Source organism: Synechococcus sp. UW105, from assembly GCF_900473935.1.
In the GTDB taxonomy this organism is placed as follows: Bacteria; Cyanobacteriota; Cyanobacteriia; order PCC-6307; family Cyanobiaceae; genus Synechococcus_C.
The window spans coordinates 1-51805 of the sequence record NZ_UCNN01000016.1; the positions used below are offsets into that span (position 1 = coordinate 1).

The window sequence follows — 51805 nt, forward strand, 5'->3', positions numbered from 1 at the left end:
ATTCTGCGGAAGGGTCATCCTCTGAGCAAGCTTCAGCCAAGCCTGACCAAAACCTGAGCTCAGCCAAAAGCCAACACCACGAAGCAAGAAGCATCCCTTGAAGAGCTCAAGGCTGTAGCCAATCGCGTTCGATTGGTTCAGGCTGCCTCGATACAGCAAAGGGCTACGCAAAGACACTCCGAAGCCCCCCTAGCTGATGGAGAGAGTAACGAGCGTGGCCAGAATTGTCTGGGTAGCATCTTCTCACTTCCAGCCAAGTGCGTGCACATCATGCATGGAAGATGCAAGCTCATTGAAAAGAGTTAGGCCTCACGAAGTGACTGTCTGCTTCCCTTTACTCGGCACTCCTTTCGACTGCAAAGAGGAAAGCGAGGTGCACGACGGCTTTCCTTTAATAACCGAGATGAATCAGCCGTTCATTGAAGAATTTGGCATCAATGCAGACGAGCCACCTCAAGACGCCATCAAAACAAGCACCCTGCCAGGGATTGGGGTGGTTCAACGCTTTGAATCCATGAAGAGGAACTGTCAAGCCGTGGATCGCATTCAATCGCATTCAATGGCTAAGCCAAAAGCCGCCTCTCTGGCGCTCTTCTGCAAGGAAGCACGGTTGCTCGCAATGAGCCTGGGATGCCTCACCTTCAGCCGAGCAACGACTTGAAGTCAATTTATTCGCTCTTAGTAAAAATTACTTAGGCACTTCACCCAGCTCAATAGAGCGCTTGACCCGATCAAACATTCGGCATAGCGTTCGTCAAGCCCAGGAGGAATGCCGGTGAGAGATACATTCAAGAATGAACACAATGCCACATCCATCACTGAAAGATGGCAAACAGTGGACGGCTACTTTGAGTGCATTACTGAGTGCGATCTCGAAGATAAAACATGTGTAACAAAGTGCATGATGACCCACCTTCGGCAAGAATCTGATTAAAGGTGTCGTGCTGGTAGCTAAGCATTAGCGTTCTCACTGTCACCAAAGATTTGCCCACGGGGATTGCACTCGACAATCCGGACAGTGCCTTTTGTTGCTGCATTCGGAGAATGCAGCTCTGCGCCAGCGGATCGCACCAATCAACAACTGCAATCAGTGGATTCAGCAGCCAATGTGCGGCGAACCACTGCTTGATTCGCTAACAATTACTGAACTATTAAGAGCTTGCAGCGCTGGCCTCTTCTATTCCGTCAGCGTAAAAGTGCTTGGCGATTTCTATCTGCTTAGTCAGAACCCTCCAAGAGTCAGGACGATCTGAAGAGCTCCTAAGCCGACCAGAAAGGATCCGCCAAGCAAGATGAAATCTTTACGGGAATTAGCCATTGGGAGAAGGGCTGTGCCCAGAAGCAACGCTCCCAAGAATCTAAAGAGAATCGGTAAAGCCAATATTTAGATGGGTTACAGCTTTGCATTCTTTCACGCGCCCGTAACCCAAGTTCATGAAAAACCTGTTGCAATTGGACCTTGAGCACTCTGGCTTCACATCTCTTAACCAGAAGAGCGGCTCTGGAACAGCTCTTCGCTTCACAGCGCTGTTCTTGGCTGGTGGGTGAGGGACGATCGGCTACGGGCAAGACTGATCGCCAGGGATAGTCCGTCATTTATTTACTGGCACGGCCTCTTCAAGATGCTCCTGATGCAACAGTTCCAGGCCACCCTTCACCGTCTTTCGGGGCGTGGCGATCAACAAGAGGGCGATCCTTGCTTGGCATCAGCACAGGATGGCGAAACAGCCTTGGCTACTGGGGGCGCTGAAAAATCCCCATTTGGGGGATGTGGGATATGAGGAGTGAGGTCTGCCCTCAAATCGCCTCTCTGCCAGGCCTCGCCTACATCGCTCCCAAGTTCATGCCTAGAAGGCCAAGAAGGTCTCCTGGAATTGCTACGGGGATCTTGAACCTGGAGGGAAGGGAGAATTGCTCTCTATGAGCAGCAATACAGGCCTAGTAGCGAATTTCCTCTTCATTGCTAGAACTGTTAGTACCACTGGTTTCTATGACCATGAGTGAGTACTGGGCAAACCGCATGACCGTTCCCGTTGTCCGTGCCAAAGAGTTTGCAGAGCTATCCGCTTGCTATCAAGAAGCTCTCAAAGACCGTGGTGCACTGGATTGCACATACAAGCTCTGGTCTGAAATGACTGCTGCAGAGAAAGCCAAAGTAGCTAAAAGGCTGCCAAGCACAGCAAATAACTGGTATGTGAATTGAAACATGTTGGGATATTCATTGTGGTCGCACTTTTGCGCGTAGATATGGCCTAGGCCTTACAGCACTGAGGTCTATATTCCTGAATTGAGGCAACGGATTGAGGTTTCACCAAGGAGCCTCATATTTGCCATAAAAATTGAAGAGGTCAAAGTCGGTAAGACCTTATGAAAAACATTCTAAGTGCTGCTTTAGCCAGCGCTCTCATGATCCCTCTCATGGCATGCTACGGCTCCCCTCCCGACAAACTCATCTGCAAGTTTGAGCGAGCCGAGAAGGAATGGCGATATTCGTGGGACAAGACAAAATCAACATCCAAAACATTGCCTGCTTGGGATCTGATCGTTGAGGCGCTCGACAGCAAAGTCAAGCTGACATACAAGATATTTGGAATGGATACGAATAGCACTGAGGAGTTCAACGCGACTATTGACAATGCCTACATCAAGTTCTTCAGCGAATACAAGGGCGAGTACGGCACCAAAGAACCATACATTCAGGAAACAGAGACAATCAGAGCTGTCATCGACAGGGAAGCCAACAGCTTCACCTGGAACAAACGCTGGGAAAGCGATGATAACTCATATAAATACTGGAAAGCAAGCGGCACCTGCAAGCCTCTCAAGTAAAACCAGTTCGAAAGTTCAGGCAATAAAAATCCTCACCAGTGGCAGGACCAAGCACTAATTAGTGCTTGGCATTGGATAACATTTAGGCGTGATCATGCAGTGATCAAAGCAATAAAAAGCCCGCCTTGAGACGAAGGCATTGATTTCGCTGGGCTAAATCCAACCCCGATGCTTGAAGTAGAGGCTTGGAGGCGATTACTCGTTGGAGCCTCTCCTAACCTCTGAGTCGTGAATGGATCCCTCGGTGGTTCATTTTGCTCTCCTGGAAAAAGCGAGGGTCTCGTTGGTTGATGGTGGTCTCGCTACTCAGGAGCAGACTCTTCCGGTGTCTGGAAGGCAGGCCACTTGGTCACTGAGCATGGCTTCGATGATCGTGTGCAGGTAGGCAGCTCTCCGCAGATGTTCCATTCCCATAGAGTCCGGGCTTTGCGCATGCATGGCTTCGACAATGGTTTCGAGGGCGGCAAGGTTTTGAAAGCGGTCCATGGTGTTAAGGAGTGAATAACTGAGCCGGGGGTGTGGCCCCCTCGACTCCTTCAAGATCACAGCCCTTGTGGTGATCCCCAGTGCATGGTTGTGGTGGAGACTTAGGCGGGTTCTGGTAAAGGCCTGGTGAATGGCTCAGAATCCAGTCACCACCTGGGCTGACATCGCTGCCAACTTGCCTTCTGCATGGTCTCCCAGGATTCAATCGCGTTGTGTCGCATCAGTGCTGTCGTCAGCTCATTGGAGGCGGTTATGGCGCTATCGATTGGTCTGATCTCTTAGGGCACCAATGACCACCGCAGAGATCAGCCAGCCGCCTAATCAACTAAGCGCTTTGGGGATTTTCTCTCCCTTTCTGCGTCGGCAGGGTTCAGAGCAGTAGCGCACTTCATCCCACACCTTCTTCCACTTGCGCCGCCACTGAAATGGACGCCCACAGACCGGGCAAATCTTTGACGGACGATCGCCCTTCACGCGCTTTACACTACTTAACACTAGTGTATGAGCATCTTTGCCACGGCGGCATGACCACTCAAGATCTCCTCGTGCTGGCAGTTAGCTTCTGCTCTGCATGCTTTGCTCTCAATATCTACAAGCTGAACCAGCCCGCGAAGTAACCAGCCGCCTCAGGCGAATCGGCTGCTCTCTTCCTTGTGCACTGACAGCACAAGGTGCAGCTCCTTGCTGTGGAAACTCCGGTCATTTAGCCAGTAGATACACTCAGCCCAAAATGTTGCATAACACTATCCGATTGACTGCGATTATGCATCCGTCATCGCGATCTGCATCGCAGGAGGCCTGTTCAACATCGACAAAATGCTTGTCGTTCCTGATCAATCGAATAAAGAGGTCAGTTGGCCACTCAAAAGCCCAGACCTCTTAGAGGCCTGGGCTGAACGAATGTTTAATGACAATCCAAGCTCGACATCCAATTTTCGGGAGTGGTGTATCAGATCCGTACAAAGGTGGAAGTGCTAATGCTCGAGGCTGCTCCCCAACCGCTGCCGACCTGAGTCCGGCGAATCAGGTTGCCCCGTTCAAAATGAAACGCCGGGCGACCATGGCTCACAAACATGGAGGGGGCTTGATCCACGCGGCCGAGATGATTCAGATCGCAACGTCGTAGGTGCGGGTTCCAATTGACGCGGTGCACTTGATTGAAACGCACCTGTAGATGTTCCGGAATTGAGTGCATAGCGAGGCTCTGAATGGTGGCGCGATAGTTCGCCTGGCTTAGACACCGCTGTTTTGCCACTCTGTCCAAAAGCTGACCACCATTCTGCAACGATTGGCTTAACACCGTGCGGTAGTAAACGCGGCGAATCGGCCCTCCAACCACACGATATTCGCGGATCAGCTGACCACCACCGGGAGAAAATACATAGCGAAAGGAAGAGCCGGGAATGCCCCTCTGCCAATGATTTAAACGCGCCTTAGGCGTGTAAGTACACTGACGACTGAAGGGGCTCCAGTACACTTCCAAAACATTGCCATAACGGACAGTGAGGCGTTTCTGTCCGCCCGGAATGGCAACAACAGCCCCTTGTGGCTGCGACACAAGGAAGTGGTGGCCTCTGTAGCACTGAGCGGCTGTAGGACTAAAGGAACTGGAGGCCCCCCGAGGGGGGGGGTAAGAGGCGAAAGCTGCCTGAGGAACCAGGGCAAGGGCCGCCAAAGCAAGGGGGAAAGTCTTCACGAGGCGAAAAAATGACCCAACAAAAATGAATGTATCGACACCTGTTTGACACAATAGTGATGCTAATCACTGCCATCTGTGCGATCACGCACGGGGATTACGCGCCATGCCGAGCACCATCAGATTGAAGAGCACTGCGCTTATTTTCATTACTTGCTTACATGTTTTTGCCACTTCACTAGCCAAGCGAGGCATCAGTGTGAATAGTTATTATTGACATTTGCCAGCAACAAGCGACTAAAAACGGTAGCAATAGCTGCCAATTATGTATTGACTAGGCACCATGGCCAATGTTCGACCAACTTCTATCTTGTCGAACGTTCTGCCATCTGGTGAGAGGTGGTTCTTCTGTTTCGTTGAAAGCAATACCCCTGCTGGATCAGAAAGCCCCGCAGCTCGAATGCCATTTTTTCAAAAGAGTGGTTTCTCAATGCCGGCAACATGTCTATATTCCATCACTGCTCTGAACGTCCGCCTGATCGCCCCATTATTTCCCAGAAATGGGCGGAGTTTTGTGGGGATCTGCCGCACATAGATCAGCCATCCCCGTCCATCCGTCTTTAAATACTTAAGACGCGCGCTCCGCCTGGGCATTCCGGGTTTTCAAGACACGCGTTAGGACAAAGATCAGGACACACACCCAGTGTTTGCAGCGCATCCCAGCCATTCCAAGGTGATTAAGCCGTGACGCATGATCTGCGCTGGACTCTGCTCGCATGGAGCGTCTGCGCGGTGGCAGCCGCCTTCAAATTCGCACGCCTGGCGCGACAGATGCGAGGCAGCCTGAGTCCAAACCCAGAGCGAGACAGCAGCAAGGCGGTACGGGCTCGCCTGGAACGAATTTGGCAGAAGGATCTCCCCTAACCCAGCCAACCCCAGACCCCTTATTCAGCTCCGCGTCTTTGACTGCGACCCAAGCATGAAATCCTCTCCAAGCCGGCTCCGACTCGCTCTTGTGATCGCCGTGCTGCTGGGCTCTGCACTCCCCGCCGCCGCAGATCCAAAACGGCAAATGGTGCGCGATGTGATCCAGTGCACACGCGTGCAGCAACGTTTCATCTTGGCGAGGGACCTCGGTTTTGAGACTGGCCTCAACAGCTCGATCAATGCGGACACGATTCCCGACGGACTGAAGCAACAGATGCTGGAGGCCTATCACCAAGTGGCTGACGCGGTGTTCTCGTGGGACAAGGTGGAGCCCAAATATGAGCAGCTTTATGGACGCCACTACACCGAGAACGAGCTGAAGACTGTGCTGGATCTCTGCCAGGACAATCGCTACCAAATGGCGATCAACAAGGACTTGGAGATGCTGCCTGGAGCGCTCAAGATCGGCGAAGAGTTTGCTCCGGAACTCCAAGCCAAATTGCTGGATGCGATGACCCGGCTAATGAAGACCATGCGCCCATGACCAGCCCAGCCCATGCCAATGAGGATGGGGTAGGGATTGGGATAGGGATAAAGAATCCACAAACCAGGCGTGCACAGGTAATCAGTCCCCCCTATCAGTGGAGCAAGACTGATCGCCTCCTCATGGATCGCCTTCCCCTGCAAGCCGTTGCCATTGCTGGTCTCATACCACTGGCTCTAGGCCTACCCAGCAGTGTTCAGGCCCAAGTGCAAGGTGTAGCACCAAGCCAGCCCGTGACCGTGGCCGTCAAAGAGATCACCAATAACGCCTCCGGTGTCTGGTGGTGGAGTCCACGGGTGTCGAAACAGCTCACCGACATGCTCTCCAATGAACTGAAGAGCACCGGCAACTTCACGCTGGTGGAGCGACAAAGCGTCAAACAAGTGCTGAGTGAGCAAGAGCTGGCCGAGCTGGGCATCACCCGCAAGAGCACAGCACCGAAACGGGGAATGATGACTGGCGCGAAGTACTACGTGCTCGGCAGCGTCAGCGACTATCAGCAGGGAATGGAGACCAAAAGCGGCGGCGGTGGCTTCAACATCATGGGATTCGGCCAGCGCAAGTCGTCCAGTCAGAGCAAGGCCTACGTCGCCCTCGACATCAGGGTGGTCGACACCACTACCGGTGAAATCGCATACTCACGCACGATCGAGGGCAAAGCCACGTCGTCGTCCAACTCCACCTCCTCTAGCGGCGGAATGTACGGACTCTCCTTCAGCGATTCCCAGTCATCGTCCAAGAAGGTTCCCGCCTCCAAAGCCGTTCGGGCCGCCATGATCGAGGTGAGTGAGTATCTCAACTGCGTTTTGTACCTGCGCAACAGCTGCATCGCGGACTACGACCGCAAGGAACAGAACAGACGCGAGGCCACCAAAGACGTGCTCGAGTTCTGATGCAGGGCCCCAGCCAATCTGCAGCCAGGGTGGCAAGCGCGTGTTTGCTGCTCTTGCCACTGCTGGCGGAGCCTGCCTTTGGCGCTACTAGAGCTCGAGCCTCAACGGCAGCCAATGACACTGCGGTGATCGCGTCAGCGCCTGGTGCCACCAGCCGGGACGCCCTCAATGCTTTCCTGCGCCAGCTGGATCGGGCTGAAGAGCTGTATCGCGCCCTGATGTTTGAGGAAGCGGATCGCATCAGCGAACTCACGGTGATGCGGATCAACGCCTTCCTCGAAAGCCATCGCCACCTCAGCGGAGTGGATGAGGTCGAAGCGGTGCTCCAGGCCCGCACCGCACAGCTTCGGGAGTTGCGCTCGCTCCTGGAGCATGACCGGGCGCTGGAAGAACAACGGTCCGCGGAGCGCTACGACCGTCTGAAAGCAGAACGGGAGCGGCGGCGGCAGGCCTATCAACTGGCGCTGGAACAGCGCCGAGCAGCGGAAGCACGCGCCGCCCGCTGGTGGCCGATCTGGTTCGGCCGTCCGCTGATCCTGAGGTACTGAACGCTCGAGAAGGAGCCGTTCGCAGGTGGGAACACAACCTGATGCTCTTACCACCAGCGCAGCTGATTGCGCAGGCGCTGGTGCCAGGGAGTGGCATTGCGCAGCGGCTCGCCTCGTTCAGTCGCGGCGCCCTGCCCCGACTCCATGCTCTCCAGCTCACGGCGCAGCTGACGCAACACTGGCAGCAACAGCAAGCCGGCAAACAGCCCTACCAAGAGCAGAACAGGCAGCAGTGAAACCAGCCAAATGGTCATCACCAGGCCCGCCAAAGCACTGGCCAAATGCTGCAGCCAACGCGGCCGCTGCCGGCCCGGCAGCTGCTTCATGGCTTCAGAGCTCGAAGACCGTGCCCAGCAGACCTGCTGGATGGGCGAACTGCTCCACACCCTGCCGTTCAAGCTGAATCAGCATGACGACATGGGCCATAAAGCGAAACGCTGAGAGCAGCGCCAAGCCAATACAGAGGGGGCAATGTGTGATTCCCATGCAAAAAGCATCCCTTCTTCCTTGTCTAGGGGCCTCTCACCGTTCTATTTCTTGATCTTCAGCCGGAGCGGAGCAACCGCTCCGGCTGAGCCCTGATTCACTGATGATCCCGCTGCCAACGGGTGAGATTCGCTGGGGAGAACTTATGGCCATGGCGCTGGCCAACCTTGGCCACACAGGTGTTGTCCTTGCCGCATTGCTCCACTTCGCGGCGAATGGAATCATTGCTCTGCGCTTTGGACAAAAACGTCTGCAGTTGCTTCATCGACATGGGTGAAACCTCGCGATGGGTTAAACCACCGTTAAACAAGCCAGGCAAGACCTACGACGAGCCCATTGCTTTTCTTCCAATCTGGATGGTGAGCAGGACCCCTGTTTGAGCAGGCTCGGGGTTTCGAGAAAAGGCCCTCACGGCCCCACTGCACTGCCTGAAGCTTGGCCAGGGCTACAAGGCATCGGGATCGGGCCTTAGGCCCTGGATCAGAAGAGCCAGGCGCCGGGCCAACAACAATGCCGGATAAGCGAAGGCAGCACGCTCACGATCATGGAAGACAGCCTGGAGAAGCTTCAACAGCGGATCACTCGGCTTCATCCGCCGGGAGATCTCTGCGATCGCCGCACTACCGTGCCAGGCCTGCTCGCCTTCGAGCAACACAGCTCCGTCAGCCAGATTGAGGCCGCGTTCGCTCAAGCGACGCCGCAGATCATTCTCCTGGCGGCCATCAATGATGTGCAAGTCAGGAATGCCTGCCTTGAGCTCGCTGCGCAGGGCGAACTGACGGCAGAAAGGGCAGGAACCGTCAAACACGAGGGTGAGCGCCATCAGAGCTGCAGATTCAGGCACCTCACGAATACAGGACACCTGAATCTGAATCAAGCTCGCCTGAAACGAAGCGAAAGGGGCAGCATGGCAACAGCCACAAGCATCCAGTGCCGTTCTTTCTGGTTCAGCAACTACTCAGCCTGCTGCTGGTGCTACTGATCATGCCCCTGCCCACAGCAGCCTTGAACGAACCATCCCTGATGCCCTCCGACATGGCAATACAAGTCTGGGAGTGCGATGGAGATCCCCTGAGCGTCCGCACGACGCCAGGAGCCGTTGACCTACGGGGTCTAACCACAGAGGTGCCCAACATCGAGGCAGGCACCGCCCCAGGGGATGGGGTGCTGATCACCTGGCGTGGAGAAACACTGCAGCTACCCCGAACGAATAATGCAGGCACCCCCAGCTATACGGATGGACGTTGGTGGTGGCGTGCTGAAGACCCCGCAACGCCTGAATGGAAGGAACGTCGCGGCAGCATCATCAGCTACGCCTGTAGACCCCTTGATCCAACACCGTGAACCCAACCGGCCAAACAACCTGCAGGGATTGAGCGATCCAATCAGGCTGAAAGCCGCTCAAAGCTGGGCTGAGTTTGGACTGCCCGGCGGATCGCATCCTCAAGACGACGGCATTCAAGACATCGGCAGGGCTCTTCATCCTGGGAATGATGAAAGCGAATCGGGGGGCGACTGGCGGGCATCAACACGTCGTCAAGATCTCCTGCTGTTATGACGCTGAAATGGGAGAGCGCCCAACCCAAGGCTGGCCAGCTGCAACAGACCGTGATCGAACCTGTTCACCTTCGTCGTCACCAGCGCATTCGCCGACGTGATCGATGCCTGAGAGATTTGATCATCCGTCTCGGCTTGGCGATCACCTGATCCAACTCAGCCAGGTTGAGAGCCCATAGCAGCACAGACAGCAACAGAATCACTGCCGCGATCCACACGTAGAACCAGACCATCAAACTGATGTCGCTGCCCACGACCTAGCACCGATCCGGCGATGCAAGCCTGAGTGATCAGGCGGCGTTGTATTGCATCTCGACTTCAGGCGCGACCTCAAGATCAGAGAAGCGCTCCCCCTCCTCAATCGCGTAGAGCTTGTACAAGGCCATCGCCGCTTCGTTCCAACGCTCCTCCTCAATGGCCTCCAGCATCTGCTGGAAACACATCACATTGACCACTTCAAGATCGAGCTGGTGCATCAGATCCCAATCACCTGGGCGCAACCTATCCAGAGAAGCCAGCGAAGCCAGCGGGGAAAGTCGAACAATCCTGGAAGATCCAGTGCGATCAAGACCAAGCAAGGAGCAACCCACCGTCCGAGCCCCCCAGACTCAGGTCCGGCGGCAGTCTGACGATGGCGACATGGAACCTGGACCCGATCACCCTGACCAGCCTGCTTCTGATTGCTCTTGGGCTAATCGCCGATGTTGGCCTTCTGATCGTGCTGGTCAGCCTGCAACGGGTGTTTTCGACCGCCCCAACCCTGGCGGCCGCACCAACAGCCAAGGATTCCCATCCTCTGGCGCCTGGACTCACAGTGGTAATCCCGGTCTACAACGAAGCCCGCAACATCGAGCGATGTCTCAGCAGTGTGCTGCGCTCCGATCAACCTGCCCGCGAGTGGCAGGTGATCGTGGTCGACGATGACTCCAGTGACGCCACTGCCAGCCTCGCCGAGGCCACGGCCCACGCCTACTGTTCTCGTGGAGCTTCGGTTGCGGTGATAGCAGCCGGCCCCAGACCAGAGGGAGAGCATTGGGTCGGGAAGAATTGGGCCTGCAGCCGCGCCATGGAGCAGGTGACGAGCGACTGGGTGCTCTTCATCGACGCCGATGTGAGTCTGCATCCCCAGACCCTGCGCCGGGCGATGGATCAAGCCATCCGAGAGGAGGCCGATCTGTTCAGCCTCGCTCCGCGACTGGTGTGCAGCTGCCTAGCGGAGTGGATGGTGCAACCGATCATGGCCAGCCTGCTCGGCCTCGGCTTCCCGATCCGTAAAGCCAACGACCCAAGCTCGGAGGTGGCCTTCGCAGCAGGCCCATTCATGCTCTTTCGTCGCCACAGCTATGAAGCAATCGGTGGCCACCGCGGCCTAGCCGGAGAGGTGGTGGAAGATCTCGCCCTGGCGCGCAAAATCAAATGCAGTGGCAAACGGCTGCGCTACTGCCTCGGGCTCGATGCAGTCGATCTGCAGATGTATCCCGATTTCCCCTCCCTCTGGGAAGGCTGGAGCAAGAACTGGTTTCTTGGCCTCGACCGCAATGTGGTCAAGGCCCTGGGAGCCGGTGCGGTGGTGGTGCTGATGTTCACGACCCCCTGGGCACTGATCGCTCTTGCAGGAATGATGCCAGTGGTTGCGCTACCAACATCTTCGCAGCTTGTGCTCGAGGAGGTGGTGATAGCCACGGGGTTGGTGGGGATCAGCCTTCAGCTGAGCATCCGCCTCTGGACCCGACAGCAGTTCGGCGTGCCCATCACCTACTGGTGGCTGATGGGTGTGGGAGGGCTCATCGTGGGCGCGATCGCACCAACCTCCGTTTGGCGCAGTCTCACCGGCAGGGGTTGGACCTGGAAAGGCCGCTCACTGGCGCCCGTCGCAATCGCATCGGATTCAGAGATCTGATCCTCAGCGCATCTGATCAAGGATCCTGCTCTTGATCTCGACGATATCCATCTCCTGGTCAGGGAGGCGATAGCCAATGAAATCCCAAATTGGCACGTTGATCATGCGCGCGAGGTCGCCGGCATCCCAACGGATCTCCTGCTGGTTGCCGTGGTCGATCAGATGGATGCGTTGGCCATTTCGCAGCACCAAGTTCAGCTCGTAGCTCCAATAGTGGCGCTGACGGGTATGAACCTCTTCATCCAGTAGCTGAATGCTGTAGACCTCTTGAAACGGAATCGCGCGGCAGACCAAACCCCGCAGCAGTTCCACCCGGCCGAGCCAGGCCAATTGCTGCGGTCCGAGGCGCACCTCGCCAACGTTCCCGTCAATCACAACGGGGCGATTGGTCAGATACAAGGAAACCGAACAGGCCAGCGCGATCTGCACCAGCATCGGCCACAATTGCTGCGTCGCATGGTCATGCCCCTGAAGACCGATGACGAGGGCATGGATCATGGCCACGAGCCCTGCCACCTGCACCAGCGTCTGCCAGTGGCGTTGGAGTGTCGGCCGAAAACTCAGCACTCCAGGAGCAATCGGCCGGAGACGATGCAACGTCTGGCGATAGCCACCGGGGGCGAGTGGTGTCCAGCCAGTCTGGATGGCCACCGGGTCATCGAAGCAACCGGGATCGAGGACCGGATAACGCTTGCGGCCCATGGGCCAAGGGAGTCGCCATTGCATTGAGCCCCCCTTTGCCTCAACGATCAGGCTGCCATGGAAGAGGAGGTTGGAGCGGACGCATCACAAGCGTCTGCATCGAACGCCTGAATCAAATTCCAAGCCTCCTGTGCCGTCTCGGCGAACTGGAAAAGATTCCGATGCTCATCACGAATCAGCCCGCATTCAGCCAGGTAGTCAAAGTCGATCAGTCGACTCCAGAACTCTTTGCCAAAGAGGATCACAGGCATCGGACTTTTGATCGCCGTCTGACGCAGCGTGAGAACCTCAAACAGTTCATCCAGTGTTCCGAATCCACCTGGAAACAACACTGCCGCCGCTGAGCGCATCACGAAGTGAAACTTGCGCAGGGCAAAGTAATTGAACTGGAAACATAGTTCCGGGGTGATATATGGATTCGGCTCAGGCTCCCCGGGAAGCTTGATACTCAGACCGATCGAACGACCACCGGCATCGAAAGCACCGCGATTCGCCGCCTCCATGATGCCGGGGCCACCACCGGTCACCACCACATGGGAATGCAGTCCCTTCTGCTGATCTTGAGCGACTAGCCGGGTGAACTCCCGTGCCGCTTCGTAATAGCGCGAGAAGCCGAGTTGGGTGCGACTACGCCTGAGCTGATCCTGCAGGCTGCGATTGAGCGGATCATCGGCAGCGGCAGCTTCTGACTGCGCAAGGTTCTTCTGAGCAACAGAGCGCTCAACAACATTCACGCCACCAAAGATGATGATCGTTGAGTCAACAGCTTCAGCATCAAGAACCTGTTGGGTTTTCGTAATCTCCAGCAGCATGCGAACCCCCCGCATGTCCTCACTCTCAAGCAGCGACTCATCAGCATGAGCGAGGCGATAACTCGACGAACGAAGAATCATTGCAAGATTGTGATCAACAAGAGCTGAGTCCTCACTTCTCCAACCAACACCTGCCTCTCCGTAACCAAGAGACTCTTTGCCAGGAAACTGATCTGACATCTTGCTCATTTCACACAAACCAATCTCAACAGATCTCGATGAGATTTCTCATCTCCGTGGAGATTCTTCACGAATACGCAGCCGTTGAAACACGCTTCAAAGACTGCTGATTAGCATAATTTGCGCAGACGCTGATACACGCACAACTGGCTTCCTTGCGTGAGCCTGCTCGCTTCAAGAGATCGCCATGGCACGATCCAGTGGGCAGGATCCACCCCCGCTAGAGCCTGGGCGGCATCGGGATTACGCAGATGAATCACCCTGCGCTCACTCAGGTTGAGACGATTCCGAAGCCATGGAGTGAAGAGCACCTCCTCCAACAGCTGCTGATAAGAACCATCAGCAATCGCTTGCTTGAACCCCACCTCGATGGCCGTAGCCAGAGCAGGGTTGGCACGACTGACATAAAAGAAGCCAGCGAAGGGATAGGTAATCAGGAGATGGTGATCGAGCTGGGTGTCTTTGGCGTGGCGCCGCACCACGACCGATTCTCTCTCGAGTTCAGCGATCCCCCTCGGGAACAACTGAACGCGCTGATTGTCGACCAAGCGGAGTAGATCATGAGGCGACGTGGTGTAAGTGCGTAGGCCTGCAGCATCAAAGATCTCCACATCGCTCCAACCCAGACCCTGAATCAGCACCAACCTGCGTAAGTCTGGAAGATCCTTCACCTCAGCAAGGAGTGCCAGATTGTTGCGATGGGTCCACCCAGCCCGGACACCCAGCAACCCGCCCGTTAGCGGGATCATCACAGGCAGCAGGCGGCGATTCAGCGCGGTACCTGCTCCATACGCTCCCACCGTGACGCCAGTGGGGTTGAGACTTCCCTGGAACTGCTCTGAAGCCAGAGCATTCACCACCTCATCCTGGGGCAGAACCTCGGTGCTGAAGCCAAGAGCAAAAGGCTGACCGCTGCGCTCAAGCACCAGACGCAGGAGTCGATAATAGAAGCTGGCTTCGCTCTGGCCCATCCGCCGGTCAAGCACCACTGCCAGAGTTCCTGAGGGCAGGGCCGCCACCTCTACCGGTGTGAGCACATCACGGTCGTCAATGAACAAGCGCCTCTGACCCACACGGGGTTGCACGACTAGGGCACCGACCAGCAGGATCAGGATGCTGATCAGAGTTGTGGTAAGAGCCTTCACACCCTTCTTGGATCCTGGCGACAAAGATCTGATCTGCATGGCCAAACGCCTCAGGGAATGATCCAGACAATGCCGAGGACGGTAATAGCTATGTAGCTGGGCAAAAGGATTACCCGTAGAAGGTTGGACACCCTGGGGGTATAGCTACTGAGGTGGTGATCAATGATCTCATCAGCGGCCACCACATAGAGGATGCCGAGGAAGACGATCAACTGCAGATTGCCGATGAAACCGGTCATCGCAGTCACAGGAAGATTACCGGCAATAAAGACGTAGTTGCCTCCAGCAGAGACCACAGCTGCCAGGATCAAATCATCACGGCTGCGCGTGATCATCAGACTCATGCAGCACAACCCAACCGCCAGCATGTAACCCAGAAAGTCGGGGGCGACATACAACAAGCTGCGTCGCTGGATCGGCAGATCAAACGAGACGGTGGGTTGGCGGCGCACTGCCTTCTCAGCTGCCGGAGGGATGCCGAGATCGCTCATCAGGCTGAGGCTGCTGGCATAGGCGCTGGGCTCCTTCAGCCGCCAACCGGGCAAGAGCAATCCGGGACTGATCACGAAGGGGTGATCCTCCTCCACATCGAGGCGCACAGGCTGGAGTGGATCATCAAGACCAAACTGAAGTTGGAGGATTTGATCATCAAACGGGTATCGGCTGAGCTGCCAGCGCTTCACCACGGCCGAGCGGATCCGATAAAGCGTCCAGACCCCTCCGGGTCGTTGTTCCTGGCGCACCGGCTGGAAACGCTGAATATCTCCGTCATAGATACCGTTGATCAGGCGCAACTGACCACTGGGATCAGCCGAAGGTTCCCCCTCCCAGAGCGTCCATAACAGCAGCTCGATCGAAAACTGATCATCCAGTAAATCAAGATTGCTGATGTTGGTGGCATACACACCCACCGCGAGCCGAGGGAGATCCTGATCAGGAGCGATCGTCTCCTTCGATGGAGGTGATGACCACTCGATCGGCGGCAAGGCATCGATCACCAGCTCAGGCTGCTCGGGAGAAGGAGCACGCAGGACCGAGACCAGCAGCGCCATCACCAAAGCGAACAGCACACCGAGAAGCAGCCAACGCCGTCGACGGGGCCCCGCAGCCACGAGTTAGATCAGTCGGAGAGGCCCCCACCTTGACAGCAGAGGCTGGCTCTCGCCAGAAAGAGTGATCAAAGCCACGACGTCGAACGATGCCCAACCTCGACTTCGACGGCGACTACGGACGGACCTACTGCACCAGTATCCGTGACTCAGTGCCTGGCTACGACGTACTGCACGAGATCGCTACAGCCGCTGTGCATTGCGTGGCGACTCCCGTCAGACGGGTTCTGGTGGTAGGCCCTGGACCCGGCGACGAGCTTGTACCACTGCTCAGTGCCTTTGCTGAAGCTGAGGTGGTGGTGGTGGAGCCTAGTGGCCAAATGCTGGAGGCATGCAAACACAAAATTGCCTCACTGCCTGGAGTCGAGCGCTGTCGCTTCCTGCAGGCGAGCCTGACGGAAGCTCGCTCCGGGGAGCTTGATGGTGCCCACTTCGATCTGGTGCTCTGCCACAACGTGCTTCATCTGATGGCTTCTGCAGAGCAAACAGCCATGCTGCGTGAGCTGGCCGATGTCACCACTTGCGGAGGCACACTGCTACTAAGCGGCTACAGCGAGCCGGAAGCGCCAACCGATTACCAGCGAATGCTGGCGGTGGGGAGCCAACGGCTCGTGGATCGAGGCATGTCAAAAGACACCGTCGCCGCCCTGCTGGCCACGCGCAACCGCTTGGTGTTCTCCGTGGATGACAAACGCGTGCGCACGGTTCTAACCCAGGAGGGACTGGACACACCTGTCGTGCTTTATCAGGGGTTGTTCGCCCACCTCTGGCTCTGCCAGCGCCCCTGACCATCAGGCCTGGCAGGTTGGGGGAATCCCAAACTTGCCAAACCCAAGCCTGCAGGTCTTGCGACAGTCCAGCACTCCGACCAATCAGGAGTGCTGCGAACGAAAGCCCTTCAACTTATCGAGATCTTTCGACTGATCAAGTTTGAAGTCGGTGAGGATCAACGCCTTGCCGATCGTATTGATCGCATCTTCCATCCGCTGCAATCGCTCAGCACCTTCAGTCGACGCTCTTGCAGCCCGGATCAAATCAGGCGTCAAGGCTTGGGCGGCTTGCTCCATCGCAATTGCAATCTCACTGACCTGCGCGAGCGCCTCGTCCTTACCCATCGGCCATCAATTCTGGTAGCCACAGTCTGCCTGCAGCTGCTGCCGCTCAACGCATTCCCGTCTCCCCGAAGGTGACCTCCAGAATCGCGGCATTGAGCAGCACTTGCATGCGCTGCAAATCAGCCTGCTCCATCGGATCACCTCCTGGCCAACGGTCGAGGCGGAACGTCACCGCATCCAAGAGCAGGCGTAAACCACCTGCATTCAGAGAGAATTCCACCGTTGGCTCGGAAGCATCCGGTCGAGCATCACGGTCTCCGTCCTCCATCAGCAAGCAAAACGCTGCTTGCAGTGTGGCTAGGGTGAAAGCAAGCGGCATCAGGTTGCAACGCCCCGCTGCACCAACTTGAGGGAAGGCTCAGGCACCATGCAAGACGACGGCATTGCTTCCAGGCCACGCCGACTGGCTCACCATGTCTTCACGACGCTTGCCATGACAGCGATTGCCATACCAGCACTCAGTGCCAATTGGCAGCCGCCGCAGGAACCAACGCAATGGCTGAGCGTTCGCCAAAGCCTTCAGAGCGCAGGCACGATCGCCGTTGCACCGTGGATCTTCTTCGGATCCCTCGACCGCGAGAGCACACAAGCCGCTGAATACCTAAGCAATCTCAGAGCAGAGGATGGCTTGGTGGAATTCGATGGGCTCCTGCTACTGAAACGATCCACTGCATCGCCGTGGAGTGTGCGCCCTCTCACCATGCGCGCCATCTGTGGAGAAGGGCGACTGGAACGCCAACAGACCGATGGCAGCTGGGAGGACTACTCAGGCCGTCCAGGCACACGTGAGAAGGTGGCTTGGATCTGTCAACAGCCCCACTAAGGCCCTAGGGCTCCGGTCGCTCCTGATCTTGATCAGCGCCGGTCGATTCCTCCCCAGACTTCTTAATCTACTCCGATAAAGAGCCCTAAACCCTTTATCCCTTGCAGCATCTTGCTTTCTAGACGAAGCTGTGAGTGCAGAACGTAAGTCCCAGGGCAAGTGTCGAAGATCGTCCAACTAAAAGGAAGGTCAGGCTTCTACATAAGGATTTCTATCCCGGCTGAACTACGACCGGTCCTCAAGACCAACACGTATCAATGGAAGGCTGGTGCTACTCGGGCTGAAGCTCTCAGGAACACCCCAGCACTCCTCTCCAAGGCCCTCAGGAAGTTCGATGACGCAAGAGGCAAAGATCCTGTAGGTGAGGCGTTCCGTCTCTCTGAGACGCTCACAGACAGCCCTGACGCACCGACCATTGATGAACTGCTTGAACAGAGACTGAAGAAAGCAGGCTTCGACTCAGATCAAATCCAGACCATCATCTATGGCGAACAGGTACTAAGGCAGCAAGGAATCGCTCCGGCACCAGCATCAGCCCAAGTCAAAGGTCTCCAGACAGCTGTTCAATCTCGCCTTGCTGGAGGTACTCCATACACCGATTGGCTTGATGCTCGCCTGATCGAAGAACGCCCTGCCCCCACCACAGAGCGTCGTTGGAGGACAACGATGAAAGAACTCTCTGGTTGGTTCGGGTCTGATTGCTTATCCCCAATGACCAAGGTTGAGGCAGGTCAATACAAGCGGCATTTGATGCAACGTCTTGCGGACAGCTCTACAAAGACCAACATCAACTACATCAAAGCTTTTTGGTCATGGGCCATGGTCAATGGCTATGTCTCAGAAAATATATGGAGAGGCCAAACAAAGAAACTAAGCACGAGTACCAAGCAACAATCTTTAGATCAAGAACTGCTCGAAGCAGCCAAAGTTAAAGCTGCGAAACTCAACGACATTGGTTTTTTTATTCAGCTGTATACCGGCTGTCGGAAAGGTGAGCACCGTGGACTGCGTTGGTCAGATATTGACTTGAAGAATGGCTGGATCCACTTCAAGCGGTACTCACACGGGAACATCGTCAGAGAACTAAAGGGCAAAGAAAAAGACGAAAGGACTGTCCCTATCAATTCAAAACTTAAGACTAAGTTTTTAGAACTGATGCCAGAGGCTTTGACCAACAACAAAGCTGAACCAATATGGCCCAACGAATTTAGGTCTGGCGTCTTCGGTGCTGATTGGGCCAAGAGATGCAGTGCTCACTATGGTTTCAACAGCCACAAGTTACGGAGCTATGTGGTGACACAACTACAGTTCAAAAACGTCTCTCCCTTCTTCCTGCATGAGATAACTAGACACGCTGTTCCTGGATTGTCAAAGGTTGTCCAGGGTTATGTGCGTCCTAGTGAAGAGCAGATAAGAGAGGTGTTGGAGCTGTTGGAGTAGTCATAGTCCAGTGATTCGGCCCTAACTTATAGCCATGAAACAAATTCCCCTCCTTGGCACTCTTATCCTTTCAACTGCCGTAGCGGTGACATCTTGTTTCCCATGGACAAGCCCAGAACGTGATGCAGCGAATAAAGCTTGTCGTGCATGGTTGAGCAAAGGGCTTGAACTTTGGGGGCCAACAACTGGACCAGTATATGCGCGTCTTTGTGCAGAAGACAAAGAGGCAAAGCAGTTTTTAGGGAAGGAGAGTAGTGCGGTTTTAGATGGAACGTTTGACCTTGAGACCATGGAAGTAGATGATTGGAAAACCATAAAGCTCTTCCCCTACTAGGCTCATAGGTTTATTCCCGTGTCAGCAAGGCGCTGGTGTGACCAAGATCACAGACACCGTTAACCCAGGTCAATGAAGCGGGTGGCGGTCACGGCGATGGTGTGTGAGTCGGGAGGACACAAACCTCCACAACCCACTTCAAACCATGACCGACTCTGAATTGAGCCTTAGTCAACTTGAAAACATCTCTGGTGGCAGAAGCAGATCATGGCAATTAAATCCTGCCATCAGCGTCAAGCTGCATCAAGCACGTCTCAGTCCACCTGAAGCCTTATATCGTATACCTGATTGGTTCAAGATCCCTGGCGATATGTACAAACCAGTGACCCCCGAATCACGCGGAGACATGCTGAGCCGAAGAGGTCTTGATCCTGGCCCAATTGGCTGATATCCAGACAAAGACGTCTGCATCAGGCCCCGCCATGAGCGGGGTTTTTTGTTGCCAAACTGAAGCCCTAAGAAAAAAATAGGACCACTCAATAGACAACACTGCGTGTCGCTATCTCGTGGTCCCTACCTATTGCCGCCTGGCACCAGTCATATGGGTTCGTTCTACGAACTCACCTAAATAAATGAATTACTAATAAACAAATGAAATACAAACACTATGCAGGACCCCAGAATCCTATTGTTAATGTAGAAACAGATGTTCCTGCATGCCCAATCTCTGAAAGAGAGGGTCTGGCCAAGAAGACCACAAAACGCCGCAAGATAGACAAAGACAAACAGATTATTGAGGGTTGGAGAAATGATCCACGTATGGTCTTTCTAGCTAATCCTGGTCGTGATCTAACTGCTAAAGAAAGAGAAGAGTGGGAACGGAACATAGTTCAATATCAGATCTACTCCTATCCAAAGGATTACGAAAATCGACCCTGATAAACACTAGGATCTCAGCTACTGATTTTCAAATTAGGGTCTAGAAGGGGCCTGTAAAGTCATTAAGGTGCAAACACCCCTGGCATCAGCTCCCGCTTGTTCTAGGGCCGTCTCTGAAGAAACTTCGTTTACTCCTTCGATGGTCCATAAGCATCAATCGCTCACCATTCAGCAACAGAGATACTGAACCAGTGCTATGACTACTGCATTAGCACCTGTCCCATGTCAGAAGAGCAACTCAAAGTATTCCTGGAAGCCGTCAAGGCTGATGCGGGGCTACAGGAGAAGCTCAAAGCAGCGACCGATGCTGATGCCGTGGTGGAGATTGCCAAAGAAGCAGGCTTTTCAATTACCGCAGAAGATATTCAATCGATGCAATTGGAATCGGTTAACGACGAGGAACTGGAAGGAGTAGCTGGTGGGTGGCCAGGCGGTAATACTAACCAAAAGACCTGCAATAACTGGACATGTAAACCTGGAAATTGTTAACAATCGGAAAAAGAGTTTCTCCCTGATTCTACTCATAAACCCCCTGTTTTCGCAGGTTTTCATTTCTTCAATCACCCCTAAAAGCTCATCAATTAGCCTTCGACACCTGACACCATCGCCCGCACTTGGCGGGTCTATTGATTATTAATAGTCATCGCTGCCGACCGCTGCTATGACTGATCAAGCGACATAGCCAGCGATGTCCCAAGAGCAGCTCAAAGCTTTCCTAGAGAAGGTCAAAGGCGACCTCAACCTCCAAGAGCGACTTAAAGCAGCAAAGTCACAGGATGAAGTGGCGTCTATTGCCAAAGAGCATGGTCACGAATTTGAAACCGAACATGTAAGCCAACTTAGTGAAGAGGAGCTGGAAAGCGTGGCTGGCGGTACTGATATTGAACTTCGCTGTCTGGGGGGGGGGGTTAACGAAAATTACGGGAGGTTTGTGCAATGCTGATGGACGTTAGAGACTTGCACACTTAATAGTTCCTGCATCAGCCAGGCACAGCAGAACAGGGGTTTCTTATTGCTTCAATAGCCCAACTAATCCCATTAATAAGCCCTCAATACCTGGCACCATTGAGCGCAGTTGAGTTGAGATAGTCAGGGCTTAATTAGCAACCAAGACTGCAATTGACTAGCAACTCCGGACAACACTCGTTCAGCGGCAGCAATCAGCTCAGACTCGCTTGCCTTAGTGCCATGAGAGCCAGTGATGTTGACGAGTATTTTAGTTACGATCTCAATAAATATATTACCAAGGCCACAGGAGCAGGAGAACGAATGGCTCAATGACTATAACAACCAAGCATCACGTCACCACTATTAATCATGACACTAACTAAGCAACAAATGAAGCAGGCTCAGACACTACATGAAAGCGGTGTGTCGTGGTCAATAGTAGCTGCACTATTCAAAACTGATATCAACAACCTACGCAAATGGAGAAAACATTGTAGCAACGATTAGTATTATGGCGACTCCGTCGTCACCTAAAGATTTATCAGCTCAATACGCTTGCCTATTACGAAAGGCTGAGCAAACCAATAACAGGAAAGAGGCATTGTCTCTAATCCATCAGACAGATGCTGTCCGTCATGAGATGGCCAAGCATCAGCCAACCCACCCAATCCTTCACTAAAACAAAGTTGCATCTTTCTTCTGACATATACCTCCTATGCTGGAAGTTCAATCCGTCCTTTGCTTATTCGTATATTTAAAGATAGCAAGAGCATAATGTCCTGTTTTTCTATCGATTTCAATTGTCGCTTTCCCTATCTTGCCACTAATTTTTCCAGGACTAAAGTATGCTTTAGCGGGAAACATCTTTTGTCCCTTCTGCCCAGCCTTCAATCTTGAGTTATGTTCATCCAAGGCAATGATAATATTATGAGGTTTGCTGATACTGACCCTGTTGCCCTTCTTGTTTTTATAATTTCCCGTCTCCCAACCATTGCACTCAAGATAGACAATACTGGATTGAGCCTTGACTGGCATGCAATTGGTAAGTGTGAGGCGAAACGTAGGTTTCAGTCATCGATCCAAGACGCCAGGATAATCGCCACGCTTGCTACTGACCTGAGGGCAAAATAAGCACTAGACAGCCCAAACAATAGGCTTAGTGAAACTGAGTAAAGACACTGCGCAGAGGGAGTAGATAACTTAAGACGGCAAAAATCCTACTACAATCCCTCAGCGCTCAATATCAGCCAAGTTCAACATATGATCAGGACTGCGGTCGCCCAGAAATTTCTAGATTCAACTCTGCTAGCAGAAGCAAAGCATGTGCCGATGACAACTCAGCATTCATATATGTAATGCTTAGAGCCAAAATGGCAGCGCTTCTTTTTCCACCACGAGGCCCCTCCCGCGACACCCTCCAATTCCTCCTCGCTTATTTCATCACAGCCTTTCTGGTATTCGTCAATACTAACATTAAAGCCTTCTTCCTTTGCAATTGCGCACCAATCAGCTTCACTTTGAACTCCCTTAAGCCTGAGTCGAAGCGCCTCATCTCCTTTTGCCTTTTCAATAAAAGCTTTTAATTGGTCTGAAGTCATGAAGCTAAAAATTTATTTCTTCAATTATAATTGGGCGGCGAGTTTTTGGCATAATCCAAACAATTCTTCACTTCAAGTAGCGTATCTTCTCAGCGCTATGGAGCGCATAATCCTTTTGCGAACGTCTGATTTTAACCATTTAGCTAGAGCGGATGGGAGCAATCGGCGTCAATGATGCTCAAAAACTCGTTTCTACTGCGGACTGGCTGACCAATCGATTCTCTAGTAAGGACGAGATGAATTGGTTTGAACCTCTGTCACCTTCACATCTTTATGAGCTCAGCAGGATGAGTTCTAACGGCTATGGGGTTGTTCAGAAAGAAGTCTCATGTCCAGACTTCACCTTTAATGCTGGTCAGCAAAGCATCTCTGTTCGACGTCTAGAGCAGATCCGCCGTTCCTATCTGAAAAATGAGGCCATGAGCAATGAAGAATCAATTTCTCCTCAGTCTGTTCAGGTGCCTTCCGTGGAGGCTCAAGAAGTGCATCGAGGCCGGCATTAAATTGCTTCCCTGAAGCGCAACCAGAGCAACGGAAACCACAAAAACCTATCGATAAGGTTGAGATCAACAATTTCAAAATGGTTCAACAGTTCATTGAGCTTTCTGAAACCATCGACTGGAATGCAATTGGTGAGTGTGAGGCAAAACGTAGGTTTCAGTCATCGATGGCCGAGACGCTGAACTGCATGACCGATCTCACCACCGACACGAACATCACTGTTTCCTCTCTCCAGTCCCACGGCCAAGCTGTCTGGTGATGACGTAGCAATGCCTCAAACCTCTTTACTTCGATGAAGTGGAACGCCTGATGGCCCTGTCGATACCCAGTACCTGAAGCGAGTGGACGTGGTGGAGATCCTGACCGGAGAGGGCGAGGTATGGGATCCATTAAACGAACCTGACGAGTGACCCGACCCATGGGTTCGTTCTACCAACGTACCCATGGGCGTTGCTTGTGGGGGTCGTTTGTGGGGGTTTTCTTGGATTACGCCTCAGCAAGAACCCAGTCATAGAAAGCCTTTTGAGTCCATGCTTTTTGAGACCTGAGACCAGTTTGATCTTTCGCCACGGAACCCTTGATGTCAGCTGGAATGACAACGGGCTTGACGAGGAGAAGGACGCCAGGAACAAGGCCTTCAAGGTGACGGCCACCGAGATCAGACAAGGGAATGGGTTGATCCTGAGGCTCGCGGATGGTGGGACGATCAAGATCCCCATCTCTGGCTGGATTGATGTCTGGGGCTGAGTTCAGACGTTGTTCGCCTTGGTCTGCAAGGGTCTCAACCTTGTTTTTGTATCAATACAAACAGTTTTTGTTTGGAGCTCAAGGCTCAATGGTGTCCAGTGAAGGAGCCACCGCTTGGATCTCACCGTTCAGCAGGTTGAATCATCGTTTGCTGTCAGCCCCGGTAGTGCCCTGGGCTTGTTCTGGCTGCAAGCCCATTTCCCCACCAGCGAGTGGGATGACCTGTTGAGTGGTCGGGCGGTATTCAGTGGCGAGAGCCTGACGGCCATGACCAGTGATGCCCGTGATGCGGGATTAAGCGTGGAGGCTCCTGTCCAAGTGCGTTTCTGACAAGTGCGTTTCTGAGCTTTGCCTCGAGGCTTTTGGTGGGGCCTGAAGAAAGGGTCGACCTGCTTCAAGCACGAGTCATCTCCGGTCACATTCGCAGATTGATTCAGTCATCCGCGCTGGTCTTGCCTCCACTACAACTGATGCAGTCCGGAACACGGACTGCTGCAAAACCTGCCGACCCCCGGGCGTGAGACCCCCGGGGGCTTTTTATGGCTGAAGGCTGAGCTGGCGGGCCCGATGGCGGGCAAGTGTCCGCCCTGAGCGCTTCCTGGGGCGTTGATAAAGATCGGCGTTCACCTTCAGCTGGCGCGGGTAAGGCCAGCTGCGTTTCAGAGCGGCTGAGTTGCTAGTTCGCACGCACCACCAGCAGTGGAGGTAGAGGACGATCAACCCTGTGATGACGCCGGTCATGGCCGTGGGATGTCACTCGTGGGTTCTTGCCCTTGATTGTCGGTGTTGATGGCCTCGCACGCCAGTGGTGATGCAGTGATTCCCATTTAGCTCTCAAGAGCTGACTCGGAGCAATACAGCACTTCACAGTCATCAGACGCGACGCGAGATGATGGAGAGGTCTCGCAGATCTGATGGTCAGCTCCAAGCTTGGAATTAGTAGCAAGCAGCAGCGTTTGATCGATCTGCTGGAGGCCAGCGATGCTGAGCTCAGCGGTCAGCAGCTCCATCGCTCTCTATTGGAAAGCGATCAGGGGATGGGGCTGGCGACTGTGTATCGCAATCTCCACCAGTTGCAAAAGCGTGGTCTGGTGCGTTGTCGCCATTTGCCCACTGGAGAGGTGCTTTATGCCCCTGTGATGCGTGATCGCCATCACCTCACTTGTGTGAACTGCGGCGAAACCCGTGAGCTCTCCAGCTGTCCGTTGCATGCGATGACCATTCCGGAAGAGCAACAGGGCGGGTACCAATTGCTCTTCCACACCCTTGAGTTCTACGGCCTCTGCAACCGCTGCCAGCAGGAAGACGTCAAGCCGTGATCAGAAACGGAAGGTCACTCCGGTTCCAACATGGTTCTGGAATCCCTTGCCCCAGCCTTTCCCGCCTTCCGTGCTGTACATCATCTCCAAGTGGGCGAAAGCCACAACGCTGTCCGAAAGAGGGTATTCAAAAGAGATGTCTCCGCCCCAGTCCGTGCGTTGTGACAGGCCTGAATAAGAGCCAGGTGAGTAGAAGCGAGGACCACCGGTCAGGGTGATATTGAGCAGATCCACGTTGAAGCCGAAGCCCGCCCAAGTGTCGGTGTAGTTGCCGATGTAGGTGCCGTCGCTTTCCCAGCCGGTGTGATTGCTCACATTCACGAAGACGCCATCGATCACCGACTCCAGACCATCGCCGAGGGCGAAGTTGACGTCTCCATCGCCGAATGCATAAGTGATGCCTGCCGAGACTTCATGTTTCACACCCTGAATATCTTCACCTTGGGATCGCATCACGGCGTAAGGAAGCCAGGTTGCTGAAATCGCCAACCGATCGTTCGGTTGGTAGCGAGCCTGAACCATTCCTTTCATATCGATTCTGCGGTAGGGCTGCCCCTTCTCATGGCCATGAGCTGCATGGTCGGCGTGCCCTTCCTCGGCATGCCCTTTCTCGGCATGCCCTTCCTCGGCATGGTCGTCATCATGGTCCTCATCGCCATGCTCTTCCTCGGCATGCTCGTCATCGCCATGCTCCGCATGGGCAGCCCCTTTGGTTGCATTGTCATCGTGCTCGTCGAGATGAACCTTGCCGTAGAAATGTTCGGCCTCACCCCAGACCGCTGCTGGACCGATAGCGGCTTCGATGCTGAAACTGCCGTCGTTGGCAAGTCCCCACTCGAACACTGCGCCGAAGAGGCCATCGATCGCATAGTGGGCAGGTTTGCCCTCGGTTCTGAGGTTGTTCTCGAAACCTCCGTGACCTTCCAGGGTGATCACAGGAGTCACCCTGGACTCCCCTTCGCGCAGCTCTTCTTCTGAGCCACCGCCATGGTTGTGGCCGGCACCTGCGTGGCTTGCTGGTGCGAAGACAGCCTCGAGGGCAAGCGGAGATAGCAGCCCAAGTGCAGCCAAGGCTGCAGGCGAGATTGAGAAGCGGCGCATTTGGTTGGAGTCTGGGAAGGGAGTCGGGATTGATTGGGGAGTGGTCTTGCTGCCGTTACTGGACAGCACTCCATCGCTGTTGCAGTCGTTCTGCAGAGGCTTGATCGCAGCTGCCTCCTTGGGCATTCACCACCGTGCAGGTGTTGCTGGTGGCGGTTTCGATCAGGCTCTTTCCAGGTGCCGTGCCATCAGCAAAAACGAGCTGCTTGGCAATGGGTTTGCCGGTGCTGCGACTGATGCGCTTCATGGTCTTGGAGACCGGGAATTGTTCGGGGAACAGCACTTTGGTCTTGGAGGCTTTCACGGCGTTGCTGATCGCTCTCAGGCTGGAGGGCCGCAGTGTGCCTCCGGTGGCGTAGTCGTCGATCATGGCCACGTGGCGCATGCCGTAGCGGTCGGTGAAGAACTCAAAAGCCATGTGTTCCGACACCAAAACGCGATGGTCAGCCGGGATGGTGGAGATCTGCTGCCGGTTCCAGGCGTCGAGATCGCGGAGGATGGCGATCACGTTCTGCTGGCGTCGTTTCAGAGCCTGTTTCGATTCAGCATTAATCGGTAATTGCTGAAGAGCATCGACCACCACATTGGCCATGGCGCCTGTATTGGCAGGGCTGTGCCAAAGATGGGGATCCTTGTTGGGGTTATTCGGAACAGCGCGCTCGCCCACGGCGATCAGCTCGAAATTGCCATCTAGACGACTGAGCGATGGGTTGAGGTTGTATCCATTAATCAGCACCAGTTCGGAGTTGCTGATATCTCTCCGGTTGGCAGGAGTGAGTTGAAAATGGTGGGGATCGGCGCCGGGTGGAATCAGACAGCGCACATCGGTGGCTCCGCCGGACAGGGTGCGGGTGAGATCGCAAAGCACCCCATCGCCTGCCACGACCGCTGGGGTTGCAGCTTGGGATGGTGATGGATTGGCCAGCCCTGTGGCTAAGCCTGCGGCGATCAATGCAGTGCTGCGCAGCAGGCGCGAAAAAGAGACGCCCATGAGGCAGCCCGGAGAACGGCCGAATGATAACGGTTCTCATTATTAGCGCAATGCCCCTGCCCTTCCCCATCGCGGCGGGGCCGGTGATGATTAGCCAAACCATTCACCTTCATGGCGCGATTGGCCACCGCCTGGGCGATCTTTCAGGGCTTGCTGCTTGAGTCGCTTCCCTTCCTTTTGTTAGGGGTCACGATCGCTGCGCTTGCCCGCTGGCTTGTGCCCCAAGCTGCGTGGGTGCGACGGCTGCCGCGTCACCCGCTGCTGGCTCCGGTGGTCGGTGCCTTGCTCGGCTTCGCTCTACCGGCCTGTGAGTGCGGCAATGTGCCCGTCGCCCGGCGCTTGTTGGCCAGCGGTGCACCCCTTGGTACCGGCTTCGGTTTTTTGTTTGCGGCGCCTGTTCTCAATCCGATCGTGTTGGCCAGCACCTGGGCTGCATTCCCTGATCAGCCCTGGTTGCTATTCGCCCGTCCTCTGGGGGCCTTTGTGATTGCCATTGCCCTTAGTGCACTGTTGGGGTTGATGGGGGAACGGGCCCTATTGGAGCCTGCCTTGCTCGAGGAGCGCCGCTTGACGCAGCCGCTCGCCGAAGTCGGCCTGCTGGAGCGGGGCAGTGGCGTTCTCGGCGCGGCTCCAATTCCCATCTCGCCCCGCCCTTCATCCCAGTCCATCTCGCTGTCGGACGTGCTGCTGCATAGCGGTCGAGAGTTCCTCGGCCTGTTGGTGTTGCTGGTGCTGGGATGTGCCCTGGCTGCAGCAGTTCAGTCCTGGTTGCCTCGCGCCTGGTTGCTGGCTGTGGGGTCGGCTCCGACTCTGTCGGTTCTGGCGCTGATGTTGCTGGCCCTTGTGGTTTCGGTCTGTTCGAGTGTGGATGCTTTTCTGGCGCTCGGTTTTGCTGCGCAGGTCACGCCTGGGGCGCTGCTGGCCTTCTTGTTATTGGGCCCGGTTGTGGACCTCAAGCTCGCTGGTCTGTTTACCGTGCTCCTGCGCCCCAAAGCGATTGCAGTCACCGCTTTGGCCGCGTCGCTGCTGGTGCTGCTGATCGGTCAGTGGGTGAACCTGGTGCAGCTTTGAACGTCATGACGCTTCGTCTTCGCTGGTCATCGCTGTCGCTTCCCCTGCTGTTGCTGTTGTGGGGTTGGGTGATGGTCTGGAGCACGGCATCCGGCCGTCTCGATCTGCTCCTGCGTTCCGTCTATCACCCGGTTGTTGCTGTTGGCGGTGGCCTGTTGATCTTGATCGGCTTGCTGCAGCTGCGCTTGCTTCTGCGTCGCAAGCGGGCGGGGCAGGTCAGCCAAACTCTGCCTCGCGGCTGGTGGCTGACTGCGCTGGTGGCGCTGGCGATCATCGTCTTCCCGCCACAGCCTTCCTTTAATGATCTCGCCTCCAGTCGGCCGAGCAGTCTCCCGGAGGCGCCGCGACTGGCGTTCGTGTTGCCACCTGAGCAGCGCACGCTCACCGAATGGGTGCGGCTCCTGCGCACACAGCCCGATCCGTCTCTGCATGCCGGGGCTCCGGTGTCGATCAGCGGTTTTGTGCTGAAGCGCCCGGGAGAACCTGCTCAGCTCGCCCGACTGATGGTGCGCTGTTGTCTTGCGGATGCCACGCCATCGGGTTTGCCTGTGCTGTGGCCGGAGGGCTTTGATCCGAAGCCTGATACCTGGCTGGAGGTCAAGGGCAAGATGGTGACGCAGGAGCATGACGGTGCGCTGCGCAATGTTCTGGAGCCTTCAAGCTTGAAGGTCATCCCTCGACCTGACCGACCTCTGGAACCATGACCCGATCTGGTCTGTGGGCGTTGCCCCGCCCTTTGTTGCTGGCTTTGGGAGGTCTGACGGCGCTGGTGCTAATCCAGCAACAAGTGCTGCTTCGCCGTCCACCCCGGCTGCAGATGCTGGCGATCCAGCCACTGCGTTCCGGGGCCGGCGCGCTGGATGTGCGTTTTAGTCGCCCGATGCAACGGGAGACGATCGCGGCCGAGAGCCGAATCAAACCGGAGCTGTCCCATGCTTGGTTTGGTGCCGACAACGCCTGGCGATTGCTGCTCAACCGCACGGATCCCATCCAGTCTCCGCTGCAGCTGGATCTGGCTGGTGCTGATCGGCGCGGTCTGCGTGTCGCGCCGAGCCGCTGGTTTTGGGATCCACGGCCGACGTTGCTGGCTGTCGTGCAGCTGAAAGAGGGCCAGCAATTGCAGCTGCAAGACCGTCAGGGATCCTGGGTGCCACTGAGCCCAGTGCTGCCTGGCATTTTTCAGGTAGAGCCATTCGGTGATGGCCGCGGCGTCGCCTTTGTCAGTGCGGACGACAACGGCGACCAGTTTGTCGACGTTCGACACCTGACGCCGCGATCCCTCGCAACCGATGCCGATGCAGTTGGCTCCCCTCTGCTGGGTGACCTGGAGCGGATCACCCAACAACCCCAGTTGTTCGCGCATGTGAGCAGCAATCTCAGAGGGGATCTGCTCGTTCAGGCCGGTCGGCTTGAGCCAGGGAGTGATCAGCTTTGGATGCGCAGCCCCGATGGGAGGCGCCGCGATTTGAGCCTGAAGGTGGCCGGTCCTATCCGTCTGTTACCCGATGGCACGGGCTTGGTGGTGCCTGGGTACGACGGTCTTGAGCTGTTGTCCCTTCAGACCCTGCAGGATCAAGCCTCTGAACGGCAGACACTTCCTGGCAGTCGAGACCTGCGGGCGTTCTGCACTGGATCCGGCAGAGCTCTGCTCGTGCGTCACTGGCCGGACTACCGCCGGTCGGTGGAGTTGGTGATTCCCGGCCTCCCACCACGTCAGATCTGGTTGGGTGAGCAGGCCGTCATGGGGGTGGCCTGCGATAACGGTGGAGAACGCCTTTGGGTGGTGCTGCGCGATTCCCTACCCAAGGCTGTCGACACGCTGTTGTTGCTCGATCGCGATGGCAAGGTGCGCAAGCAACGCAGGCTGGAGCCTTGGCTGATGGCACCAGATTCCTTGTTGCGATTCGATCCTGTCAGCGATCAGTTGTTGCTGTCTGTGATTTCCAGTCGGCGCGCGCCTGGGCGCATCGCCTGGGTGGATGGCAGCACACTTGGCTTGCGGATCCAGGCCGAGCCGTCGGTGGTCAGCGCCACGCTTTTGCCGGCTGCCGGCAGGATCGATCGCTTTTAGGCCGGCCTTGTCCTCTCTTGCTCCTGTCGCTTGAGGAAGGCCACTAACGTCGGCGCTGATTCGGACTTCGACATGGGCGATTACACCGTGGCCATCTGGGCAACCATCGGCTTGATGGTGGTGTTCACCGTGCCGGTGGTCTGGCAGTTTCTGCAGCCCAACGATGATGATTTCGGTGATCTCACCAAACGCCAGAAATAAATACGCCTGACGTCAGAGCGCCTTCTGTTGCGACTGCCTCTAACACCTGCCCACGGAGGCTCCTGAGCTTGACCAAGGCTCCCAGCTCAAGTGCTGGGATGGGCCAAGGCCTTCCGTCAGCGTCGGTGGCCGGCACTGCAGAGGTGTAGGTGGCGGATTGTGTGGGATCAGCCCCGCGTTTGATTCATCGTTTTGAGGAACGCCTGAGGACCGCTCTCGAGATCAGGCAGTTCCATCGTGGCTTCGCGTCCTTCCAGCGCTGCGGTCAACGACTCGATCATCTGGCTGTTGCCTGTGGCTTTCACAGCAGCGAGGGCTTTCTTCAGCCGTTCTTCGCGACTGCCTTGGTCTGGTGCGCCAGAAGGGGTTGACCAAGTGCTGTAGTCAACGTTCGTGGTGGAGCGGACGCTGTTCAGCTGGTTGGCAAGGTTCTCCCACAGCAGCGGCATGGATCGTTGACGGCATTTGCGGAATTCTTTCCTGACAGGGCCCCTGCCAGCCCAGTTGTGACATTTATCCACATGCTCTAGGGCAGGAGGCAGTCGGACCGCCCGCCTCCTGCCGTGCGACGACAAGCGTCAGTTTTTTATTCTTCAGAGATATAAATAAACGTTGCGCAGTTGTCAGGTTGAAGCCGCTTTTGTCTCAATTGCATGAACTTGCGTAACCTTTTCAGGGCAAAATGGGGCGATCGCAAGGCTTCGACGGCTTGGAGCTTCAGATTCCCTTTAGATTCTTTGGAGCGTTGCTCGTGGGCTCGTCCCTGCTATCGATGGCAAGAAGCCCGAAAGAATTTGTTCTGCTCGGAGGCACCTTCCTGTTTGGCCTCGGCACCCTCGAGCTTGCCCTTCATCTCGGCGGCTTCTAGGCCTCTGATTGGTACGTTGTGCTGCGAGGTGTGATCACCTCGGTGCAGCAGTGATGGAGTCCCTGGCTCCGAGTTCCTTCAGGGGGAGCTCAAAATCAGGGAACATCTCGCAGTAAGTGGCTACCGCCTTGGCTCGTTTTGGTGTGGGGTCAGCGGGCTATTGCCGCCCCACAATCACTGGTGGGGTTCCGCCGGAGAGGCCGGGCACCACTTGGGTTTGGCCGTCCCATTTGTCGAGGAAGAGCTTGTAGAGAACTCTGTCGTTCAGGCCTTTGTTGAGGGTTTCGAACTTAATCGCTTCCTGTTCAGCGATCTTCACCTCGGTTTCGGCTTTGAGCAGGCGCTGCTCGGCAATTTGTTTCTGCTCAATAGCAGAACGGTATTCCTCAGCAATTTTGAGGCCGGTGAGATCAAGCCCTTTGACTTCCACGTAGTCAAATTTTTCTAGCTCTTTGGCAACACTCTCCTCAACGATTGATGAGATCTTGTTCCAATCTGTGGCGATCTCAACGAGCTCGTATTTTGAAAAGACTGATTTCAGTGATTTGAGTAGTGAAGGTTGAATGATCCGTGCGTAAATCCCTTCATTGCCTGTGGCGATGGTGCTGTAAACCCGTGGCGCTTCGGTGGATTTGACGGCGTATTTGATCGTTGCGGTCGCTTCGATCACCTGCAGGTCTTTGGTGAGGCTGGAGAATTCTTCAGGGCGAACCTGGGTGCGCACATTGAAGAAGTGCACGGATTGCACGAATGGGGCCTTGAGATTCAGGCCAGGCAGGCGAGCTTCGTCACTCACTTTGCCCAGCGTTGTGATCACAGCGACCTGACCAGCAGGCACCACGAAAATGGCGGCAATGGCCACGATCAAAGCCGTAAAGGCTGCGATCACGGCGAGGGATGCCTGAGCCCCAGGCTGGTTGGGGGACACGTTTTGCACTCGGTTGTTCTTGTTGCCTTGATTATGGGCAGGGTTGGCGAGCCGGTGCGGCGGCTTGACCAATCAGGATGGCGGCTTGCCTCAGCTGCTGGGATGGCTTCGTTTCTGGTCACGGGCGCAAACCGCGGCATCGGATTGGAATACTGCAGGCAGTTGCAGGCGCGCGGAGAGCAGGTGATCGCTGTCTGCCGGGAGGCTTCCCCGGACCTCGAGGCTCTGGGCGTGAGGATTGAGTCGGGGATCGAGCTCACGCGTGTGGCGTGCATCACTGACCTGGTGCAACGCTTGGCCGGCATGCCCCTCGATGGGGTGATTCTCAATGCCGGTTTGCTTCAGTCGATGGGGTTGGAGGATCTTGATGTCGAGGCGATTCGGCGTCAGTTCGAAGTGAATGCCCTTGCGCCGTTGCTGCTGGCTCGGGCCCTGGTGGATCAGATGCCCTACGGCGCCAAGCTGGCGCTGATGACCAGTCGCATGGGCTCCATCGATGACAACACGTCCGGTGGCTCCTACGGCTACAGGATGTCGAAGGTTGCCCTCAACATTGCTGGCAAGTCGCTGGCGGTCGATCTGGCGCCGCGAGGCATCGCAGTGGCGATCTTGCATCCGGGATTGGTGCGAACACGCATGATCAAGTTCAATCCCCATGGCATCACCCCAGCAGCGTCGGTGCAGGGGCTACTGGCGCGGATCGATGCACTCACGCTCGAGAGCAGCGGTACCTTTTGGCATGCCAATGGTGAAGTGCTGCCCTGGTGAGCAGCTCTCATCGGCGGGTCTCGCTCGCTTGCCTCAACTGCCCGGTGGCAGGGTGAACCAGCAGAGCGCCACACTCACGCTGCTGAGGGCCACAACGGTGAGGGGCCAGATCTCGTCCATGGTGTGGAGACGCTGGGCCATCACGTCATAGTCGTGCCCTTTCGGAAGCTGTTCGAGTTCGTGGTAACGGCGGCCGATCCAGATCACCAGCACGAAGGCCAAGAGTGTCACCACATAGGCGATCACATACACCTGATCGAGGAAGGTGAGGAAGGGGAGCTGCGGCAGCTCATCGCGGTAGGTCTGCTGCAGAAAGACGAGTGTGAGCAGCACGGTGATCGGAATGCCGGCGCGGGCATCCTGTTCATCCGGCCGCACTTTGAACACCAGCAGCACCATCGCCATCACCACGACGAGCGGCAGGATCAGTCGCCAGAACGCCGACCAAGACGACGTGCCAAAGGCAATGTCGTAGACCACAGTGCTGTAGGCCGCCGGTGCACCACCGAGTGCGAAATTCGTGGCGTAGGTATGCCGGTACTCGGCGATCGACCAGCTGCGTTTGAGCCAGCCGATGATCCCAGAGAACAGGCCCACACCGCTGTTTTCGACATCCGGAACAAACCGCAGGTTGCCGTATTCGAAGATGCCATCAACATCATCGGCCTCCAGCACAATCGGCAGGCTCACGGTGATGAAGGGGAAGTGACGGAAGCTGGCCCTGTCGATATAGAAACGGCCGATGTAGGAGAACAATTGGTAATAGCTGCCATCCGGCATGCGTTCCGCAGCGCCGATCGCTCGTAGTCCCGGATCGGCATCGGAGAGCAGTTCGTTAACGAGGATGATCCGATCCTCAAGGCCCAGGTTGTTCTTGTCCAAATACTGCTGAAGGGCGTCCCCCCAGCTCATCCAGAGGTAGCCGTTGGCCGCGAAGCTGGGAACGCTGAGGTCGAGGTCGTAGGTGTTGGTGGAGTAAATGCCCACCTGCACGCGATATAAGGCCTTGTCAGCATCGCTGGCATCCAGGCGGAAGCTTTCTTGGCCCGGGGGTGAGCTGCGGAGGGAACTCCAGCCATCCAGCTCGGTGCGGTCGGCGCGCAGTACCTGATGGCGCGGAGCCGAGCTGAGCTGCAAGCTGTCGGTTCTTGGTTCGGTGCTGAAGTTGAGCTGGCTGATGCCGGTGACGCCCAGCACCAGCGCCAGCAACAGGGCGACGGCGGCGAAGAAGTTCCAGCGTTTCTGCTTGAGGGGAGCCATGACGGCTTGAACACAGCGTTGGTCTCTGTTTGCGTCTTAGCCAGGCCGCCACTCGTCGTCTCTTGGCTGCCGGGTGCATGGCATCGGATCAGGGCAGTCGGTACACCATGCCGTAATGGCCAATCGTGGTGCCATCAGCTCCATAGGTGACCACTTTCAGGTGATCGGAGTGGTCCAACGGCATCGCCAGCTGAATGACCGCAGCACCGGTGCTGCAAGGCTTTGGTTTGAGCGTGAGCCTTGTGATGGCATACCCCCGTTCGGTGGGCTTTCTCGAGGGCACGAGTTGATCGGGATCGTGGCCTCCAGGGACCGAGGGCAGCGTCTTGACGCTGTAGTCGCTGTCGCAGATGCCGTTGGCTTTGTTGCCCCAACGCACCCGGTTAGGTTCCACGCTGAGCACATCCAGAACGGCTCTGCCAGCTGTGCTTTGACCCTGCCAGCGGCCGAGGAAGATGTTGTGACTTGCCCAGTACTTCGGTTTTGGAATGACATTGCGGGATTGCTGCCACAGCACTTGGAGTGTGTACTGGCCTTCACGTCTGAAGCTGATTCCTGCCGGGCTATGGCTGCGCTGGTAGGTCACCCCCTGTTCGTCACTGGGGAAGCGGAAAGCCCAGCTGTTGAAACGGACGTTGACGTTCCCCTGGCGCTGACTAAAGCGACAGGTTCCCCGTTCGCTCGGAACGGTGGAGTGATCACGACTGAGGATGCAGGTGGCTTGCGTGCTGTCTGCCAGGGCCATGGCTGTGGGAGCGATGCTGCCAACCAGGGCAAGAGCGAGGTGGCGCATGGATGGCAGGGCTTCTGCTCGCATTGTCTCTTCCCCCATCGTGAGCGGGGTGATAGTGGCCGCTATCTGAAGAGGCGGCAAACCTCCCTGTCGGTTGCCTGGATTGGAGCCACTTCGAGATGCCAAAAACAGTCGCCAAAAAAACATGCCTGATCTCGGCAAGTCCAACATTCAAGAGGGCTTTTGCTGACAGCAGCGCTGCACTCAATATCCTGAGTTCATTGGGGCTGGAGTCATGCAAACAAAACTTGAAGCTGGTGAAGCGATTCTTCGAAAATCGCCGGCCAATCACCAGCGCGGTATCGAGGCTGTTGGAGGCAGGCTGTACCTCACTCAGCAGCGTTTGATTTTTGAGGCACATGCCTTCAATGTTCAGACAGGGGCTACGGTTGTTCCCTTGCCCAGTATTACTGCCTTAAGGAAAGACTGGACGCTTCTGTTTGGCGCCATCCCTGTATTCCCCAATTGTCTTGTGGTGTCCTCCCAAGCAGGAGAAGACAATCGGTTTACTCTATTCCGACGCACACCTTGGATCGAAGAAATTCAAAAGCTAAAAGGTATGACATAGGTTTCATTTGATTTGATTTGCCCCCGGTCTTTCTTGCTGTACTTTTCGAAGTGGTGGGAAAAGGCTCTGGCTTGCTTGCTTGGCTGCCCATAAATGGCTTGAACAATCTCTTCGTTGCTCAAGGTGTATAGGCACTTAATGGTTGCTGCCTTTTAAATAGTTTTTGATTGCTTCATGGGCAATCAATGCCACCAGAGATGAGGCTGCAATCACAATGATGCCTCCAGTGATGTCGCCTTGGAGTAAGGCAATAAAACCAAAGAATGCAATCAGGGAGAGGAACGCGTAAATCGCTGCAACGCCTCGCCACAGGAAGGCGTTGAGATCACCGTTGTAGAAGACCACTTGTCTCGTTGCAATTGTGTTCTGGCGATGCTGATGCGTGCATGCGTGTTCAGGATGGATGGCGATGGTGCTTGTCTTGATCAAGCTTGATTTGGTGTTCCAAGCTGTGGATCGCAGAGACGCCGAAAGGACGGGGCAAGCAGAGCTGGCAAGGCTTAGACGTCTCCAGTCTTCGGAGCTGTCTCTACACCCTTCAGAAGGAAGGCCGCCCTTCCGTGGTGGAAAGACGGCCTACGTCGCTCGCTTGTGCATGGTTCAACCCCGTCACTGCAGAAGAGAGAGGTAGGGGCGAAGCGTCTGGCGATGGCGTCCCTGGGGCCATGACGTCCAGGTGTGTGGCTGATGCAGCTCCGGGGCACCTGTGGCGATGCAATGGAGTGTCGATTCACGGGGCGGACCTGAAACGCCCGCGAAAGGACAAGCCTCACGGATGGGTGGAAACTGTTGGAGCAGGGGCCAAAAAGTCAGTCTGCTTCTCGGGTTTGCTCAGGTGGAGTGTCGGCTGTCATCAGCGCCTCCGATCTCGATGCAGTCACTTTGGGTGAGGTGACCTGGTTTGCCTATCAGTGTTCATGCGCATTGCCTTTTTGTGCTGGTTCAGCTGAAAGTGGCAACGGCTTGCCTACAGCAGAACGCCCCACCGTGGTGGCGGGGCGTTCTGGATATCGCGGCCTGGTCTGGGTCGGTGATGACGTCGTTGTTGGGGTCCTTCACCGTGCATTCACGATCGCCTCGTGGTCGTGCTGCGGCTGTGAGTTGGCTCACGTCGATCGGTGAGCTGAGGCATAGGCCTCCTCGTTTCAGTTCGATGCCATGGCTCCTAGAAGAGCCAGGACTGTTGGTTGTTGATCAAAAATCGGCAGCGAAATCGTCAGTCACTGTGGGCAGCATCTCTGCCATCAGTTGGTCTTGGCTTGGCGTTGCAGGTCGCTTGAGGCTGTCCACCTCCTCTTGAAGCATGCGCATGTGGGTGGTCATTTGCCGGGTGAGGTTCTCGAGTGCTTCAGTGCGCTCCTTCAGCTTGGTGAGAGCATCCCGCGCTGCCTGGTCTGTGGCTGTGATTGACGCTGGTGCTGCGATCACAGAGCGCAGGGCCAGCTGGATCGCTGCGTTCAGATCCAGGCCGTTGGTCAGCGCATAGGCCTCAAACTTGTCCAGCAAGGCTGCATCGCATTGCAGGGTCAGGGACCTGGTGCTGGAAGTCATCACAACACGGGCATCTCAGCTGCCAGGTGACACGCGGGCTGAATGTAGATCCGCCCATCTGTCCCTGCGCTGCGGATCAGGCAGTCAAGGCTGTTCAGCTTCAAGTTGGTCACGCGAGCGCACGCTTGGTAACAGCTGATACTCGGATGAAGCAGTTGAAACGTTTGTCCCGAAACTCCAGTATCCATAGTAAAAAGCGTTGAAATTGATCCCGACTATGCAAGGGCTTCTGAGAAGACTGGGCATCCTCAAGCCGAAGAAGTCAGAGACAACTCCTCCGGTCAGGTCTTTTCTGTCCTGCAAGATCTCGTCGGGACAGATTGATTGCAATTGGAAGCTTCGCGACGAAACCAAAAAGCTTGTTTCCAAGAGTTATGACTCAACCCTTGTTTTAAGGCTTAAGAGCATCGCTACGGGGGATTCTTCCCGTGGAATGACTGCAGTAATTGAAACCGAAACCAGCATCTGGAAAGAGGCGGCCACGATCAACATGCCGACTGAGAGCGGCAAGTTAATGCTGGAGTTGGGTTACAGAGATGCTGATGGCATTTTCATCACCCTTGAGTTTTCGCTGATTGATCTAGGCCCGATCGTGGTTCCTATGCCCCAAGATCAGGATTGGTTCGCAGTGAAAGAGATGCCAGGCTTGCACCAAAGGATGTATGAGTTGGCCTCCAAAAACCTTTCCCTTGGTGGATCAGAGACGTTCCAGGATCTTCGTGGTTAAAGAGGGATAGTTGCCCCCACGTCCAATGCAACTCCCTTCTGGGCCTGGCCCCTCTCAGCGACTGATGCAGCTCTCCTGGTTGTTGGGCTTCGTTGGTTTCTGGGGAGGGTTTGGCGCACTGCAGCGTGGTGATCTGGCGTCGGCGACGGCCTGGATCAGTAGTTGGGTAGTTGGTGGTATTGGTGTGGTGTCGTTTTTACGGCATGCCGTGTTTCACCGCAGTGATGCAAAGCGGATGAACTGGGACTATGGCAAGCGCAACGATTTTCAGCTGGAGGCGGGGTTTGCCAACCTCGCCTGGGGATTGGTCGGATTGATCGGTTGGGCGCAAGACTGGGCGCTGCAGACGCAGGGGTCTGTGATTCTTGTGTTTGGAATTTATATGGCGCAGGCGGCAGGATTGCACCTGTTTGATCCAAGCGAGCGCAACGCTAAGCGTGCAGCACAGCTGGTGAATGTTGTGTTTGCGGCCTGCCTGCTGTTGTTCGGCTCGTTGGCACTTCTCCACGCTTGATCGCGCTCAAGCCAAAGAGCGCAAGCGCCGATGCCTGCGTCAGGGTTGCGATGCAGGCACGAGATCAATCACCACGGCAGTGGCGGGTTGTTCCGAGTTGTTCATCCAGCCATGGAGTACACCGCTCGACTCGAACACGGCGTCACCTGCCTGGCGCTGGATCCTTCGCTGCCCGGTGCCGTCTTGGCGCACTTCGATCAGGTTGCCGCTGAGGATGTAGGCGACGCCGGGGCGGCGCTGGTGTTCATGCCAGGCCACGGATCCGCCTGGGGCGATGGTGATCCGCCGCGTGCGCAGCACGCGTCCCTCCAGGCCTGCAAACTCCTGGGCGAGATCCAAGCTGCCAAGGGGTTGCACCGTCACCTTCGCGGTGCTGGATGGTGCATCACCTGAGGCGGGGCGTTGTTCCGCTGCGGGTGTGACGCTGTTGGCCAGGGGCTGCTGATGGAGTGAGCAGGCGGCAGCAGGCAGAGCCATTGAAGCGAGGCTGAACAACAGCGAGGCCGTTGTGCGCATGACCGAGGGGAATGGTTGGCCTCATCCTCGCGGTGATTGGCTTGCTCGTCTCATCCGGCCGGGGCTCTCTTCAGCGTTCAGAAAGAACAGCCGCGCGCTAATGCCTCCGGTACAACGGCCTCATTGAGAGCGACGGGCCCATGATCACTGATCAGTTGCTGAAGCAGATTCAGGCGGTGGCCGTGCAGTCGCGGCGACCGATCTGTTCGCAAGACATCCGCCGCACTTGGATGGCCACCAGCCAGCTCACGGAGCAGAAAGCCAAAGCCTGTTTCCATACCCTCGAAATGCTCGGGGCCGGTGCAACTTCCACCGATGGCTCCGGCACCATGCTCTACAGAGCCGTGATCGCCTTTGATTGAGGCGGCTAGACCGCTAGTCGAAAGCCCCACCGTGATGGCGGGGCTCCCTGGATATCGCGGCCTGGTCTGGGTTGGTGATGACGTCTTTTGGTTTGTCCTTCACCGTGCGTTCACGATCGCCCGATCAAGGTTGGGCTGGTGTGAGCGGGCTCACACCAGCCTGTGTTGTTGCGCACCGCATCGGCTTGGTTTGAAAAGGCTGTCAGGGTTCGGCTGCGCCTAATGCACGCAAGTGCAGAGCCAGGTTTGAACGGTTGGAGCCTGATCGGCCACCCAGCACAGTTGTGCTGGAACTCTTCACTTTTCCTTCCAGGTTGTCAGCATTTAATCCACCTAGTGTGACAATCCATTAGGCGCACATTTCCATGAAAGGACATGCTGTGTTTCCGTTGTCGTCCCTCAAGTGGGGTGAGGATGGCGATCTTTCTCAGCACGACACTGCTGCTCTGATCTCTCGCTTAGCCAGGGCCGAGAAATCCCGTCGCAGCTTGGTTGATCACCACAACCTCAAGTCGGGAAGGTCGTATAAGCCAAGGGTTTCCACGCCCTTGCCGCTCTAATTTCTTACGTTGTTGATTGCATTGACCGCCCTCGGATTGTCTTGAGGAGGGCGATCAATGCGTTACCAGTTCTGTTCAGCCTTTTCGGCCCTTGAGGTAAGCCTCATCCGCTTCCTGCATGGCTACGTCATCGTCGTGGAACGAGCAGCCATAGAGCAGGTTGTTGATGCGCTCGACATCGAGCTCGCGCTCACCCACGTCATCCCACAGGCGGCGTGAAAGCTCCTCGTCTGCGAGCTTGAATTGGGCTTCTGCCAGATCCCGCGTGATCGCGATGTAGGCCTGGCGATCGTTGCGGCTGCGGGCTTCCGCAGTGGTGATGACAGGGGCGACCTGATCCTTCACGTAGGCGATGCCGCGGTAGCTCAGGTGCGGATGCAGGTCGCGCTGAGCCTTCTCGCGGCAGGTGTTGTAGTGCTGTTGGTGGTAATTCAGCACGCGGCAGGCTTTTGGAGCTGCTTCGTGGTGGGGTTCGTAGGTCTTGCCCCGATAGAGAAGTGCACTCATGGTGTCGTTCCAGCGAAAGCTCAGGTCCCCGTTCCCTGGCCTGAGGCGAATTGCGCTCCGCCTAACGACGGAGTGAACGTGTGTAGTGGTTGCTACAGATCTATTCAAGCGATGCCTGCTCTCGGTTTCGCCGATGCATCGAATTTCTTTACTCCTTCGCGCCTAAGTAGTGATACTTAGTGGGCTCGGATTCAGTCCGAATTGGCCTGGTCTGCGTCCTCCAGTCTGTGCCAACCGTGGTGGCTGAAGTGTTAGTGCCGCAGAACATCTGCGCGGCGATCTGCAGGGGCAGGGATCCTGATGCGCCAACCCGATTGGCTGGTGGTTGGATGCATCGAATCGCCACGCTAAACACTGGCTATTGCGATCAATCCTGCGGTTTCAAGTTGGAGTAGGCCGCACGATCACCGCCAACAGGATGGCTGCTGACCCGCTCGCTCTTGCGCAGGATGCGTGTCCCTCCGCTGGCTGACTGGCCTGGAGTCAGTGGATGCAATCACTGGCGGTCTGGTCGCCGAGGTTGGCCTGCAGCCCCTTCAGTTTCTGTTCGCAGAGCTGCAAGAGCTCAGAGGCCTGGATCTGCCTGTTCTGCACCTCCAGTGCCATCGCGCTGAAGCTGGCCGTGCCATGGGGGAGGTCAATGGCTGCGCTCGAATGCCGCAGGGCCATGCGCATGGCCACGGCCCTGGCAAGAGCGGACTGGATGTTGGTGTCCGGCAGAAGCACCGCGATCATGCGCTGGTCCATCAGCCCGATGAAGTCGCTGTCGTTGCTGTTGTCCGTACAGATGCTGCAGATCGAGAGCAGCCAGCGCAAGCTGTTGGTGATGCCCAGCAGGCCGCAAACGTCTTCGTGTTGATCGCAGGCCAGGGCAATCAGGCTCAGTGGTGTCTGGGTTGTGGCGGCACGCTCTAGTTCACGGGTCAGCACAAACGAGAACAGGTCTGATTTGGCCACGAGTCCGTTCTGGTGGGTCAGCAACGCATGTCGCGCGATCAGGTCCCGGTTGACGATGTCGCTGAGATCTTCCAGCAGTTGCAGTTGCGCCTGGCTGATCGTTCTGGTGTGGCGATCGATCACGCAAAGCGTTCCCAGCTTGTGCTGCTTCTTCCCCCTCAGCGGGCAGCCGGCATAGAAGCGGATGTGCGGGCTTGAGGTGACAAGAGGATTGTTGGAAAAACGCGGATCTTGCCGGGCATCTGGCACCACCAGCGGCGTGTCTTGCTGGATGGTGTGCGTGCAGAACGACACAGCCCGCGGAGTTTGCTTCTGGTTCAGCCCATGGCGGGCCAGACACCACTGCCGGTCTTGATCAATCAGTGAGATCAGCGCAATCGGGGTGTCCATCACCGTTGCGGTCAAACGCACCAGCCTCTGCAGGGCGGCATCCTCGGGCTGATCGAGCAGTCCGGAGCGTTCAAGGGCCCTGACGCGCTCGAAGTCGGAGCCTGATCTGCGGTCGGTCGCTTGCGGCATCTGCGGCAAAGGCACGGGGGCTATGGAGATGGGATCGTCTCTTCACGTCCACTGGGCAGGTCTTCCCTTCGTTCTATGTCTCTTGCTTCGCGGCTGTCATGAAGTGATTGGCTTAATTCCTGCGCACTGATTGGCTCAGGATCCGTAGCGGTCAAACACCTGGGTGGTGCCGTCATCATCGAGGCTGAGCACGGCGAAGGCCTCGGCGTCGATGCCCTCACCGTCCATCCCGGGGGATCCCATCGGCATGCCTGGAGCGCTGAGTCCGCGCAGCGCCGGTCGCTGCTTCAGGAGCCGCTGGATGGAGCGGGCTGGTACATGGCCTTCGATCACATAGCCGTCCACCACTGCCGTGTGGCACGACTCCAGTTCAGCTTCAATGCCATGCTCTGTTTTGACGGCGGCCATGTCTTCATGCACCGCATCGGTGACGCTGAAGCCGGCCGCGGTGAGGTGTGCCTCCCAGGCGGTGCAGCACTCGCAGTTGGCGGAACGGTGAACCGTGATGGGACTGGAGAGCAGCAGGACTGTGCTGAGCAGGGTGCCAATCAGTTGCAGGGCTATGGGCATCCCATCTCCGTCTTCAAGCTCGAGTGCGTGGGCTGATGCCCTGCATGCTGAACCAGCCTTGGCTGTTGTCCAGCCATTGCAACGTCAGTGGTTGCGGTCACCATTCGCTCACTAGTGTGATTGCAATGAGGGAGGTGGTGATGACGCTTCTTCTTTGGATCAACCTGGTGTTGGTCGCAGTGATCCTTGCCGACTATGTCGTTCGTCAGGTGATCGAGCGGATCGGAGAATGGCGCCGCCTGCGCGGCCTGTTGTCTGGTCATCCCGAAATGACAGGCGTGCATCCTGAGCAAGACGGCCTGATGGTGTTCGAGATCGAAGAGGATCTCGCCTCGTTCATCCTCGATAACGATGCCCCCGGTCAGGATCGGCCCTTCCGCGTGGTCGTTCCCGATTTCGACGACGATGACTGAAGGAAGCCATCAGCCCGCCTGCCTGGGGCATGGACGGGCTGGGAATGGCATCAGCCGTGGGCTCGCAGCTGATCCCATTGCTTGATCAGGGCTCGGGGCACCGGCCGAGCTTGGTAGTCACGGGGATCGGTTGGACCATGCCGCAGCACGGCATTCACCATCACCACGGGTTGACGGCTGCGGTTGATGGCGCCGTGGGGAACGCCCGGAGGAATCCTCACCCAGGTGGCTTCATCCTCTCGCAAGCTGATGCGATGCAGTCTGCGGTTCTGCAGAACAATCAGCTCGACGCTGCCACGTAGCACCATCAGTTGATCGGTTTGATGGCGATGACAGAACAATTGCGGAACGTTGGATCGGCTCACTTCAGCCACTAGGGTTTCATCGCTTGGGAGTGGATCGCTAAAAAAGGCGACACCGGCCTTTAGGCCAGTGCAGGGCAAAATCTCCACGGCTTGAGGTGCATGCATGATTCGACGCGTGATTGCATCAAGGATCGCGAAATCCAGAGCACAATCGGTGTGTCAGTTGGTACGCAATCAAGCGGGTGTCAGCAATGCCAGATCAGGCAACAGAGGCCATCAGCATTGAGGGGGATTTGAATCGGAATCCAGCAGACTTGAGTTTCTGATTTGACACCCTGGCATTCATCGCCCGAGCACCTTTGACATCTTGATTGGCCCAGATCACAGGTGGTAGACCATCGAGATCACAGATTTCGTTGGAGAGTTGCCGGCGGCTGAGCTGCATGTCGTCTACCAGGTTGTAGATGCCCTCTAAGTTGTTGTCGAAGGCAAATTGAACTCCACTGGTGATGTCGAGTAGGGAGCTCCATGCGGGGATACTATTGCCATTTTTAGGGATCTGCTCTCCAGCAGCCTGCCTGATGATGTTGACCATGTCACGGCCTGGGCCATAGATTCCGCCTAGGCGCAACACGCAGATGGTGGTGTCCGGACGGTCGATGGAAAGCAACAGAGTTTCTGCTTCTCCAAGCATCCGGTTCACCGGATTGATCGCATCAAGTGATGACTCTTCATCGACTAAGTCTCCGTTCTGATTGCCATACACTCCGGCAGTACTGATGTAGGTCACATGCAGGTGTTGGCTGCTCGTCCTGCTGCGCAAAGCTCGGGCGAGGTTTCGAATGCCAGTAGAGAAGACAGCTTCGAGGTCGTCCATACTTTCTGTGGGAGCAACACTGATGAGTACTCCATCCTGTCGTTCCAGAAAGGTCAGATCTCCATCGGGGTCTGTGAGATCAAGCACGTGTGGCTCGTGCACGATGTCATGCAGTTCCCGGAAGCGTCGTCTTGATCGGGTTGTGCCGAGAACATGATGCCCGGCATATTTCATGCTGACAGCAACATCGGCGCCTACATAGCCACAGCCGATCACAGCGAATGAGGATTGCATAGCCCTTGATTCAGTCAAGAGATGATTAGATCTTTTGGTGGATTGATGTTGAAGCGATTCCTACAGTTTTCCAATCGAATGATGCACTTTGGATCCACCAAGATCTTTGCTTTAGTTGTTGGCTGGATGATGCCAATAACCAGATGGTTGCCGATGATGCACGTCTTCCGGCAATGCGGATGACAATGCATCATCAGCCCTGACTTTTGATCAGGTATAAACCTTGGCGATCAGCGGACCAGCCTGATCATCGGCAAGAACGGGAGTCACTTCCCAGTCGAGGCATTCGGCCCATTCGGCCGCATGCTCGTAGCAAGCCTCAGCATTGTCAGCTTCAACGAGGATCCATCCCTCGACGGATCCTGGACCATGAAAACGCTTCCATGATTTGCACTCAGGGAAGGGAGCACCAGTGGCCAGAAATTTTCTGGCGGCAATTTCGTGATATCCGGTCTTGAACGACCAATGCATTAGGAACGTCATTGCAAATGCGGTTTTGGGGCGCTGGAACCATCTCACAAAACTGAGTTTGTGTCAGTCAATTTGAGTGTTCCTGAATAGACAGCCCACAAAGCAAGAGGTTGTGGACTGTCTTGCGCCTTGGCAACCCATCGGAAAACAGACAGACGTTTAACGGTCGCTGTTGAGGTAGGGCAGATCCGATGGTTTGGACAAGGTGAACACCACAGCGGCTGTGATCAGGCTGCCGAAGGCGAGCATGGCGTAAATCCAGATCGTGTAATCGGACATCAATTCAGCCCCAAAACGCCAAAGCTGATCTGGCTGAGGATGCCATGACCGGTGAGGGCCTCGGTGAGTACACCGATGACGAAGCCGAGCATGGCGACGCGGCCATTCAGGAGTTCGGCCCGTGCCATGCGTTCGCCCTTGATTTGATCAGCAGCGGCTTGCTGGAACCATGCATCGTTTGCAGCTTGGACGGAATCCATAGAACCTCGAAGCGTGTAAAGCAATGTTACGCCACTTTGTAACGGAGTGCGAAGCGGCGTTGTTGCGTTGCCTCTTTGCGTTTTGGGAGTCTTGGCCGTGCTCTGGTGTGGGCGATGGCCAGCGGCTGCCCATCGCCATGAAAAAAACTCCTGAGATGCTCGACCAGCTCAGGAGTTGGCGTCCCGTCCTAGGGCCCTGAGTCAGGTCTAAGGCGAGGCCATCAATCTCGATAGGTGGGGCTAGCCGCCCGCCCGTGTTCGGTCGAGGGTCGCGCCACTGCTTGCTCCTGGCTTGGTCCTGATCGTGCGGATCTTTGTGTGATTGCCAAGCGAGTTGCTTCGACTCCATCTATCCAAAGGAGAGTTTTCTCTTGATCTGTGTCGACTCCAAAGCACGACAGGATTCAGCATCTTGCTGATTCCATCAAGACCGGTGTTGACGGAGGCGTTGATGCCATTGCCGACAAGGTCAAGGACGCTCAGCTTTTCGCCGATGCAAAAGCCGATCAGATTGAGCGCAAAAATCAAGCCCTCAAAGTGAAGCTGGCTGATGTCCTGCGTTCCGCCCAAGCCAAGGGAGATGACATCCATGAAGGCATGAAGGAGCGCCTCAGCCAATGGGTTGCACAAATCGATGCCCAGTCCTGAACAGGACGTTGCCTGAACTCACTCGCTTGCCTCTCCATGACTGAACAAACCAAGCTTTCCAGCCTGCTGCGTCAGGCCGCTCTTGGCGGTGGACTCCTTCTGGTGTCGACGTTGTCTGCTCCCTTGGCCGGCCAGAAGCCAGCCTTCGCCGGCACTCTGAACCGCATGACTCTGCCGATCGCAGAGCCGATGCCTGAAAAAGTCACCAAGGTGCTCCCTTCAGAGGTGCCATTGCCTCCCCAGTGGGAGGTCAAGGCGCCAGCCAATGCTCCCAATGTGGTGATCATCCTTCTCGATGACGTTGGCTACGCAGCACCGTCGGCGTTTGGCGGCGTGGTGAACATGCCGACGGCTGAGAAGCTTGCCCAGAATGGCTTGCGATACAACAAATTCCACACCACAGCACTCTGTGCGCCGACCCGAGCGGCGCTGAAATCCGGCCGCAATCACCACAAGGTGAACATGGGCTCGATTCCAGAAATCGCAACTGGATATGCCGGTAACTCCACCGTGGTGCCCGATTACGCCGTGCCGGTTGCAGAAATCCTCAGACTCAACGGCTACAACACAGCTGCTTTCGGCAAATGGCATGAAACCCCAGGCCGTGAGACCACGGCAGCTGGCCCTCAGACGCGTTGGCCAACGCGTCAGGGCTTTGAGAAGTTCTATGGCTTCGTGGGTGCGGAAGACAACATGTGGGAACCCACCATTCACGATGGTGTGACCGTCGTGGATGCACCGAAGAAAGATCGGTATCACTTCACCGAAGACATGACCGATCAGGCGATCGGTTGGATGCGGCAGCAGAAGGCCATCAAGCCAGATAAGCCCTTTTTCATCTATTACTCCTCAGCCGGTTCGCACTCTCCGCATCATGTCGGTCAGGAATGGATTGCTAAATACAAAGGCAAGTTCGATGAAGGCTGGGATGTTCTGCGCGAGCGCAATCTCCAGAATCAGATCAAGGCAGGGATTGTTCCTGAAGGCACTCAGATGGCCACGGCGCCAGACAGTATTCCCAAATGGGATAGCCTCACGCCACAACAGCAAAAAATCTATGCGCGTCAGGCAGAAGTGTTTGCTGCCTTCACGGAGCACTCTGATCATGAAGCAGGTCGTTTAGTCCAAGCAATCGATGACCTTGGCGAGCTTGATAACACCTTGGTGATCTACATCACTGGCGACAATGGCGCCAGTGTTGAAGGGGATCGAAGTGGTCAATGGAATTGGAACCACTATCTCAATGGTGTTGAAGAGACCCCTGACGAACAGGAGGCCAAGCTTGATGAGTGGGGTGGGCCTACCACCTATCCCATGTATCACATGGGCTGGGCGATCGCCTTTAATTCACCCTTTGCTCTTTCTAAGCAGGTGGCGGGTGATTTCGGTGGAACACGCAATGGAACGGTGATCCACTGGCCTGAGCGCATCAGGCAGGGTGGAGGCATTCGCACGCAGTTCTCGCATGTGAATGATGTAGCTCCCACGATTCTTGAGGCGGCCAATCTGCCGATGCCAACAACGATCAATGGCATTAAGCAAATCCCAATGCAAGGAACCAGCCTGGTCTACACATTTGACAACCCAGGCGCTAAGGAAAGGCATAACACACAGTATTTCGAGATTATTGGCAATCGCGGCATCTATCACAACGGTTGGATGGCGAGGACAACAGTCATGTATCCCTGGATGGCGCCGAACAGAATGAATACGGTTGCAGCAGATGATGGTTGGCAGCTGTACGACACCACCAATGATTTCAGCTTGTCGAATGATCTTGCGGCTCAGTATCCGGATCGCCTTGCGGCCATGAAGCAGAAGTTCATGGAAGAGGCGATTGAAAATCAGGTGTTGCCACTCGATGATCGTCTTCTTGAACGTCTGGTGCCCTCTGTTGCCGGTCGGCCGACACTGTTAGGTGATCGGACGTCCATCGATTTGTATCCCTATGCCTGGAACATGGTCGAAGACTCGATCCTCAATGTGAAGAACGTGTCGAACAGCGTGACCGCCTATGTTGATGTGAAGGGAGGTGATGAAGATGGCGTGATTTTCTCCCAAGGCGGACGATTTGGCGGTTGGTCGCTGTATGTCGAAAACAACAAGCCCTCCTATACCTACAATTACATGGGTGAGCTGTTCACGTTCACAAGTCATAAGCCATTGCCTAATGGTCAATCTGAAATTCGTTTCGAGCTTGACTACGACGGCGGTGGTGTTGGCAAGGGTGCTGACGTTCGGATGATGCTCAACGGTGAAGTGGTTGCTGAGGGCCGTTTGGAGAAGACGATTGCATCGCGTTTCTCCATTGATGAAGGTGCTGATGTCGGGCTTGATCGTGGTTCCGCGGTCACGGTGAAAACCATTGGCCCTCGCCGTTACAGCGCCTATGGCGGCCAAATTGACAAGGTCACGATTCAGATTTTCCCTAAGCCCACTGATCAGAAGGCGAACTGATTCGAGGCCATGCCCCACCCCTGGAACGCGATGATCACCATCCCTGCTGGGGAGTATCGGGTCGGTTCCGAGTCCTTCTACCCGGAGGAGTCGCCGATCCGCTCGATTCATCTCGAGGCTTTTGCCATCGATGCTGCTCCAGTCACTAATGCGGAGTATGCGCGCTTCGTTGCCGAGACCGGATATGTGACGGTCTCGGAGCAACCACCGGATCCCGTGCTCTACCCAAATCTGCCCCCGGAGGAGCAGATCCCAGAATCCGCCGTGTTCATTCCGCCACCGCCATCGGTGGATCGCAGCCAGCCGATGTCTTGGTGGGCTTTGATCGCCGGTGCGGACTGGCGCCATCCCCAGGGCCCGGACACTGCGATCGACGAGCGCATGGATCACCCTGTGGTGCATCTCGCCTATGACGATGCCCTCGCTTATGCGCAATGGATGGGGAAACGTCTCCCCACCGCTGATGAATGGGAGGTGGCAGCGCGGGGAGGACTGGTGGATCAGGATTACGCCTGGGGAGCTGAGATGACTCCCGGCGGCCGTTGGCTTGCCAACGTTTGGCAAGGGCCGTTCCCCTGGAGGAACGAGCAGGCTGATGGATGGTTCTGGACCTCACCGGTGGGCAGTTTCCCCGCCAATGGCTACGGCTTGGTCGACGTCTGTGGCAATGTCTGGGAATGGACTTCCACGCTGTTTCCCGTTGCTGATGGTGAGCAGGAACGTCGGATCATTAAGGGTGGATCGTTCCTGTGCGCTGAGAATTATTGCCATCGTTTTCGACCGGCTGCACTGATGGGGCAGACCATCGACACGGCCACATGCCATATGGGCTTCCGTTGTGCGTCTGAATCAGCTTGATCAGCTTGAGAAGCGATCCCACACCATCAAACTGCCCAGAGCAAGATGCATGAGGCCTGCCGGCCAGACCATCAGGCCAGCGGCGATGCCTCGGACGGCAAAGCTGATGAGCACAATGGCCGCCACGCTGTTGTACATCATCAGCCCTTTCTGGCTCTGATCAGCACAGGAATCACCCCAGCAGGCCACACCAAGCCCCAACAGGGCGAGTCCATACAACTGAGCGACGTGATCACCTCCTGAACCGAGGGGTGATCCGAACAGAAGTTGCATGACCAGGGCAGGACAGACCACGAGTGCTGCCCCAGTGGCTAGCTCGAGAATGGCACCGAGTTTGTACAGGTTGATCCGAGACAATTTGGTCATGTTGATGGTGAAATTTGGCTCAATCAAAGAACAGGCGAAGGCCCAGGTTTAAGCCACTTTGCGTGACTGAATAGGAGTTGTCTGTTCCATTGCCGGCGTAATCAATACCCCAGTATTTGTAGGCGAGGGAGAGCTGGGTGGAATTGCCGATTGTGTAGGCAATCCCTGCTTGCGCGGTTCCCGACATGTCTTGTTGGCCGCTGACGCCGAAGCCGGCTGCATCAAGATAAACAAAGGCCTGCCAGCGGTCGTTGAAGGCGTAGATCGCATTCATGCCGATGAGGGGACTCACCCATGTATTGGCAATGGTTTGGCTGGCTGATTGATTGAATTCTCTGCGCAGGTGTTTGTCGAGAAGCACGCCATCAAAGGTGACCTTATTCGAGAAGTTCACATCCACATCCATGCTGGCATCAACGATCCTTGCCCCTGCTAGCCCGATGAAGGCGAAGTCGCCAGGATCCATTCGCGGGCTTGGGATTGCACCGCCACGGTAGCGAAGTGCAAGGTCAACAATGGTTTGATTAAAGGTGTTGTCAACGCCGATACTTCCTTCTGATTTGACCCTGCGATTTTTGATGAGGTTGGGGAACTGGTCGGAGTACTTTTCGCTATTTCGGATCGGATTGCTCTCCTTCCAGCTGTAGGCAGTTTCAGATGTGTAAGAGGAGCCATGGTTGACGCCAAGCTGAAAGCCAAAGCGTCCGAATTCAATGCCAGCTCGACCGGTGAAGGCGCCTGTTGTTGGCGTCAGCACATCACGTAGGCCTTGGGATGCTGTGGGCGCCTGGTTGCCATCGACGGTGATATTGGTTGTGGTATTCCAGGGCAGAAAGCCGTAGAGGTCCACATAGACACGGGTGTCGTCGTCTTGCTCGCTCTCTTGCTGGTCGTTTGTAACGTCTTCAGACGCCGTCAAGATCACGGGGGCATCGTCCCACTTTTGCTCTTGTTGCTCAGCGAAGCAGGTTGTCGGATTAGCCAGGGCAAGGGCCATTGACATCGGAAGAGCAATGTTCCGAAGGAGAGTCATTGGTATGAGTGTGTTCGAGTTGGGAGACGGATTGCTGGTCTCCCATTGTCTCTTAACGCTAGGCGAAGAATCCGGAATGTCTATCTAGCTTTGAGGGCTGAATGATTCACTGACGGTTCTGATCTCATTGCAACCTGGGTTGTTACATTGCCTTTTTTGATCTGTGCACTTTTCGGATCTTATTGTTGTTTTGTCTGCCTAGAATTTGAGCCCTTTTGGGGTCGGTCAGGGCTGGCTGCTGTCTTGAGGCAGATGGCTGTCTTGCTGTTGATCGCCAAGAGGAAGGCCGCCTCCCCGGGTGGGAAGACGGCCTACGTCGCTCGTTTGTGCATGATTCAACCCCGTCACTGCAGAAGAGAGAGGAAGGGGCGAAGCGTCTGGCTATGGCGTCCCTGGGGCCATCGTGTCTAGGTGTGCGGCTGATGCGGCTCCGGGGCACCTGGGGCGGTGCAGTGGAGTGTCCAAAAGGACCAGCCTCACGAATGGGTGACTGTTGGAGCAGGGGCCAGAAAGTCAGTCTGCTTCTTGAGCTTGCTCAGGTGGAGTGTCGGCTGTCATCAGCTCCTCCGGTCTCGATGCACGTAGTTTTGGTGTCGATGGCTACAAAAGCAATCGGCATTAAGGCGCATTGCCTCTAGCTGGAGGCCACCCGAAAGTTGAGCTGATTTGTCTGCTGCAGTGGATCCGCTCGTCAGACTGATTGCGCCTGGTGTTTTGTCTGCCCATGTCCAGCGATGGTGACGAGCAGCTCAGTCGCTTACGCACGGTGCTGGAGGTGGCCAGGCGTAATGGCAATCAGCTGT

The 51805-nt window shown here is 55.9% G+C and carries 72 protein-coding genes (1 of these 72 cut by a window edge); 36 read left to right on the plus strand and 36 right to left on the minus strand.

Annotation, left to right across the window (positions count from 1 at the left end; translation table 11 throughout):
- Positions 1 to 214 precede the first annotated feature (214 nt).
- The 3 genes from DXY16_RS05805 (at position 215) to DXY16_RS05810 (ending at position 2829) form a co-directional block, all read left to right on the plus strand.
- The gene (locus DXY16_RS05805) at positions 215 to 661 is read left to right on the plus strand and encodes a hypothetical protein (protein ID WP_137007038.1); all 447 of its coding nucleotides are present in this window, start codon (positions 215 to 217) and stop codon (positions 659 to 661) included.
- Positions 662 to 2020: 1359 nt separating this feature from the next.
- Positions 2021 to 2203, plus strand: a complete 183-nt coding sequence (locus DXY16_RS14370; protein ID WP_137007039.1) for a hypothetical protein — start codon at positions 2021 to 2023, stop codon at positions 2201 to 2203.
- A gap of 164 nt (positions 2204 to 2367) precedes the next feature.
- Entirely contained in the window at positions 2368 to 2829 is a 462-nt protein-coding gene (locus DXY16_RS05810; protein ID WP_115120334.1) for a hypothetical protein, read from the plus strand.
- Positions 2830 to 3135: 306 nt separating this feature from the next.
- Here DXY16_RS05810 and DXY16_RS05815 read toward each other — a convergent pair whose 3' ends face one another.
- From DXY16_RS05815 to DXY16_RS14375, 3 genes are all read right to left on the minus strand, one after another.
- Positions 3136 to 3315, minus strand: coding sequence for a hypothetical protein (locus DXY16_RS05815; RefSeq protein WP_115120336.1), 180 nt, complete (start codon positions 3313 to 3315; stop codon positions 3136 to 3138).
- Between the two features lie 321 nt (positions 3316 to 3636).
- Positions 3637 to 3789, minus strand: a complete 153-nt coding sequence (locus DXY16_RS05825; protein WP_371410874.1) for a DUF2256 domain-containing protein — start codon at positions 3787 to 3789, stop codon at positions 3637 to 3639.
- Between the two features lie 475 nt (positions 3790 to 4264).
- Positions 4265 to 5011: a hypothetical protein gene (locus tag DXY16_RS14375; RefSeq protein ID WP_137007040.1), complete on the minus strand. Its 747-nt coding sequence runs from the start codon at positions 5009 to 5011 to the stop codon at positions 4265 to 4267.
- A 684-nt stretch (positions 5012 to 5695) separates the two neighbouring features.
- Between DXY16_RS14375 and DXY16_RS05835 the strand changes: the two genes are divergently transcribed.
- From DXY16_RS05835 to DXY16_RS05850, 4 genes are all read left to right on the plus strand, one after another.
- Entirely contained in the window at positions 5696 to 5875 is a 180-nt protein-coding gene (locus DXY16_RS05835; protein WP_115120342.1) for a hypothetical protein, read from the plus strand.
- Positions 5876 to 5930: 55 nt separating this feature from the next.
- Entirely contained in the window at positions 5931 to 6422 is a 492-nt protein-coding gene (locus DXY16_RS05840; RefSeq protein ID WP_115120344.1) for a hypothetical protein, read from the plus strand.
- Positions 6423 to 6544: 122 nt separating this feature from the next.
- Positions 6545 to 7315: a CsgG/HfaB family protein gene (locus DXY16_RS05845; RefSeq protein WP_115120346.1), complete on the plus strand. Its 771-nt coding sequence runs from the start codon at positions 6545 to 6547 to the stop codon at positions 7313 to 7315.
- Positions 7316 to 7344: 29 nt separating this feature from the next.
- Positions 7345 to 7863, plus strand: coding sequence for a hypothetical protein (locus DXY16_RS05850; protein WP_137007041.1), 519 nt, complete (start codon positions 7345 to 7347; stop codon positions 7861 to 7863).
- 47 nt (positions 7864 to 7910) lie between these two features.
- On the opposite strand, the gene DXY16_RS05855 is transcribed toward DXY16_RS05850, so the two are convergent.
- From DXY16_RS05855 to DXY16_RS05865, 4 genes are all read right to left on the minus strand, one after another.
- Positions 7911 to 8189, minus strand: a complete 279-nt coding sequence (locus DXY16_RS05855) for a hypothetical protein (RefSeq protein WP_115120350.1) — start codon at positions 8187 to 8189, stop codon at positions 7911 to 7913.
- Between the two features lie 4 nt (positions 8190 to 8193).
- Positions 8194 to 8349 (minus strand): hypothetical protein, encoded by a 156-nt coding sequence (locus tag DXY16_RS14665; RefSeq protein ID WP_170953865.1) that lies wholly within the window; start codon positions 8347 to 8349, stop codon positions 8194 to 8196.
- A gap of 97 nt (positions 8350 to 8446) precedes the next feature.
- Positions 8447 to 8620 carry a Nif11 family protein gene (locus tag DXY16_RS05860; RefSeq protein ID WP_115120352.1) on the minus strand — a complete coding sequence of 58 codons (174 nt, stop codon included), beginning with the start codon at positions 8618 to 8620 and terminating at the stop codon, positions 8447 to 8449.
- Between the two features lie 174 nt (positions 8621 to 8794).
- Positions 8795 to 9172 carry a DCC1-like thiol-disulfide oxidoreductase family protein gene (locus DXY16_RS05865; RefSeq protein ID WP_115120439.1) on the minus strand — a complete coding sequence of 126 codons (378 nt, stop codon included), beginning with the start codon at positions 9170 to 9172 and terminating at the stop codon, positions 8795 to 8797.
- Between the two features lie 107 nt (positions 9173 to 9279).
- Here DXY16_RS05865 and DXY16_RS05870 point away from each other — a divergent pair, with 107 nt between their 5' ends.
- A complete protein-coding gene (locus DXY16_RS05870; protein WP_115120355.1) occupies positions 9280 to 9693 on the plus strand; it encodes a hypothetical protein in 414 nt (137 codons plus the stop codon).
- A gap of 210 nt (positions 9694 to 9903) precedes the next feature.
- Positions 9904 to 10056, plus strand: a complete 153-nt coding sequence (locus tag DXY16_RS14670) for a hypothetical protein (protein WP_170953866.1) — start codon at positions 9904 to 9906, stop codon at positions 10054 to 10056.
- Between the two features lie 140 nt (positions 10057 to 10196).
- Here DXY16_RS14670 and DXY16_RS05880 read toward each other — a convergent pair whose 3' ends face one another.
- The gene (locus DXY16_RS05880) at positions 10197 to 10382 is read right to left on the minus strand and encodes a hypothetical protein (protein ID WP_115120440.1); all 186 of its coding nucleotides are present in this window, start codon (positions 10380 to 10382) and stop codon (positions 10197 to 10199) included.
- Between the two features lie 155 nt (positions 10383 to 10537).
- Between DXY16_RS05880 and DXY16_RS05885 the strand changes: the two genes are divergently transcribed.
- Positions 10538 to 11806, plus strand: a complete 1269-nt coding sequence (locus tag DXY16_RS05885; RefSeq protein WP_115120358.1) for a glycosyltransferase family 2 protein — start codon at positions 10538 to 10540, stop codon at positions 11804 to 11806.
- A gap of 3 nt (positions 11807 to 11809) precedes the next feature.
- On the opposite strand, the gene DXY16_RS05890 is transcribed toward DXY16_RS05885, so the two are convergent.
- The 4 genes from DXY16_RS05890 to DXY16_RS05905 all read right to left on the minus strand — a co-directional run bounded on the left by DXY16_RS05890 (position 11810) and on the right by DXY16_RS05905 (position 15757).
- On the minus strand, positions 11810 to 12508 hold the full coding sequence (locus DXY16_RS05890) for a hypothetical protein (protein WP_115120359.1): 699 nt from the start codon (positions 12506 to 12508) through the stop codon (positions 11810 to 11812).
- A 47-nt stretch (positions 12509 to 12555) separates the two neighbouring features.
- Positions 12556 to 13500 carry an LOG family protein gene (locus tag DXY16_RS05895; RefSeq protein WP_115120441.1) on the minus strand — a complete coding sequence of 315 codons (945 nt, stop codon included), beginning with the start codon at positions 13498 to 13500 and terminating at the stop codon, positions 12556 to 12558.
- A 110-nt stretch (positions 13501 to 13610) separates the two neighbouring features.
- Positions 13611 to 14684 (minus strand): hypothetical protein, encoded by a 1074-nt coding sequence (locus DXY16_RS05900; RefSeq protein ID WP_115120360.1) that lies wholly within the window; start codon positions 14682 to 14684, stop codon positions 13611 to 13613.
- A gap of 11 nt (positions 14685 to 14695) precedes the next feature.
- Entirely contained in the window at positions 14696 to 15757 is a 1062-nt protein-coding gene (locus DXY16_RS05905) for a hypothetical protein (protein WP_244281577.1), read from the minus strand.
- Between the two features lie 86 nt (positions 15758 to 15843).
- Here DXY16_RS05905 and DXY16_RS05910 point away from each other — a divergent pair, with 86 nt between their 5' ends.
- Entirely contained in the window at positions 15844 to 16542 is a 699-nt protein-coding gene (locus tag DXY16_RS05910; RefSeq protein WP_115120361.1) for a class I SAM-dependent methyltransferase, read from the plus strand.
- Between the two features lie 84 nt (positions 16543 to 16626).
- On the opposite strand, the gene DXY16_RS05915 is transcribed toward DXY16_RS05910, so the two are convergent.
- Positions 16627 to 16869, minus strand: coding sequence for a hypothetical protein (locus DXY16_RS05915; protein WP_115120362.1), 243 nt, complete (start codon positions 16867 to 16869; stop codon positions 16627 to 16629).
- Positions 16870 to 16915: 46 nt separating this feature from the next.
- The gene (locus tag DXY16_RS05920; protein ID WP_115018825.1) at positions 16916 to 17137 is read right to left on the minus strand and encodes a hypothetical protein; all 222 of its coding nucleotides are present in this window, start codon (positions 17135 to 17137) and stop codon (positions 16916 to 16918) included.
- A 78-nt stretch (positions 17138 to 17215) separates the two neighbouring features.
- Between DXY16_RS05920 and DXY16_RS05925 the strand changes: the two genes are divergently transcribed.
- The 6 genes from DXY16_RS05925 to DXY16_RS05945 all read left to right on the plus strand — a co-directional run bounded on the left by DXY16_RS05925 (position 17216) and on the right by DXY16_RS05945 (position 21288).
- Positions 17216 to 17692 carry a hypothetical protein gene (locus DXY16_RS05925; protein WP_137007042.1) on the plus strand — a complete coding sequence of 159 codons (477 nt, stop codon included), beginning with the start codon at positions 17216 to 17218 and terminating at the stop codon, positions 17690 to 17692.
- A gap of 159 nt (positions 17693 to 17851) precedes the next feature.
- Positions 17852 to 19132, plus strand: coding sequence for a tyrosine-type recombinase/integrase (locus tag DXY16_RS05930; protein ID WP_115120364.1), 1281 nt, complete (start codon positions 17852 to 17854; stop codon positions 19130 to 19132).
- A gap of 34 nt (positions 19133 to 19166) precedes the next feature.
- Entirely contained in the window at positions 19167 to 19466 is a 300-nt protein-coding gene (locus DXY16_RS14380; protein WP_137007043.1) for a hypothetical protein, read from the plus strand.
- A 591-nt stretch (positions 19467 to 20057) separates the two neighbouring features.
- Positions 20058 to 20345 (plus strand): hypothetical protein, encoded by a 288-nt coding sequence (locus DXY16_RS14385; protein ID WP_137007044.1) that lies wholly within the window; start codon positions 20058 to 20060, stop codon positions 20343 to 20345.
- A gap of 222 nt (positions 20346 to 20567) precedes the next feature.
- Complete coding sequence (locus DXY16_RS05940) at positions 20568 to 20834, plus strand: Nif11-like leader peptide family natural product precursor (protein ID WP_115120366.1); 267 nt, start codon at positions 20568 to 20570, stop codon at positions 20832 to 20834.
- 199 nt (positions 20835 to 21033) lie between these two features.
- The gene (locus tag DXY16_RS05945; RefSeq protein ID WP_115120367.1) at positions 21034 to 21288 is read left to right on the plus strand and encodes a Nif11-like leader peptide family natural product precursor; all 255 of its coding nucleotides are present in this window, start codon (positions 21034 to 21036) and stop codon (positions 21286 to 21288) included.
- Positions 21289 to 22019: 731 nt separating this feature from the next.
- On the opposite strand, the gene DXY16_RS14390 is transcribed toward DXY16_RS05945, so the two are convergent.
- Both DXY16_RS14390 and DXY16_RS05955 read right to left on the minus strand, forming a co-directional pair.
- The gene (locus DXY16_RS14390; protein WP_137007045.1) at positions 22020 to 22328 is read right to left on the minus strand and encodes a hypothetical protein; all 309 of its coding nucleotides are present in this window, start codon (positions 22326 to 22328) and stop codon (positions 22020 to 22022) included.
- A 302-nt stretch (positions 22329 to 22630) separates the two neighbouring features.
- Positions 22631 to 22891, minus strand: a complete 261-nt coding sequence (locus tag DXY16_RS05955) for a Nif11-like leader peptide family natural product precursor (RefSeq protein ID WP_115120369.1) — start codon at positions 22889 to 22891, stop codon at positions 22631 to 22633.
- A gap of 152 nt (positions 22892 to 23043) precedes the next feature.
- On the opposite strand from DXY16_RS05955, the gene DXY16_RS05960 reads away from it, so the two are divergent.
- Entirely contained in the window at positions 23044 to 23394 is a 351-nt protein-coding gene (locus DXY16_RS05960) for a hypothetical protein (protein ID WP_115120370.1), read from the plus strand.
- 77 nt (positions 23395 to 23471) lie between these two features.
- Entirely contained in the window at positions 23472 to 23651 is a 180-nt protein-coding gene (locus tag DXY16_RS05965; RefSeq protein ID WP_115120371.1) for a hypothetical protein, read from the plus strand.
- A 227-nt stretch (positions 23652 to 23878) separates the two neighbouring features.
- Here DXY16_RS05965 and DXY16_RS14395 read toward each other — a convergent pair whose 3' ends face one another.
- Positions 23879 to 24058 carry a hypothetical protein gene (locus DXY16_RS14395; RefSeq protein WP_137007046.1) on the minus strand — a complete coding sequence of 60 codons (180 nt, stop codon included), beginning with the start codon at positions 24056 to 24058 and terminating at the stop codon, positions 23879 to 23881.
- Between the two features lie 195 nt (positions 24059 to 24253).
- Here DXY16_RS14395 and DXY16_RS05975 point away from each other — a divergent pair, with 195 nt between their 5' ends.
- Positions 24254 to 24469: a hypothetical protein gene (locus tag DXY16_RS05975; protein WP_115018688.1), complete on the plus strand. Its 216-nt coding sequence runs from the start codon at positions 24254 to 24256 to the stop codon at positions 24467 to 24469.
- Between the two features lie 207 nt (positions 24470 to 24676).
- Here the strand turns inward: DXY16_RS05975 and DXY16_RS05980 are convergent, their stop codons facing one another.
- Positions 24677 to 24880 (minus strand): hypothetical protein, encoded by a 204-nt coding sequence (locus tag DXY16_RS05980; protein WP_115120373.1) that lies wholly within the window; start codon positions 24878 to 24880, stop codon positions 24677 to 24679.
- Positions 24881 to 25053: 173 nt separating this feature from the next.
- On the opposite strand from DXY16_RS05980, the gene DXY16_RS05985 reads away from it, so the two are divergent.
- Positions 25054 to 25458 carry a transcriptional repressor gene (locus DXY16_RS05985; RefSeq protein WP_115120374.1) on the plus strand — a complete coding sequence of 135 codons (405 nt, stop codon included), beginning with the start codon at positions 25054 to 25056 and terminating at the stop codon, positions 25456 to 25458.
- On the opposite strand, the gene DXY16_RS05990 is transcribed toward DXY16_RS05985, so the two are convergent.
- Complete coding sequence (locus DXY16_RS05990) at positions 25459 to 26559, minus strand: hypothetical protein (protein ID WP_115120443.1); 1101 nt, start codon at positions 26557 to 26559, stop codon at positions 25459 to 25461.
- Between the two features lie 55 nt (positions 26560 to 26614).
- The gene (locus DXY16_RS05995; protein ID WP_170953867.1) at positions 26615 to 27550 is read right to left on the minus strand and encodes a metal ABC transporter substrate-binding protein; all 936 of its coding nucleotides are present in this window, start codon (positions 27548 to 27550) and stop codon (positions 26615 to 26617) included.
- Between the two features lie 111 nt (positions 27551 to 27661).
- On the opposite strand from DXY16_RS05995, the gene DXY16_RS06000 reads away from it, so the two are divergent.
- From DXY16_RS06000 to DXY16_RS15260, 4 genes are all read left to right on the plus strand, one after another.
- Positions 27662 to 28621, plus strand: coding sequence for a permease (locus DXY16_RS06000; RefSeq protein WP_115018838.1), 960 nt, complete (start codon positions 27662 to 27664; stop codon positions 28619 to 28621).
- 5 nt (positions 28622 to 28626) lie between these two features.
- Positions 28627 to 29325 (plus strand): TIGR03943 family protein, encoded by a 699-nt coding sequence (locus tag DXY16_RS06005; protein ID WP_115120445.1) that lies wholly within the window; start codon positions 28627 to 28629, stop codon positions 29323 to 29325.
- Positions 29322 to 30692: a hypothetical protein gene (locus DXY16_RS06010; protein ID WP_115120375.1), complete on the plus strand. Its 1371-nt coding sequence runs from the start codon at positions 29322 to 29324 to the stop codon at positions 30690 to 30692. Before DXY16_RS06005 ends, DXY16_RS06010 begins: the two co-directional genes overlap by 4 nt.
- 72 nt (positions 30693 to 30764) lie before the next feature.
- Positions 30765 to 30893, plus strand: a complete 129-nt coding sequence (locus tag DXY16_RS15260; RefSeq protein ID WP_256359477.1) for a hypothetical protein — start codon at positions 30765 to 30767, stop codon at positions 30891 to 30893.
- 167 nt (positions 30894 to 31060) lie between these two features.
- Here DXY16_RS15260 and DXY16_RS06015 read toward each other — a convergent pair whose 3' ends face one another.
- Together DXY16_RS06015 and DXY16_RS06025 are read right to left on the minus strand one after the other, a co-directional pair.
- Entirely contained in the window at positions 31061 to 31342 is a 282-nt protein-coding gene (locus DXY16_RS06015) for a hypothetical protein (protein WP_115018696.1), read from the minus strand.
- Positions 31343 to 31918: 576 nt separating this feature from the next.
- Positions 31919 to 32650 carry a prohibitin family protein gene (locus DXY16_RS06025; protein ID WP_244281580.1) on the minus strand — a complete coding sequence of 244 codons (732 nt, stop codon included), beginning with the start codon at positions 32648 to 32650 and terminating at the stop codon, positions 31919 to 31921.
- 141 nt (positions 32651 to 32791) lie between these two features.
- Between DXY16_RS06025 and DXY16_RS06030 the strand changes: the two genes are divergently transcribed.
- On the plus strand, positions 32792 to 33457 hold the full coding sequence (locus tag DXY16_RS06030; RefSeq protein ID WP_115120447.1) for an SDR family oxidoreductase: 666 nt from the start codon (positions 32792 to 32794) through the stop codon (positions 33455 to 33457).
- 33 nt (positions 33458 to 33490) lie between these two features.
- On the opposite strand, the gene DXY16_RS06035 is transcribed toward DXY16_RS06030, so the two are convergent.
- Entirely contained in the window at positions 33491 to 34717 is a 1227-nt protein-coding gene (locus DXY16_RS06035) for a hypothetical protein (RefSeq protein WP_115120377.1), read from the minus strand.
- Between the two features lie 88 nt (positions 34718 to 34805).
- Complete coding sequence (locus tag DXY16_RS06040) at positions 34806 to 35510, minus strand: hypothetical protein (RefSeq protein ID WP_137007047.1); 705 nt, start codon at positions 35508 to 35510, stop codon at positions 34806 to 34808.
- Between the two features lie 235 nt (positions 35511 to 35745).
- On the opposite strand from DXY16_RS06040, the gene DXY16_RS06045 reads away from it, so the two are divergent.
- Positions 35746 to 36078, plus strand: coding sequence for a GRAM domain-containing protein (locus DXY16_RS06045; protein WP_115120379.1), 333 nt, complete (start codon positions 35746 to 35748; stop codon positions 36076 to 36078).
- A gap of 135 nt (positions 36079 to 36213) precedes the next feature.
- Here the strand turns inward: DXY16_RS06045 and DXY16_RS06050 are convergent, their stop codons facing one another.
- Positions 36214 to 36507, minus strand: coding sequence for a hypothetical protein (locus DXY16_RS06050; RefSeq protein WP_115120380.1), 294 nt, complete (start codon positions 36505 to 36507; stop codon positions 36214 to 36216).
- Between the two features lie 411 nt (positions 36508 to 36918).
- On the opposite strand from DXY16_RS06050, the gene DXY16_RS06055 reads away from it, so the two are divergent.
- The gene (locus DXY16_RS06055) at positions 36919 to 37200 is read left to right on the plus strand and encodes a hypothetical protein (protein ID WP_137007048.1); all 282 of its coding nucleotides are present in this window, start codon (positions 36919 to 36921) and stop codon (positions 37198 to 37200) included.
- Positions 37201 to 37272: 72 nt separating this feature from the next.
- Here DXY16_RS06055 and DXY16_RS06060 read toward each other — a convergent pair whose 3' ends face one another.
- Positions 37273 to 37629, minus strand: a complete 357-nt coding sequence (locus DXY16_RS06060) for a hypothetical protein (protein WP_137007049.1) — start codon at positions 37627 to 37629, stop codon at positions 37273 to 37275.
- A gap of 217 nt (positions 37630 to 37846) precedes the next feature.
- On the opposite strand from DXY16_RS06060, the gene DXY16_RS06065 reads away from it, so the two are divergent.
- Positions 37847 to 38356, plus strand: a complete 510-nt coding sequence (locus tag DXY16_RS06065; RefSeq protein ID WP_115120383.1) for a hypothetical protein — start codon at positions 37847 to 37849, stop codon at positions 38354 to 38356.
- 25 nt (positions 38357 to 38381) lie between these two features.
- The gene (locus DXY16_RS06070) at positions 38382 to 38870 is read left to right on the plus strand and encodes a DUF6790 family protein (RefSeq protein ID WP_206749550.1); all 489 of its coding nucleotides are present in this window, start codon (positions 38382 to 38384) and stop codon (positions 38868 to 38870) included.
- 39 nt (positions 38871 to 38909) lie between these two features.
- Here the strand turns inward: DXY16_RS06070 and DXY16_RS06075 are convergent, their stop codons facing one another.
- The gene (locus tag DXY16_RS06075; protein WP_115120385.1) at positions 38910 to 39386 is read right to left on the minus strand and encodes a cupin domain-containing protein; all 477 of its coding nucleotides are present in this window, start codon (positions 39384 to 39386) and stop codon (positions 38910 to 38912) included.
- Between the two features lie 140 nt (positions 39387 to 39526).
- Between DXY16_RS06075 and DXY16_RS06080 the strand changes: the two genes are divergently transcribed.
- Complete coding sequence (locus DXY16_RS06080; RefSeq protein ID WP_115018727.1) at positions 39527 to 39748, plus strand: hypothetical protein; 222 nt, start codon at positions 39527 to 39529, stop codon at positions 39746 to 39748.
- A 635-nt stretch (positions 39749 to 40383) separates the two neighbouring features.
- Here DXY16_RS06080 and DXY16_RS15375 read toward each other — a convergent pair.
- From DXY16_RS15375 to DXY16_RS06105, 3 genes are all read right to left on the minus strand, one after another.
- Positions 40384 to 40815, minus strand: coding sequence for a DUF4278 domain-containing protein (locus DXY16_RS15375; protein WP_115120387.1), 432 nt, complete (start codon positions 40813 to 40815; stop codon positions 40384 to 40386).
- Positions 40816 to 41298: 483 nt separating this feature from the next.
- Positions 41299 to 42291: a GAF domain-containing protein gene (locus DXY16_RS06100; protein ID WP_137007051.1), complete on the minus strand. Its 993-nt coding sequence runs from the start codon at positions 42289 to 42291 to the stop codon at positions 41299 to 41301.
- Between the two features lie 135 nt (positions 42292 to 42426).
- Positions 42427 to 42861 (minus strand): DUF411 domain-containing protein, encoded by a 435-nt coding sequence (locus DXY16_RS06105; protein WP_115120390.1) that lies wholly within the window; start codon positions 42859 to 42861, stop codon positions 42427 to 42429.
- A 140-nt stretch (positions 42862 to 43001) separates the two neighbouring features.
- Here DXY16_RS06105 and DXY16_RS06110 point away from each other — a divergent pair, with 140 nt between their 5' ends.
- Complete coding sequence (locus DXY16_RS06110; protein ID WP_137007052.1) at positions 43002 to 43274, plus strand: hypothetical protein; 273 nt, start codon at positions 43002 to 43004, stop codon at positions 43272 to 43274.
- A gap of 50 nt (positions 43275 to 43324) precedes the next feature.
- On the opposite strand, the gene DXY16_RS06115 is transcribed toward DXY16_RS06110, so the two are convergent.
- The 4 genes from DXY16_RS06115 to DXY16_RS06130 all read right to left on the minus strand — a co-directional run bounded on the left by DXY16_RS06115 (position 43325) and on the right by DXY16_RS06130 (position 45640).
- Positions 43325 to 43744, minus strand: a complete 420-nt coding sequence (locus DXY16_RS06115; RefSeq protein ID WP_115120392.1) for a WxcM-like domain-containing protein — start codon at positions 43742 to 43744, stop codon at positions 43325 to 43327.
- A 94-nt stretch (positions 43745 to 43838) separates the two neighbouring features.
- Positions 43839 to 44690, minus strand: coding sequence for an NAD-dependent epimerase/dehydratase family protein (locus tag DXY16_RS06120; RefSeq protein WP_115120393.1), 852 nt, complete (start codon positions 44688 to 44690; stop codon positions 43839 to 43841).
- 210 nt (positions 44691 to 44900) lie between these two features.
- A complete protein-coding gene (locus tag DXY16_RS06125; protein ID WP_115120394.1) occupies positions 44901 to 45173 on the minus strand; it encodes a DUF3303 domain-containing protein in 273 nt (90 codons plus the stop codon).
- 266 nt (positions 45174 to 45439) lie between these two features.
- A complete protein-coding gene (locus DXY16_RS06130) occupies positions 45440 to 45640 on the minus strand; it encodes a chlorophyll a/b-binding protein (RefSeq protein ID WP_115018742.1) in 201 nt (66 codons plus the stop codon).
- A 378-nt stretch (positions 45641 to 46018) separates the two neighbouring features.
- On the opposite strand from DXY16_RS06130, the gene DXY16_RS06135 reads away from it, so the two are divergent.
- Genes DXY16_RS06135 through DXY16_RS06145 form a run of 3 tightly spaced genes read left to right on the plus strand, consistent with a single transcriptional unit; the run spans position 46019 to position 49603 of the window.
- Complete coding sequence (locus DXY16_RS06135) at positions 46019 to 46288, plus strand: hypothetical protein (RefSeq protein WP_115120395.1); 270 nt, start codon at positions 46019 to 46021, stop codon at positions 46286 to 46288.
- 36 nt (positions 46289 to 46324) lie between these two features.
- Positions 46325 to 48745: an arylsulfatase gene (locus DXY16_RS06140; protein ID WP_115120396.1), complete on the plus strand. Its 2421-nt coding sequence runs from the start codon at positions 46325 to 46327 to the stop codon at positions 48743 to 48745.
- Positions 48746 to 48754: 9 nt separating this feature from the next.
- Positions 48755 to 49603, plus strand: a complete 849-nt coding sequence (locus tag DXY16_RS06145) for a formylglycine-generating enzyme family protein (RefSeq protein WP_115120397.1) — start codon at positions 48755 to 48757, stop codon at positions 49601 to 49603.
- On the opposite strand, the gene DXY16_RS06150 is transcribed toward DXY16_RS06145, so the two are convergent.
- Both DXY16_RS06150 and DXY16_RS06155 read right to left on the minus strand, forming a co-directional pair.
- Positions 49604 to 49969, minus strand: a complete 366-nt coding sequence (locus tag DXY16_RS06150; RefSeq protein WP_115120398.1) for a hypothetical protein — start codon at positions 49967 to 49969, stop codon at positions 49604 to 49606.
- 19 nt (positions 49970 to 49988) lie between these two features.
- Positions 49989 to 51002 carry a hypothetical protein gene (locus DXY16_RS06155; RefSeq protein ID WP_137007053.1) on the minus strand — a complete coding sequence of 338 codons (1014 nt, stop codon included), beginning with the start codon at positions 51000 to 51002 and terminating at the stop codon, positions 49989 to 49991.
- Between the two features lie 724 nt (positions 51003 to 51726).
- Between DXY16_RS06155 and DXY16_RS14685 the strand changes: the two genes are divergently transcribed.
- Positions 51727 to 51805, plus strand: partial view of a hypothetical protein gene (locus tag DXY16_RS14685; RefSeq protein WP_170953869.1) — the 5' end (the start) only. 95 nt of this gene lie beyond the right edge of the window; the window shows 79 of its 174 coding nt (coding positions 1–79); the start codon lies at positions 51727 to 51729; the stop codon falls past the right edge of the window.

Coding starts and splice junctions, on each gene's coding strand:
- DXY16_RS06030 (WP_115120447.1), top strand. CDS start 32,792: ATGGCTTCGTTTCTGGTCACGGGCGCAAACCGCGGCATCGGATTGGAA.
- DXY16_RS06130 (WP_115018742.1), bottom strand. CDS start 45,640: ATGGATTCCGTCCAAGCTGCAAACGATGCATGGTTCCAGCAAGCCGCT.
- DXY16_RS05955 (WP_115120369.1), bottom strand. CDS start 22,891: ATGACTTCAGACCAATTAAAAGCTTTTATTGAAAAGGCAAAAGGAGAT.
- DXY16_RS06005 (WP_115120445.1), top strand. CDS start 28,627: ATGACGCTTCGTCTTCGCTGGTCATCGCTGTCGCTTCCCCTGCTGTTG.
- DXY16_RS05985 (WP_115120374.1), top strand. CDS start 25,054: ATGGTCAGCTCCAAGCTTGGAATTAGTAGCAAGCAGCAGCGTTTGATC.
- DXY16_RS05980 (WP_115120373.1), bottom strand. CDS start 24,880: ATGACCGGCGTCATCACAGGGTTGATCGTCCTCTACCTCCACTGCTGG.
- DXY16_RS06155 (WP_137007053.1), bottom strand. CDS start 51,002: ATGACTCTCCTTCGGAACATTGCTCTTCCGATGTCAATGGCCCTTGCC.
- DXY16_RS14670 (WP_170953866.1), top strand. CDS start 9,904: ATGACGCTGAAATGGGAGAGCGCCCAACCCAAGGCTGGCCAGCTGCAA.
- DXY16_RS06075 (WP_115120385.1), bottom strand. CDS start 39,386: ATGCGCACAACGGCCTCGCTGTTGTTCAGCCTCGCTTCAATGGCTCTG.
- DXY16_RS05920 (WP_115018825.1), bottom strand. CDS start 17,137: ATGGAGGACGGAGACCGTGATGCTCGACCGGATGCTTCCGAGCCAACG.
- DXY16_RS05865 (WP_115120439.1), bottom strand. CDS start 9,172: ATGGCGCTCACCCTCGTGTTTGACGGTTCCTGCCCTTTCTGCCGTCAG.
- DXY16_RS05965 (WP_115120371.1), top strand. CDS start 23,472: ATGGTTCAACAGTTCATTGAGCTTTCTGAAACCATCGACTGGAATGCA.
- DXY16_RS14370 (WP_137007039.1), top strand. CDS start 2,021: ATGACCGTTCCCGTTGTCCGTGCCAAAGAGTTTGCAGAGCTATCCGCT.
- DXY16_RS05840 (WP_115120344.1), top strand. CDS start 5,931: ATGAAATCCTCTCCAAGCCGGCTCCGACTCGCTCTTGTGATCGCCGTG.
- DXY16_RS06110 (WP_137007052.1), top strand. CDS start 43,002: ATGACGCTTCTTCTTTGGATCAACCTGGTGTTGGTCGCAGTGATCCTT.
- DXY16_RS05960 (WP_115120370.1), top strand. CDS start 23,044: ATGGGAGCAATCGGCGTCAATGATGCTCAAAAACTCGTTTCTACTGCG.
- DXY16_RS06060 (WP_137007049.1), bottom strand. CDS start 37,629: ATGACTTCCAGCACCAGGTCCCTGACCCTGCAATGCGATGCAGCCTTG.
- DXY16_RS06010 (WP_115120375.1), top strand. CDS start 29,322: ATGACCCGATCTGGTCTGTGGGCGTTGCCCCGCCCTTTGTTGCTGGCT.
- DXY16_RS06045 (WP_115120379.1), top strand. CDS start 35,746: ATGCAAACAAAACTTGAAGCTGGTGAAGCGATTCTTCGAAAATCGCCG.
- DXY16_RS06065 (WP_115120383.1), top strand. CDS start 37,847: ATGCAAGGGCTTCTGAGAAGACTGGGCATCCTCAAGCCGAAGAAGTCA.
- DXY16_RS15375 (WP_115120387.1), bottom strand. CDS start 40,815: ATGAGTGCACTTCTCTATCGGGGCAAGACCTACGAACCCCACCACGAA.
- DXY16_RS06040 (WP_137007047.1), bottom strand. CDS start 35,510: ATGCGCCACCTCGCTCTTGCCCTGGTTGGCAGCATCGCTCCCACAGCC.
- DXY16_RS05810 (WP_115120334.1), top strand. CDS start 2,368: ATGAAAAACATTCTAAGTGCTGCTTTAGCCAGCGCTCTCATGATCCCT.
- DXY16_RS06140 (WP_115120396.1), top strand. CDS start 46,325: ATGACTGAACAAACCAAGCTTTCCAGCCTGCTGCGTCAGGCCGCTCTT.
- DXY16_RS05855 (WP_115120350.1), bottom strand. CDS start 8,189: ATGAAGCAGCTGCCGGGCCGGCAGCGGCCGCGTTGGCTGCAGCATTTG.
- DXY16_RS05895 (WP_115120441.1), bottom strand. CDS start 13,500: ATGTCAGATCAGTTTCCTGGCAAAGAGTCTCTTGGTTACGGAGAGGCA.
- DXY16_RS06125 (WP_115120394.1), bottom strand. CDS start 45,173: ATGACGTTCCTAATGCATTGGTCGTTCAAGACCGGATATCACGAAATT.
- DXY16_RS15260 (WP_256359477.1), top strand. CDS start 30,765: ATGGGCGATTACACCGTGGCCATCTGGGCAACCATCGGCTTGATGGTG.
- DXY16_RS05885 (WP_115120358.1), top strand. CDS start 10,538: ATGGCGACATGGAACCTGGACCCGATCACCCTGACCAGCCTGCTTCTG.
- DXY16_RS05940 (WP_115120366.1), top strand. CDS start 20,568: ATGTCAGAAGAGCAACTCAAAGTATTCCTGGAAGCCGTCAAGGCTGAT.
- DXY16_RS05945 (WP_115120367.1), top strand. CDS start 21,034: ATGTCCCAAGAGCAGCTCAAAGCTTTCCTAGAGAAGGTCAAAGGCGAC.
- DXY16_RS14385 (WP_137007044.1), top strand. CDS start 20,058: ATGAAATACAAACACTATGCAGGACCCCAGAATCCTATTGTTAATGTA.
- DXY16_RS06000 (WP_115018838.1), top strand. CDS start 27,662: ATGGCGCGATTGGCCACCGCCTGGGCGATCTTTCAGGGCTTGCTGCTT.
- DXY16_RS05815 (WP_115120336.1), bottom strand. CDS start 3,315: ATGGACCGCTTTCAAAACCTTGCCGCCCTCGAAACCATTGTCGAAGCC.
- DXY16_RS14665 (WP_170953865.1), bottom strand. CDS start 8,349: ATGGGAATCACACATTGCCCCCTCTGTATTGGCTTGGCGCTGCTCTCA.
- DXY16_RS05860 (WP_115120352.1), bottom strand. CDS start 8,620: ATGTCGATGAAGCAACTGCAGACGTTTTTGTCCAAAGCGCAGAGCAAT.
- DXY16_RS05910 (WP_115120361.1), top strand. CDS start 15,844: ATGCCCAACCTCGACTTCGACGGCGACTACGGACGGACCTACTGCACC.
- DXY16_RS05995 (WP_170953867.1), bottom strand. CDS start 27,550: ATGGGCGTCTCTTTTTCGCGCCTGCTGCGCAGCACTGCATTGATCGCC.
- DXY16_RS06115 (WP_115120392.1), bottom strand. CDS start 43,744: ATGCATGCACCTCAAGCCGTGGAGATTTTGCCCTGCACTGGCCTAAAG.
- DXY16_RS14390 (WP_137007045.1), bottom strand. CDS start 22,328: ATGCCAGTCAAGGCTCAATCCAGTATTGTCTATCTTGAGTGCAATGGT.
- DXY16_RS06100 (WP_137007051.1), bottom strand. CDS start 42,291: ATGCCGCAAGCGACCGACCGCAGATCAGGCTCCGACTTCGAGCGCGTC.
- DXY16_RS05845 (WP_115120346.1), top strand. CDS start 6,545: ATGGATCGCCTTCCCCTGCAAGCCGTTGCCATTGCTGGTCTCATACCA.
- DXY16_RS06035 (WP_115120377.1), bottom strand. CDS start 34,717: ATGGCTCCCCTCAAGCAGAAACGCTGGAACTTCTTCGCCGCCGTCGCC.
- DXY16_RS05900 (WP_115120360.1), bottom strand. CDS start 14,684: ATGCAGATCAGATCTTTGTCGCCAGGATCCAAGAAGGGTGTGAAGGCT.
- DXY16_RS06080 (WP_115018727.1), top strand. CDS start 39,527: ATGATCACTGATCAGTTGCTGAAGCAGATTCAGGCGGTGGCCGTGCAG.
- DXY16_RS06145 (WP_115120397.1), top strand. CDS start 48,755: ATGCCCCACCCCTGGAACGCGATGATCACCATCCCTGCTGGGGAGTAT.
- DXY16_RS05990 (WP_115120443.1), bottom strand. CDS start 26,559: ATGCGCCGCTTCTCAATCTCGCCTGCAGCCTTGGCTGCACTTGGGCTG.
- DXY16_RS06015 (WP_115018696.1), bottom strand. CDS start 31,342: ATGCCGCTGCTGTGGGAGAACCTTGCCAACCAGCTGAACAGCGTCCGC.
- DXY16_RS05890 (WP_115120359.1), bottom strand. CDS start 12,508: ATGGGCCGCAAGCGTTATCCGGTCCTCGATCCCGGTTGCTTCGATGAC.
- DXY16_RS06070 (WP_206749550.1), top strand. CDS start 38,382: ATGCAACTCCCTTCTGGGCCTGGCCCCTCTCAGCGACTGATGCAGCTC.
- DXY16_RS05915 (WP_115120362.1), bottom strand. CDS start 16,869: ATGGGTAAGGACGAGGCGCTCGCGCAGGTCAGTGAGATTGCAATTGCG.
- DXY16_RS06120 (WP_115120393.1), bottom strand. CDS start 44,690: ATGCAATCCTCATTCGCTGTGATCGGCTGTGGCTATGTAGGCGCCGAT.
- DXY16_RS05880 (WP_115120440.1), bottom strand. CDS start 10,382: ATGCACCAGCTCGATCTTGAAGTGGTCAATGTGATGTGTTTCCAGCAG.
- DXY16_RS06105 (WP_115120390.1), bottom strand. CDS start 42,861: ATGCCCATAGCCCTGCAACTGATTGGCACCCTGCTCAGCACAGTCCTG.
- DXY16_RS14380 (WP_137007043.1), top strand. CDS start 19,167: ATGAAACAAATTCCCCTCCTTGGCACTCTTATCCTTTCAACTGCCGTA.
- DXY16_RS06150 (WP_115120398.1), bottom strand. CDS start 49,969: ATGACCAAATTGTCTCGGATCAACCTGTACAAACTCGGTGCCATTCTC.